General features: G+C 55.9%; 54 protein-coding genes, 1 other RNA gene and 1 pseudogene (2 of these 56 only partly in view). 43 read left to right on the plus strand and 13 right to left on the minus strand.

All coding sequences use genetic code 11. From position 1 onward, the window contains the following. The 7 genes from gatA to GGR95_RS05435 form a co-directional block, all read left to right on the plus strand. Positions 1–709: the final stretch of an Asp-tRNA(Asn)/Glu-tRNA(Gln) amidotransferase subunit GatA gene (gatA, locus tag GGR95_RS05405; protein WP_184563569.1), read on the plus strand. 782 nt of this gene lie to the left of the window's left edge; 709 of the gene's 1,491 nt are visible here — the last part of the coding sequence; its start codon lies beyond the left edge, outside the window; the stop codon is at positions 707–709. Positions 710–750: 41 nt separating this feature from the next. Further along, the gene (locus GGR95_RS05410; protein WP_184563571.1) at positions 751–1,497 is read left to right on the plus strand and encodes an excalibur calcium-binding domain-containing protein; all 747 of its coding nucleotides are present in this window, start codon (positions 751–753) and stop codon (positions 1,495–1,497) included. 64 nt (positions 1,498–1,561) lie between these two features. After that, the gene (locus GGR95_RS05415) at positions 1,562–2,137 is read left to right on the plus strand and encodes an N-acetylmuramoyl-L-alanine amidase (protein ID WP_184563574.1); all 576 of its coding nucleotides are present in this window, start codon (positions 1,562–1,564) and stop codon (positions 2,135–2,137) included. Positions 2,138–2,199: 62 nt separating this feature from the next. Continuing rightward, positions 2,200–2,626, plus strand: an RNA gene (gene rnpB / locus GGR95_RS05420) — RNase P RNA component class A. A 195-nt stretch (positions 2,627–2,821) separates the two neighbouring features. Then, a complete protein-coding gene (locus tag GGR95_RS05425; RefSeq protein ID WP_184563576.1) occupies positions 2,822–3,253 on the plus strand; it encodes a DUF4345 domain-containing protein in 432 nt (143 codons plus the stop codon). A gap of 389 nt (positions 3,254–3,642) precedes the next feature. Beyond that, a complete protein-coding gene (gene rpmG, locus GGR95_RS05430) occupies positions 3,643–3,810 on the plus strand; it encodes a 50S ribosomal protein L33 (protein ID WP_184563578.1) in 168 nt (55 codons plus the stop codon). Between the two features lie 81 nt (positions 3,811–3,891). Next, positions 3,892–4,581 carry a VIT1/CCC1 transporter family protein gene (locus GGR95_RS05435; RefSeq protein WP_184563580.1) on the plus strand — a complete coding sequence of 230 codons (690 nt, stop codon included), beginning with the start codon at positions 3,892–3,894 and terminating at the stop codon, positions 4,579–4,581. Positions 4,582–4,656: 75 nt separating this feature from the next. Here GGR95_RS05435 and GGR95_RS05440 read toward each other — a convergent pair whose 3' ends face one another. Beyond that, positions 4,657–5,433, minus strand: coding sequence for a Bax inhibitor-1/YccA family protein (locus GGR95_RS05440; protein WP_184563582.1), 777 nt, complete (start codon positions 5,431–5,433; stop codon positions 4,657–4,659). Between the two features lie 109 nt (positions 5,434–5,542). Beyond that, positions 5,543–5,761 carry a DUF1127 domain-containing protein gene (locus GGR95_RS05445; RefSeq protein ID WP_184563585.1) on the minus strand — a complete coding sequence of 73 codons (219 nt, stop codon included), beginning with the start codon at positions 5,759–5,761 and terminating at the stop codon, positions 5,543–5,545. 139 nt (positions 5,762–5,900) lie between these two features. Between GGR95_RS05445 and GGR95_RS05450 the strand changes: the two genes are divergently transcribed. From GGR95_RS05450 to GGR95_RS05465, 4 genes are all read left to right on the plus strand, one after another. Continuing rightward, positions 5,901–6,752: a LysR family transcriptional regulator gene (locus tag GGR95_RS05450; protein ID WP_184563587.1), complete on the plus strand. Its 852-nt coding sequence runs from the start codon at positions 5,901–5,903 to the stop codon at positions 6,750–6,752. A 117-nt stretch (positions 6,753–6,869) separates the two neighbouring features. Then, entirely contained in the window at positions 6,870–7,679 is an 810-nt protein-coding gene (locus GGR95_RS05455; protein WP_184563589.1) for an inositol monophosphatase family protein, read from the plus strand. After that, entirely contained in the window at positions 7,676–9,013 is a 1,338-nt protein-coding gene (locus GGR95_RS05460) for an 8-oxoguanine deaminase (protein WP_184563591.1), read from the plus strand. The genes GGR95_RS05455 and GGR95_RS05460 overlap by 4 nt, the downstream gene beginning before the upstream one ends. Before the next feature lie 5 nt (positions 9,014–9,018). After that, on the plus strand, positions 9,019–9,513 hold the full coding sequence (locus tag GGR95_RS05465; protein WP_184563593.1) for a CAP domain-containing protein: 495 nt from the start codon (positions 9,019–9,021) through the stop codon (positions 9,511–9,513). Positions 9,514–9,540: 27 nt separating this feature from the next. Here the strand turns inward: GGR95_RS05465 and guaD are convergent, their stop codons facing one another. Next, a complete protein-coding gene (guaD, locus tag GGR95_RS05470) occupies positions 9,541–10,836 on the minus strand; it encodes a guanine deaminase (protein WP_184563595.1) in 1,296 nt (431 codons plus the stop codon). 124 nt (positions 10,837–10,960) lie between these two features. On the opposite strand from guaD, the gene mgtE reads away from it, so the two are divergent. The 4 genes from mgtE to GGR95_RS05490 all read left to right on the plus strand — a co-directional run bounded on the left by mgtE (position 10,961) and on the right by GGR95_RS05490 (position 15,794). After that, positions 10,961–12,361, plus strand: a complete 1,401-nt coding sequence (gene mgtE, locus GGR95_RS05475) for a magnesium transporter (protein ID WP_184563597.1) — start codon at positions 10,961–10,963, stop codon at positions 12,359–12,361. A gap of 2 nt (positions 12,362–12,363) precedes the next feature. Beyond that, entirely contained in the window at positions 12,364–12,915 is a 552-nt protein-coding gene (locus tag GGR95_RS05480; RefSeq protein ID WP_184563731.1) for a 5-formyltetrahydrofolate cyclo-ligase, read from the plus strand. A gap of 123 nt (positions 12,916–13,038) precedes the next feature. Beyond that, a complete protein-coding gene (locus GGR95_RS05485; RefSeq protein ID WP_184563599.1) occupies positions 13,039–13,851 on the plus strand; it encodes a TIGR00282 family metallophosphoesterase in 813 nt (270 codons plus the stop codon). A 170-nt stretch (positions 13,852–14,021) separates the two neighbouring features. Beyond that, positions 14,022–15,794: an SLC13 family permease gene (locus tag GGR95_RS05490; RefSeq protein ID WP_246423290.1), complete on the plus strand. Its 1,773-nt coding sequence runs from the start codon at positions 14,022–14,024 to the stop codon at positions 15,792–15,794. 110 nt (positions 15,795–15,904) lie between these two features. Here GGR95_RS05490 and GGR95_RS05495 read toward each other — a convergent pair whose 3' ends face one another. Continuing rightward, entirely contained in the window at positions 15,905–17,677 is a 1,773-nt protein-coding gene (locus GGR95_RS05495) for an SLC13 family permease (RefSeq protein WP_184563603.1), read from the minus strand. A gap of 177 nt (positions 17,678–17,854) precedes the next feature. On the opposite strand from GGR95_RS05495, the gene GGR95_RS05500 reads away from it, so the two are divergent. The 9 genes from GGR95_RS05500 to GGR95_RS05540 all read left to right on the plus strand — a co-directional run bounded on the left by GGR95_RS05500 (position 17,855) and on the right by GGR95_RS05540 (position 27,965). Then, the gene (locus tag GGR95_RS05500) at positions 17,855–18,598 is read left to right on the plus strand and encodes a YebC/PmpR family DNA-binding transcriptional regulator (RefSeq protein WP_184563605.1); all 744 of its coding nucleotides are present in this window, start codon (positions 17,855–17,857) and stop codon (positions 18,596–18,598) included. A 157-nt stretch (positions 18,599–18,755) separates the two neighbouring features. Further along, complete coding sequence (locus tag GGR95_RS05505; RefSeq protein WP_184563607.1) at positions 18,756–19,355, plus strand: LysE/ArgO family amino acid transporter; 600 nt, start codon at positions 18,756–18,758, stop codon at positions 19,353–19,355. Positions 19,356–19,394: 39 nt separating this feature from the next. Then, positions 19,395–20,297 (plus strand): DMT family transporter, encoded by a 903-nt coding sequence (locus tag GGR95_RS05510; RefSeq protein WP_184563609.1) that lies wholly within the window; start codon positions 19,395–19,397, stop codon positions 20,295–20,297. A gap of 69 nt (positions 20,298–20,366) precedes the next feature. Next, the gene (gene betI, locus GGR95_RS05515; protein WP_184563611.1) at positions 20,367–20,942 is read left to right on the plus strand and encodes a choline-binding transcriptional repressor BetI; all 576 of its coding nucleotides are present in this window, start codon (positions 20,367–20,369) and stop codon (positions 20,940–20,942) included. Beyond that, the gene (gene betC / locus GGR95_RS05520; RefSeq protein ID WP_184563614.1) at positions 20,939–22,447 is read left to right on the plus strand and encodes a choline-sulfatase; all 1,509 of its coding nucleotides are present in this window, start codon (positions 20,939–20,941) and stop codon (positions 22,445–22,447) included. Before betI ends, betC begins: the two co-directional genes overlap by 4 nt. Positions 22,448–22,522: 75 nt before the next feature. Further along, positions 22,523–23,704 (plus strand): BCCT family transporter, encoded by a 1,182-nt coding sequence (locus GGR95_RS05525; protein WP_184563616.1) that lies wholly within the window; start codon positions 22,523–22,525, stop codon positions 23,702–23,704. 64 nt (positions 23,705–23,768) lie between these two features. Then, a complete protein-coding gene (gene betB, locus GGR95_RS05530; RefSeq protein ID WP_184563618.1) occupies positions 23,769–25,220 on the plus strand; it encodes a betaine-aldehyde dehydrogenase in 1,452 nt (483 codons plus the stop codon). A gap of 256 nt (positions 25,221–25,476) precedes the next feature. Next, positions 25,477–27,135 (plus strand): choline dehydrogenase, encoded by a 1,659-nt coding sequence (betA, locus tag GGR95_RS05535; RefSeq protein WP_184563620.1) that lies wholly within the window; start codon positions 25,477–25,479, stop codon positions 27,133–27,135. Between the two features lie 113 nt (positions 27,136–27,248). Then, positions 27,249–27,965, plus strand: a complete 717-nt coding sequence (locus tag GGR95_RS05540; protein ID WP_246423291.1) for a thermonuclease family protein — start codon at positions 27,249–27,251, stop codon at positions 27,963–27,965. Here the strand turns inward: GGR95_RS05540 and GGR95_RS05545 are convergent. Both GGR95_RS05545 and GGR95_RS05550 read right to left on the minus strand, forming a co-directional pair. Then, positions 27,962–29,362 carry a helix-turn-helix domain-containing protein gene (locus tag GGR95_RS05545; protein WP_184563622.1) on the minus strand — a complete coding sequence of 467 codons (1,401 nt, stop codon included), beginning with the start codon at positions 29,360–29,362 and terminating at the stop codon, positions 27,962–27,964. The two genes, GGR95_RS05540 and GGR95_RS05545, sit on opposite strands and share 4 nt — an antisense overlap. 56 nt (positions 29,363–29,418) lie before the next feature. Next, the gene (locus GGR95_RS05550) at positions 29,419–30,663 is read right to left on the minus strand and encodes a multidrug effflux MFS transporter (protein ID WP_184563624.1); all 1,245 of its coding nucleotides are present in this window, start codon (positions 30,661–30,663) and stop codon (positions 29,419–29,421) included. A gap of 190 nt (positions 30,664–30,853) precedes the next feature. On the opposite strand from GGR95_RS05550, the gene GGR95_RS05555 reads away from it, so the two are divergent. From GGR95_RS05555 to GGR95_RS05575, 5 genes are all read left to right on the plus strand, one after another. Then, positions 30,854–32,386, plus strand: a complete 1,533-nt coding sequence (locus tag GGR95_RS05555) for an acyl-CoA carboxylase subunit beta (RefSeq protein ID WP_184563625.1) — start codon at positions 30,854–30,856, stop codon at positions 32,384–32,386. Positions 32,387–32,413: 27 nt separating this feature from the next. Beyond that, on the plus strand, positions 32,414–32,860 hold the full coding sequence (locus tag GGR95_RS05560; protein ID WP_246423292.1) for a DUF6497 family protein: 447 nt from the start codon (positions 32,414–32,416) through the stop codon (positions 32,858–32,860). A 214-nt stretch (positions 32,861–33,074) separates the two neighbouring features. Next, a complete protein-coding gene (locus GGR95_RS05565) occupies positions 33,075–33,215 on the plus strand; it encodes a hypothetical protein (RefSeq protein ID WP_184563626.1) in 141 nt (46 codons plus the stop codon). A 78-nt stretch (positions 33,216–33,293) separates the two neighbouring features. Further along, positions 33,294–33,641, plus strand: a complete 348-nt coding sequence (locus GGR95_RS05570; protein WP_184563737.1) for a hypothetical protein — start codon at positions 33,294–33,296, stop codon at positions 33,639–33,641. Positions 33,642–33,772: 131 nt separating this feature from the next. Beyond that, positions 33,773–35,818, plus strand: a complete 2,046-nt coding sequence (locus tag GGR95_RS05575) for an acetyl-CoA carboxylase biotin carboxylase subunit (protein ID WP_184563627.1) — start codon at positions 33,773–33,775, stop codon at positions 35,816–35,818. Positions 35,819–35,867: 49 nt separating this feature from the next. Here GGR95_RS05575 and GGR95_RS05580 read toward each other — a convergent pair whose 3' ends face one another. Beyond that, positions 35,868–36,320: a DUF4174 domain-containing protein gene (locus GGR95_RS05580; RefSeq protein ID WP_184563628.1), complete on the minus strand. Its 453-nt coding sequence runs from the start codon at positions 36,318–36,320 to the stop codon at positions 35,868–35,870. 99 nt (positions 36,321–36,419) lie between these two features. Here GGR95_RS05580 and GGR95_RS05585 point away from each other — a divergent pair, with 99 nt between their 5' ends. The 7 genes from GGR95_RS05585 to GGR95_RS05615 are packed head-to-tail and all read left to right on the plus strand — an operon-like array spanning position 36,420 to position 42,777. After that, on the plus strand, positions 36,420–37,457 hold the full coding sequence (locus GGR95_RS05585; protein WP_246423293.1) for a hypothetical protein: 1,038 nt from the start codon (positions 36,420–36,422) through the stop codon (positions 37,455–37,457). Continuing rightward, entirely contained in the window at positions 37,405–39,549 is a 2,145-nt protein-coding gene (gene scpA / locus GGR95_RS05590; RefSeq protein WP_184563629.1) for a methylmalonyl-CoA mutase, read from the plus strand. The genes GGR95_RS05585 and scpA overlap by 53 nt, the downstream gene beginning before the upstream one ends. Beyond that, positions 39,546–40,160 (plus strand): VOC family protein, encoded by a 615-nt coding sequence (locus GGR95_RS05595; protein WP_184563630.1) that lies wholly within the window; start codon positions 39,546–39,548, stop codon positions 40,158–40,160. The genes scpA and GGR95_RS05595 overlap by 4 nt, the downstream gene beginning before the upstream one ends. Continuing rightward, entirely contained in the window at positions 40,154–40,633 is a 480-nt protein-coding gene (locus tag GGR95_RS05600; RefSeq protein WP_184563632.1) for a GNAT family N-acetyltransferase, read from the plus strand. The genes GGR95_RS05595 and GGR95_RS05600 overlap by 7 nt, the downstream gene beginning before the upstream one ends. 30 nt (positions 40,634–40,663) lie before the next feature. Beyond that, a complete protein-coding gene (locus GGR95_RS05605; RefSeq protein ID WP_184563634.1) occupies positions 40,664–41,347 on the plus strand; it encodes a molecular chaperone DjiA in 684 nt (227 codons plus the stop codon). Further along, positions 41,347–42,372 (plus strand): endonuclease/exonuclease/phosphatase family protein, encoded by a 1,026-nt coding sequence (locus tag GGR95_RS05610; protein WP_184563741.1) that lies wholly within the window; start codon positions 41,347–41,349, stop codon positions 42,370–42,372. The genes GGR95_RS05605 and GGR95_RS05610 overlap by 1 nt, the downstream gene beginning before the upstream one ends. A gap of 9 nt (positions 42,373–42,381) precedes the next feature. Continuing rightward, complete coding sequence (locus GGR95_RS05615) at positions 42,382–42,777, plus strand: hypothetical protein (protein ID WP_246423295.1); 396 nt, start codon at positions 42,382–42,384, stop codon at positions 42,775–42,777. Here the strand turns inward: GGR95_RS05615 and GGR95_RS05620 are convergent. The 4 genes from GGR95_RS05620 to GGR95_RS05635 all read right to left on the minus strand — a co-directional run bounded on the left by GGR95_RS05620 (position 42,774) and on the right by GGR95_RS05635 (position 48,460). Continuing rightward, on the minus strand, positions 42,774–44,336 hold the full coding sequence (locus tag GGR95_RS05620; protein WP_184563636.1) for a Ppx/GppA family phosphatase: 1,563 nt from the start codon (positions 44,334–44,336) through the stop codon (positions 42,774–42,776). The genes GGR95_RS05615 and GGR95_RS05620 overlap by 4 nt on opposite strands. A 123-nt stretch (positions 44,337–44,459) precedes the next feature. After that, positions 44,460–46,634: an RNA degradosome polyphosphate kinase gene (locus GGR95_RS05625; protein ID WP_184563638.1), complete on the minus strand. Its 2,175-nt coding sequence runs from the start codon at positions 46,632–46,634 to the stop codon at positions 44,460–44,462. A gap of 55 nt (positions 46,635–46,689) precedes the next feature. Further along, on the minus strand, positions 46,690–47,373 hold the full coding sequence (locus GGR95_RS05630) for a P-loop NTPase family protein (RefSeq protein WP_184563640.1): 684 nt from the start codon (positions 47,371–47,373) through the stop codon (positions 46,690–46,692). A 1-nt stretch (position 47,374) separates the two neighbouring features. Beyond that, positions 47,375–48,460: an AI-2E family transporter gene (locus tag GGR95_RS05635; RefSeq protein WP_184563642.1), complete on the minus strand. Its 1,086-nt coding sequence runs from the start codon at positions 48,458–48,460 to the stop codon at positions 47,375–47,377. Between the two features lie 185 nt (positions 48,461–48,645). Here GGR95_RS05635 and pepT point away from each other — a divergent pair, with 185 nt between their 5' ends. The 7 genes and pseudogenes from pepT (at position 48,646) to GGR95_RS05665 (ending at position 55,236) form a co-directional block, all read left to right on the plus strand. Then, a complete protein-coding gene (pepT, locus tag GGR95_RS05640) occupies positions 48,646–49,887 on the plus strand; it encodes a peptidase T (protein ID WP_184563644.1) in 1,242 nt (413 codons plus the stop codon). A 125-nt stretch (positions 49,888–50,012) separates the two neighbouring features. Then, complete coding sequence (gene proS / locus GGR95_RS05645) at positions 50,013–51,365, plus strand: proline--tRNA ligase (protein ID WP_184563646.1); 1,353 nt, start codon at positions 50,013–50,015, stop codon at positions 51,363–51,365. A gap of 267 nt (positions 51,366–51,632) precedes the next feature. Then, a pseudogene (locus GGR95_RS19105) lies at positions 51,633–51,761 on the plus strand (PQQ-dependent sugar dehydrogenase); the annotation flags it as partial. A 68-nt stretch (positions 51,762–51,829) separates the two neighbouring features. After that, positions 51,830–52,588 (plus strand): PQQ-dependent sugar dehydrogenase, encoded by a 759-nt coding sequence (locus GGR95_RS05650; RefSeq protein ID WP_343042100.1) that lies wholly within the window; start codon positions 51,830–51,832, stop codon positions 52,586–52,588. Positions 52,589–52,679: 91 nt separating this feature from the next. Continuing rightward, positions 52,680–53,174: a DUF2937 family protein gene (locus GGR95_RS05655; RefSeq protein ID WP_184563648.1), complete on the plus strand. Its 495-nt coding sequence runs from the start codon at positions 52,680–52,682 to the stop codon at positions 53,172–53,174. 102 nt (positions 53,175–53,276) lie between these two features. After that, complete coding sequence (locus tag GGR95_RS05660) at positions 53,277–54,563, plus strand: lipoprotein-releasing ABC transporter permease subunit (protein WP_184563651.1); 1,287 nt, start codon at positions 53,277–53,279, stop codon at positions 54,561–54,563. Then, positions 54,556–55,236 carry an ABC transporter ATP-binding protein gene (locus tag GGR95_RS05665; protein ID WP_184563653.1) on the plus strand — a complete coding sequence of 227 codons (681 nt, stop codon included), beginning with the start codon at positions 54,556–54,558 and terminating at the stop codon, positions 55,234–55,236. Before GGR95_RS05660 ends, GGR95_RS05665 begins: the two co-directional genes overlap by 8 nt. Before the next feature lie 47 nt (positions 55,237–55,283). Here GGR95_RS05665 and GGR95_RS05670 read toward each other — a convergent pair whose 3' ends face one another. Both GGR95_RS05670 and GGR95_RS05675 read right to left on the minus strand, forming a co-directional pair. Continuing rightward, positions 55,284–55,967, minus strand: coding sequence for a hypothetical protein (locus tag GGR95_RS05670; protein ID WP_184563655.1), 684 nt, complete (start codon positions 55,965–55,967; stop codon positions 55,284–55,286). Positions 55,968–56,161: 194 nt separating this feature from the next. After that, on the minus strand, positions 56,162–56,347 hold the end of the coding sequence (locus tag GGR95_RS05675; RefSeq protein WP_184563657.1) for a hypothetical protein. The gene runs 369 nt beyond the window's last position; 186 of the gene's 555 nt are visible here — the last part of the coding sequence; the start codon falls outside the window, past its right edge; it ends in the stop codon at positions 56,162–56,164.

Below are 56,347 nucleotides of genomic sequence, written 5' to 3' on the forward strand. Positions count from 1 at the left end.
GCGCGGTAAGAAAATCGGTATTCCACGCGAATACCGCATGGATGGGATGCCAGCCGAGATCGCGAAGCTGTGGGAAGATGGCACAGCCATGCTCAAAGATGCAGGCGCGGAAATCGTCGATATCTCGCTGCCGCATACCAAATACGCGCTGCCTGCCTATTATGTGATCGCGCCCGCCGAAGCCTCAAGCAACCTCGCACGCTATGACGGTGTGCGTTATGGTCAACGTGCGACGCTGGACGCAGGCGATGGCATCACCGAGATGTACGAGAAAACCCGCGCTGAGGGCTTTGGCCCAGAAGTGCAGCGCCGTGTGATGGTGGGTACTTATGTGCTCTCCGCTGGTTTCTATGACGCTTATTACAACCGTGCGCGCCGTGTGCGGACCCTGATCAAGAAAGACTTTGACGACGTGTTCGCAGCGGGTGTGGATTGCATCCTGACGCCAGCCACACCTTCAGCGGCTTTTGGTTTGGGCGAAATGACAGATGCAGATCCGATTAAAATGTACCTGAACGACGTATTCACAGTCACGGTTAACCTTGCAGGGCTGCCTGGTATCACGGTGCCTACAGGTGTCGATGCGCAGGGTTTGCCGCTTGGGTTACAGTTGATCGGACGGCCTTGGGAAGAGGGCGAGTTGCTATCTTCCGCCTATGCGCTCGAGCGGAGTGCAGGTTTTGTGGCCAAACCCGACAAATGGTGGTAAACGCCCCGCAACGCGAAACAAAAATGCAGGCTTTTGATATGATGAGTGTTCGTAACGTTTTGGGTGTCACCGCCCTTGTAGCTTTGGCAGCCTGTCAACCGGCGATGCCGGAGGATAGCCGTTTTGGCACAGGATTCGACCAAACGTTTGATGCACAACGTGCCAATCGCGATCAGGCTTTGGCAGGTGGGGTACCTGCTGCACCTAATGTGCGTGCGCAATCGCTTCCTGCAACGGGAAGTGCTGCGGATACCGCTGCACAAACTGCGGCTATTCTGGCGCGGACAGGTCAACCCCAAGATGCGGGCCGTATCGCCGCTGCTGCGAATAATTCGGGCGTTCCGCCGCTTGAAGCAAGCCCGTCTAACGCTGCGCCGACTGCGGTCAATCGCGCGACTGGCATCAGTCAGGAAAATAACTTCGAAGCGGTCTCTGGCCAGCGAAGCATCGAAAGCGATGCAGCGCGTATTGCTGCCAATCGGGCGCAATATCAGGTGATCCAACCACAGGCGTTGCCAGACAGGGTAGACACAGGGCCAAATATCGTTGCTTACGCCTTGGCGACCACTCATGCCAAGGGCACAAAAGTGTACAAACGCAGCAGCTTTAACGCGAGCAGAAAATTTGCGCGTAGCTGTTCTGAATTCACACATCAAGATCAGGCGCAGACGGCATTCCTAGCTGCTGGCGGCCCAACCAAAGACCGCAAAGGTATGGACCCCGATGGCGATGGCTTTGCTTGCTCTTGGGATCCTGCGGCTTTCCGTACCCCGACCCTGACTGACTAACGCGGTTGTGCGACAACAGCCGTCACCAAACTGCGGGCCGCGCCGAAACGGTCTGAAGCCGACGATGGTGGTTATTCATTATACAGCGATGCGCGATGCGGACTCTGCTTTGCAACGCTTGTGTGATCCAGATGCAGAGGTATCGGCCCATTATTTGATTGGCGCGCAAGGTGACGTGATTCAGATGGTAGACGAAGTCGCGCGCGCTTGGCACGCAGGGGCAGGTGAATGGGGCGGGGTGGATGATATCAACTCGCGCTCTATCGGGATCGAGTTGGACAATCGCGGTAATCATCCGTTTTCGGCCCCTCAGGTTGAGGCGTTGGAAGTTCTGTTACGTGGCATCATGACGCGATGGGATATCCGCCCTGACAGTGTCATTGGGCACTCTGATATGGCCCCCGGCCGCAAGACCGACCCTGGCCCGTATTTTGATTGGGCACGGTTGGAGCGTCAGGGGTTGGCGGCGCGGCGGCGTGCATTTGATGCAAGCGCCGTGACTGAGGACGCATTTGTCGCTGCTGCGCAGGCCGCTGGGTATACCGCTCCAAGTGATTTCACCACTTTGCTACACACTACCCGTCTACGGCATGCGCCGTGGCGTACAGGGGCGCTGTCGGCCGCAGATTTCACGTTGTGATACTGCATCCAGCGCCAAAACCCATTGACCGCACATAGCCCTGCGCGTAAGCCGCTTCTTGCGCGGAAGGCTGGGTGACCGCTTTGATGTTGTAAGGCATCGGGGAGGAAAGTCCGGACTCCGGAAAGAAATGGTGCCGGGTAACGCCCGGGCGGGGTAACCCGACGGAAAGCGCCACAGAAAATAGACCGCCTGTCACTCCAAGGCTTGCTTTGGGTCAGTGTCAGGTAAGGGTGAAACGGTGGGGTAAGAGCCCACCGCGCGGCTGGCAACAGCGGCGGCATGGCAAGCCCCACTGGGAGCAACGCCAAATAGGGACCGCGTGCTTCCACGCCTTCGGGTATGGCGGCGGAGCTTCTTTCGCTCCAGCAGGTCCGGGTTGGCGGCTGTAGCTGTGTCGGTAACGGCATGGTCAGAGGAATGGTCATCCAAGATGGCCGCGCAAGCGGTTCATCTGGACAAAATCCGGCTTATAGGCCCTCCGCGCAAATTATACCTACTGATCATCCGCAGGGGCGTATCGGGCGTGCTGCTTTAGGACGCCATGTGCCGCAAAACATGTCGATTAGGCAAAACGTTCTGCAACTACTTTAATTTTGAAAAGGGGCCATCGCACAGCAAGTCAAAGTGACAAGTTTCAGATGTTATGCAATAATTGTGAGATGTATTTGAAATGAGGTAATTATGCTCACTGTAACGCGTGTATGTCTATCCCTGCTTGGCGTGTCTATCATCGCAATTAGGGGTATGATGGCTGTCATCGGCCCTAGCACAACGGCAAATTTTCTGGGCGATATTCTCAGCGCAGTATTTGGGTCGAAGGCCTATTCTGGTGGGTTTGAGCATACAAATGCCGACAGTGAAATGCGTGTGCTCGCTGTGTTCTTCGCGGCCTATGGTGCGGTGCTTTTGTGGCTTTCGACGAGACTAGAGAGCCACAAAGAGTGGGTCTATGGCGCAATCGCCCTTTACTTTGCAGGCGGGGTCACCAGATTGTTTTCATATGCATCTGTTGGCTGGCCTGACGCATTGTTCTTACTTCTCATGGCATTTGAACTTGGCGCCCCAATCATTATCGCTGTCATATTTACATTCGGATTGCGTGTACAAAGATGAAGGGTAATAAACCCTTATAGGGTGACCGAGCATCCCTGCATTCAGCCGTCGTTTAATGACGCTCTGGTTTGAGAAAGGGACGATCCGATTCATAGGTGAGGGGGCCTTGTTAAGGCCAGCTCATGAGCTAGGGAAAGATTCGCGGGCCTGATCAACAAGAATGCGAAGATGGCGAGAACTGGTCCGTCTACCTTGTGTTTTGCTGTAATATTCTTTGCTGGAGCGTCTGGCACGCCAAGATCACGCCAAGAACTATCTATTTTTGGCACCTATATGGAGCAAGGGCGTAATACAGGGTTGACTCGGCGCACCGCACAGCTAAAAGCCGAAGCTCAGAGATTATACGCGCGTAGCACGAGTGGTGCGGCGCTGCTTGAGGAGAAGATAAAATGGCTAAGCCAACCACGATCAAGATCCGTCTGAACTCGTCCGCGGGCACAGGCCATTTCTACGTGACAAAGAAAAACGCACGCACAATGACCGAGAAAATGGTCATGAAAAAATACGACCCCGTTGCGCGTAAGCACGTTGATTACAAAGAAGGCAAGATCAAGTAAGATCGCCTACTTTTAGATTGTTCTAAGCTGGGAGCTGCGATATTTCGCGGCTCTTTTTGCATTTGAAATACAGGAAACGCCATGCCACGTGAGGGTCATTTCATTAACCGCTCTAACGCCCTACGCGCTGCGATGTTGGGGGCCAACGACGGCGTTGTGTCGATCTCTAGCTTGATGATCGGGGTGACTGCTGCGGGGTTAACGCGCGGTGATATTCTGCTGACCGGATTGGCGGGGCTTGCCGCTGGTGGGCTGTCTATGGCGGCGGGTGAGTACATATCGGTATCGACACAATGGGATGTTGAGCAGGCGGACCTGGAGCGTGAACGCGTCGCTTTGATCGATGATCCCGAATATGAGTTAGACGAATTGACAGAAGGGCTGGAGGCGCGGGGCGTTGAAGCAGATCTGGCGCGTGAAGTGGCACAGCAGATGACAGATCACGATGCGCTGGGTGCCCATGCGCGCGAAGAGTTGGGAATCTTTGGCGTCGAGGGGCAGGCGGATCCGCAGCAAGCTGCTATATTTTCTGGTGTGGCCTTTGCGCTAGGGGCAGGGCTGCCGCTGATGGCGGCTGTTGTATCCCCTGTTGATGTCGCAGGGCCGGTGATTGCTGCGATTGCTATTGCCACACTGGCTCTGTCGGGGGCTGTAGGGGCAAGTCTGGGTGGTACGCCTATCGCACCTGCCGTGCGCCGCGTTGTGCTGTTGGGTGGGGCTGCAATGCTGCTGACGTGGGGCATCGGCAGTGCCTTTAACTTTACCCACTGAACGTCGGCTGCACTTTAAGGATTAAAAAAGCCGCCCTCGAAAGGGCGGCTCATTTTCGTTTTAATGTACCAGCGATTATTCGCGGTTACCGAACAAAGACAGCAACATCATGAACATGTTGATGAAGTTCAGGTATAGGCTCAAGGCGCCCATGATGGCAGCTTTGCCCAACCATTCGGAATCACCCTGCTGTGCGTGGGCAACATACTCGGTTTTGATGCGCTGTGTGTCATAGGCTGTAAGGCCCGCGAAGATCAGCACGCCAATGGCGGAGATTGCAAAGGTCAGCGCAGGGTTCGGGAAGAACATGCTGACGATAGAGGCAACGATCAGGCCGATCAGACCCATCACAAGGAAGCTACCCCAACCGGAGATGTCTTTCTTGGTGGTGTAACCCCAGATGGATAGACCCGCGAAGGCGATGGAAGTCACCAGGAAAACCTGAATGATGGATGCGCCTGTATACACAAGAAAGATGGAGCTGATGGAGAGGCCCATGATAAAGGCGAAAGCATAGAACATCAGTTGGGCAGCCGCGGCAGAGATACGGTTGATCGCGGCACCAAAGCCGAAAACAAACGCAAGCGGCGCAAACATCACAACATATTTAAGAGGGGAAGCATAAAGTGCCTCACCCAAGCCGGTTAGGAATTGACCTTCGCGCAGCGCCATTGTTGCGCCGGCTGGATCTGATGTAACCGCAAGGTTCGAAATTGCCCAAGCGGCGGCGAATGTAATCAGCATGCCAACGGACATCGTGCCGTAGACTTTGCCCATGTGCGCGCGCAGGCCCTCATCAATCGCGGCTGTGCGGCTTCCGGCACTTGTCCGGATTGTATTCACGTCTGCCATTTAAAACTCCCTAAAGATTTCCCGCGCAAGTAGTTTGGACGGGTACGCGTTCAATATCGGGTGCAATTCGCTTTTTTTCAAGGGTTTTCGGTCAAGTTTAGGCAAGAGGTCAGGACTTCCAAGATGCAGGCGCGTCCCAGACCGGACGGGCGGCTTCCTTTTCCGCTTCGGCGTGGCTGATCCCTACGTCGCGCAGTTGTTCATCGGTCAATGCAGCAAGGGCGCGGCGGCTGCGGCGTAATGCAAACAGGTTGGGCAAGGTGCAGCGCAGGATTCGGCGAGGTGCGGCAAAAAGTTGCAGGGCGGAGGAGGGGGTGGATGTACGCATTTCTGTCTTCTCTTTCTGTGATGTGTTGGCCTGTATTCATTTCGTTGCTTGATGTATGGGCGAAGATGATAGATCATGAAAATGAATGATTGTGATGGGTGTTATTGGATTTGGTGATGTGTGAGATGCTGGAGCGTGTATGAGAAATCTTGATCTGGGCACTTTGCGGTCACTGGTGGCCGTCGCAGACGCAGGCGGCGTCACCCGTGCGGCTGGTTTTTTGCATCTGACACAGTCTGCTGTTTCAATGCAGCTTAAGCGGTTGGAGGAATTGTTGGATGTCCAACTGCTGGACCGAAGCGGCCGCGGGATTGCGTTTACGGCCAGCGGTGATCAACTGCTCAGCTATGCACGGCGCATGGTTGCGCTAAATGACGAAGCCGTGGTGCGGCTGACGGCGCAGGAATATGTCGGGGTGCTGCGTTTGGGGGTGCCCCACGACATTGTTTATCCAGATATTCCAATGGTGCTCAAGCAGTTCACCGCGCAGTTTCCTGCAATCCGTATTGTGCTGGAATCCTCGCATACGAATACATTGAAAGAGATGTTCGCCAAAGGGGAATGTGACGTTATTCTCACGACCGAAACCACACCAGACAGCGGCGGCATTACGCTGGCCAAACGGCCTTTACACTGGGTCGGTGCACCCGGCGGGGCGGCGTGGCGGCAGCGCCCGCTGAACATCGCCTACGGCCGCTTATGCAGCTTTCGCCCGATTGTCGTGTCGGCGTTGGATGCTGATAACATCGCGTGGGAAATGGTTGTTGAATCAGACAACGACAGCGCAATCCACGCCACTGTAAGCGCCGATTTGGCCGTGCACACGGCGATTGAGGGCTCAGAACCTCTGCAGATGGAGCGGATCGACCACGCAGGCGCGCTACCCGATTTGCCAGTCCAGCAAATAAACCTCTACAAATCAGAGGGAAAAGGCTCGGTTCCTTTGGAGGCGTTGGTGAACCTGCTGATCACCAAATTTGCGTTGAAGTGAAGGGCCTGATTGTGACCTTGCCCACTGCAATCGGAGAAAAGCGAAAAATGTGCTAATTTTCGCCGCTATTGTACTTCATGTATTGCACGATTGCTGCGTGAGTGAGACGACTTGACTATGAAAAATGATCCACACCTGAGCGAAGAGCTGACCCGTGTTGCGCATCTGCTGGCGGATGCCGCCCGTGATGTGATTTTGCCCTATTTCCGCAGTGATAATCTGGGCGCTGATAACAAACTGGAAGGCGGCTATGATCCTGTCACAGTGGCGGACAGGGCGGCAGAGGCCGCCATGCGTGACGTGCTGGCCCAGTACCGCCCCCAAGACGCCATTCTGGGCGAGGAAATGGGAGTCAAGGCCGGCACCAGCGGGTTGACTTGGGTGCTTGATCCGATCGACGGAACACGCGGTTTTGTCGCAGGGACGCCGACATGGGGCGTACTGATTGCTGTGGGTGATGAGACAGGTCCAAGCATTGGCATCGTCGATCAACCCTATATCGGGGAGCGATTTATCGGCACGCCAAAGGGGGCCGAGTTGATTCGAGGCGACAGCCGTCGCACCATCCGCACCCGCGCCGCACGGCCCCTGTCAGAGGCGATTGTGTTTACAACTTTTCCCGAGGTCGGCACACCCGCCGACGCCGTTGCATTTCAGGCCGTTGCCAGCCATGCGCAGCTGACCCGATACGGTATGGACTGTTACGCCTATGCGCTTGTGGCCTCTGGGCAGGTCGATTTGGTGATTGAGGCGGGATTGAACGCTTATGATATCCAAGGCCCGCTGGCGTTGATACGGGCGGCGGGGGGCATTGTTACCGATTGGGAAGGTGGACCCGCCCATAACGGGGGTCGTGCCCTTGCTGCGGCAAACGCCGAAATTCACGCCGAAGCATTGGCGATTTTACAGAAGACTAACGCGTCATGACTGTGACGCTCCTGCGCGGCGCAGGCACGATCCTGACAATGGACGACACGCGGCGCGAACTGGCGGGTGAGGATATTCTGATCCGTGATGGTGTGATCGCCGCAATCGGCCCTGCCTTGCAAGCGCCTGAAGGGGCGGATGTGGTCGATGTTTCGGGCTGTCTGATGACCCCCGGTTTGGTGAATACACACCACCATCTGTATCAAAGCCTGACACGCGCTGTGCCGGGCGGGCAGGATGCGCTGCTGTTTGGTTGGCTGCGCACGCTTTATCCGATCTGGCAGCGGTTCACGCCTGAGCATATGTTCATTTCAGCCCAAGTTGGTTTGGCGGAACTGGCCTTGTCTGGCTGCACTCTCAGCTCGGACCACCTGTACCTCTATCCCAACGGATCAAGGCTGGAGGATACAATTCACGCGGCGTCTGAAATTGGCCTGCGGTTCCACCCCACACGCGGCGCGATGAGTATTGGCGAAAGCGCTGGCGGCTTGCCCCCTGATGCGCTGGTCGAAAATGAAGACGCGATTCTGGCAGATTGCATCCGTGTGATCGACGCATTTCATGACCCTGCCGAGGGCTCTATGTGCCGCGTCGGGATTGCGCCGTGTTCGCCGTTTTCAGTCAGCACGGATTTGATGCGCAATGCTGCGGTTTTGGCGCGCGATAAAGGCGTGATGCTGCACACGCATCTGGCCGAAAACGACGAAGACATCGCCTATTCCCTCGAAACTTTCGGATGCAGACCGGGGCAATACGCAGAGAGCCTTGGCTGGGTCGGCGAGGATGTGTGGCACGCCCATTGCGTTAAGCTTGATCCATCGGAAATTGCGCTATTTGCAAGCACGGGAACGGGGGTGGCCCATTGCCCTTGTTCGAATTGCCGCCTTGGCAGTGGTATCGCGCCTTTGCGCGCTATGCGTGATGCAGGGGTGCCAGTGGGGTTGGGTGTTGATGGATCGGCCAGCAATGATGCGGGCAATCTGGTGCTAGAGGCGCGGCAGGCGATGTTGTTGCAGCGTGTGGCGCTGGGCGCTGACGCGATGAGTGCGCGTGAAGCGCTGGAAATTGCAACACGTGGCGGCGCAGATGTACTTGGCCGTCCTGATTGCGGGCGTTTGGCTGTTGGAAAGCGTGCGGATATTGCGATCTGGGATATGTCGGGTGTGCATGCGGCAGGGTCATGGGACCACGCGGCGTTGCTGTTGGCGGGGCCAACAACCGTGCGTGATCTTTTTGTTAACGGTCGTGGTGTAGTCCGAGAGGGGCAAATCACCACTGTTGATTTGGAAGGCGTCATCAGACGTCAGAACGAATTGGCTGTTAAGTTAGGTTAAAGACTATGAATAAATTTGTATTTTCGATTGCTGTGGCGATTCCATTGCTCATGTTTGCAGCTTGCAATGGCACGGGGTCTAGCACGGGGGGGGCTTCACCAGTGGCGGCGGCCCCCCAGTTTGCTGAAGGGCAATCAGCACAATCACAGGTTAATGCAATCCGTGCAAAAGCAAGCCGCAAGCCTATTCAGAGGTCGCGGCGTTTGGATGCGGCGGCGCGTGCGCATGTATCGGATCTTGTGGCCAACGGAACCTATGGCCACATCGGAAGTGATGGATCAACACCGGGAAGACGCGCAACCAAAGCGGGCTTTAAGTGGTGCACCGTTACGGAAAATTTGGGCGAAGGGTCTAAATACAACAGTCAAAGCAAGATCATGGCAGGGTGGGCCGGATCACCGGCGCACCACAAAAACATAGTTAACAAAAATGTCAGCGCCTTTGGGATGGCGCAGAAGAATGGCATTTGGGTTCAGATACTTGCAGGCGATAACTGCTGATTTGCTAGTGGTGTGAAGCGTATCTGCCTAGCCATGCACCGCAACACCAGCGATCCATGTCGCACGGATTGCACGGTCATCTCCCATCATCAGCGTTGCAAAGACATCCTCCCAGACCGAGCCCGAGCGGTTGGCACGTTGGTTGATTGCTTGGGTTGATTTGAGGTCAAGCACTGCAATATCTGCGTAGTTGCCAGCCGTCAGACTGCCGATTTCGTGGCCTAAGTGGAGTGCATTTGCTGATCCTGCCGTAGCCAGCCAGATCAGCTGCGCAGCATGTAGGGCCTGCCCGTGATGTTGCGCTGCTTCATAGGCAGCGGCCATCGTGCGCAACATGGAAAAGGAGGACCCGCCACCTGTGTCTGTCGCCAACCCCAGCGGAATATGACGCGCCGCCAGCGCAGGCAGGTTCAGCGCACCGGACCCGATGAATGTATTTGACGTTGGGCAATGGATCACACGGCCTTTGACTTCGGCAAGCCGGTCAATTTCACGTGGGGTCAAATGGATCGAGTGGCCATAAAGCCCGCGTGCGCCCAGCAGCCCATGTGCTTCATATGTGTCCAGATAATCACGCGCCTGTGGATAGAGGCTTCGCACCCATTCAATTTCGTCGGTCTGCTCGCTTAGATGGGTTTGCATCAAGCAGTCAGGGTTCTCGGCCCAGAGCGCCCCCAGTGCTGACATCTGCTCGGGCGTGGACGTGGGGGAAAACCTTGGTGTGATCGCGTATTGTGCGCGGCCCTTGCCATGCCAGCACTCAATCAGGGCTTTGCTGTCGTCATATGCGGATTGTGCGGTGTCGCGCAGATCATCAGGGGCGTTGCGATCCATGCAGGTTTTTCCTGTGACCACACATTGCCCCCGCTTTTGCGCCGCGCCAAACAGCGCATCCACACTATGGGGGTGGATCGTGGCAAATGATGCCATCGTGGTTGTGCCGTTCGCCGCTGTTAGATCCAGATAACGGGTGGCAATCGCTTCTGCATATTCGGGATCACTGAAGCGCGCTTCCTCAGGGAAAGTATAGGTGTTGAGCCAGTCAATCAGCCGTTTTCCCCAGCTCGCGATCATGGCGGTCTGGGGGTAATGTGTATGTGCGTCCACAAATCCGGGGCAGATCAGATCATCGCCATAAGAGATCGTTTTTGCTTGTGGGTGCTGGGTTTTGAGCGTCTCGGCATCTCCGACAATCACAATGCGCCCCGCGTCTAGCAAGACAGCGCCAGTGCGATTGATGTGAATGCAATCTTCCCACGGAATCTCAAAAGGATTGCCGCTAAAGGTAAGAGTTTGGCCCGTGAGGAGTGTTTGTGTGTTCATTGCAACAAGATGACCTGTTTTTGCGGCCCAATCAATGGGCAGATGCCCCTAGATTGCTTTGCGCCCATTGTGGAATTTGTGCTATCCGCTTAAGCAGATAGGCGTTTTATAAGGGGTATTAATTATGTCAGATCAAGTAGCCGAAACAGATGCGAACCCCGAAACCGACGAAGCCGAGGCCTATGTGCTGGGCAAGCGTGATGTCGCCGCGATTCTCTATACGGTAGAGATCGAAGACCGCGAAAAATTGATCGAGCTGATGGAACCGCTGCACGCGGCCGACATCGCCGACCTTTTGGAGCAAATTAACACCTTTGATCGAGCGCGGTTGATCCGCCTATACGGTCATGAGTTCGACGGTGAAATCCTGTCTGAACTGGATGAAGGCATCCGTGACGAAGTTGTCTCGCTATTGGCGCCGAAGGTTTTGCAAGAAGCCATGCGCGAATTGGACAGCGATGACGTTGTCGATATTTTCGAAGACCTTGAGGACGCCCAGCAGGCGACGATGTTGGGAGCGTTGGACGATGTTGACCGTGCGGTCGTAGAACAAGCGTTGAGCTATCCCGAGTATTCAGCGGGACGTTTGATGCAGCGCGAGGTTGTGATGGCTCCGCAGCATTGGACCGTCGGCGCAGCCATTGATCATCTGCGTGCAACACCCGAAGCAGAGCTGCCTGACCAGTTTTACCACATCATCGTCGTTGATCCGCGTTTGCATCCGGTAGGTAACGTGACACTGGGCAAGCTCATGCGCTCAAAACGCGACACTTTGCTCACCGCGCTGATGGAGGACTCATTTCAGATCATCCCCGCCACCCGTGATGAAGGCGATGTGGCGTATGCGTTTAACCAATATCACCTGATTTCGGCGCCTGTTGTGGACGAAGACGGCCGTCTGATTGGTGTGATTACCATCGACGACGCGATGGCGGTTTTGGATGAAGAGCATGAGGAAGATATTTTGCGCCTTGCGGGGGTTGGTGAAAGCTCGCTCTCTGACCGCGTGATTGAGACAACGAAACAGCGTCTGCCATGGTTGGCGGTGAACCTGCTGACGGCGATTGCTGCTTCAATGGTGATTTCGCAATTCGAAGTGGCGCTGGCGCAGATTGTGGCGCTGGCTGTGCTAATGCCGATTGTGGCCTCGATGGGGGGGAACGCGGGCACGCAGAGCCTGACCGTAGCTGTACGCGCCTTGGCCACGAAAGACCTCACCGGCTCAAACGTGTGGCGGGTGATCCGGCGGGAATGTTTGGTGGGGCTGATCAACGGCACGATTTTTGCCGTCATCATGGGGATTGTAGGGATTATCTGGTTCGGTTCTCCTGCGCTGGGCGGCGTGATCGCGGTGGCGATGGTAATCAACATGGTCATTGCGGGTTTGGCGGGCACAGGCATTCCGATCCTGCTGGAACGTGTGGGGGTTGATCCTGCTTTGGCCTCGGGGGCCTTTGTGACAACGGTGACCGATGTTGTCGGGTTCTTTGCCTTTCTCGGGCTTGCTGCAGCGGTTCTTCTTTGACACTGGCGCAGATCAAGGCGGACGCCCGCAAAGCCGCTTTTGCGAGGCGCAAACCCTTGTTCGCGTCTGCATCAAAAGCGCAAGCGGGGTATTTGAGCGAAGTCTTGGCAGGGTACCGCGGCGTGCCCTTGTCTGGTTTCATGCCGATCCGTACCGAGATCGACCCCCGCGCAGCCATGGCAGAAGCCAGCGCCCATGGCCGCGTTGGGGTGCCTGTGATCCAAGCGACTGCGCAGCCACTGAAATTTGCGGTTTGGACACCCGATAGCCCGATGGTTTCAGGCCCTTTTGGTGCTGAGGTGCCAGCCGCGTTAGATTATTTTGAACCAGAAATTCTGATTGTCCCTTTGCTGAGCTTTGACCGGCGCGGCGGGCGGTTGGGCTATGGCGGCGGGTTTTATGACCGCACATTAGAAATGCTGCGCGCAAAGAGAGCCACATTGGCCATCGGCTTTGCTTTTGCAGGGCAGGAAGTGGCGGCGGCCCCGCTGGAGGAAACGGACCAACCCCTTGATCTGATTGTGACAGAAACGGGTGTGATCGAGATCGGTTGAGGAAATGGGATTCTAGAAAATCCCTATCTACTTTTTGAAAAATATAAGCTCTAGGCATGGAGGGTGATTTTACATCTGCCTTGGCTCTTGCACCGTGCGGCGTAGCCGCGTAGCGATAGTACCATGAAAATACTCTTTCTTGGTGATGTAATGGGCCGCGCTGGGCGCCGCGCCATTAGCGAAAATCTGGCCCGTTTGCGGACTGAATGGAAACTCGATTTTATCGTTGTGAACGGTGAAAATGCGACCTCTGGAATGGGGCTTTCGGGCAGCCATGCCAAAGACCTGCTGGATGCGGGGGCAGATTGTCTGACGCTGGGCGATCATGCGTTTGATCAAAAGGACATGCTGTCCTATATCGAACAAGAGCCGCGCATCATCAGGCCGCTTAATTTCTCCAAAAATGCACCGGGCAAAGGCGCACGCTTGTTTAAAACGCGTACCGGCAAACAAGTTTTGGTCACGCAGGCCTTGGGGCAAGTGTTTATGAAACGCCCGTTCGATGATCCGTTTTCCGCGCTGCATGCTGTGCTGAAATCCCACCCGCTGGGCGGTATGGCCAATGCCATCATTGTGGACATGCATTGTGAAGCGACATCCGAGAAAATGGCGATGGGCCATTGGTGTGATGGCCGTGCGTCGCTGGTGGTGGGGACACATACCCATGTGCCGACATCAGACGCGATGATCTTGCCTGCGGGGACAGCTTATCTGTCTGATGCGGGAATGTCTGGCGATTATAATTCTGTGATTGGCATGGAAAAGACCGAACCTTTGCGCCGTTTTATCACGGGTATGCCAAAGGATCGTTTCACACCCGCCAATGGCGAGGCGACGCTGTCTGGGGTCTATATTGAAACCGACGACCGCACGGGCCGCGCCACACGGGTTGTACCTGTGCGACAAGGCGGAAAGCTGCAGCAAAGCGCGCCTTGATCACATCCACCTGAGAGAGCGGAGATCGCCGCAGTTAGCGAGCTTGAACTGAAAAATGCGGTGCTGATGCCGATGTGCTGCGGGGGGTGACTTCTGCGGGCATTGGCAAAGCAATGCTTGCTGTGTTGCTTGGGATCGGCGAAAAGAGAGAGTTAATCAGGATTGGACCTATGTTTTTGTTAGAATTTTCTCAATTCACACAGGCAGTTTTATCTCTCACCGTTGTTGGGGTGATGTTCATCCTTTTCCTGCGAGAGACCTTGCCTACCGAAGTTGTCGCCATCGCAGGGGCTGCCGCATTGCTGGCGCTGGGGCTACTGCCCTATGCTGACGCGCAAATGGTGCTTTCGAACTCGGCACCGTGGACGATTGCTGCGATGTTTATTGTGATGGGGGCATTGGTGCGCACTGGCGCGCTGGAAGTTCTCACCCGCATGGCTGAACGATATGCCCGCACAAATCCTAAACTGGCGGTGATTGGCGTGATCCTGTCGGTGATGGGCGCTTCTGCAATTATGAACAACACGCCTGTTGTTGTTGTGATGATCCCGGTTGTGGTGCAGCTGTCCAAGACGCTGGGCACCAAACCTTCCAAGCTTTTGATCCCGCTGAGTTATGCCGCGATTATGGGTGGGTCTTTGACTTTGATCGGTACGTCGACCAACCTTCTGGTGGACGGTGTTGCCCGATCGCAAGGCATGGAGCCTTTCGGGATTTTCGAAATCATGCCTATCGGGTTGGTAGTTTGTGCGTGGGGCCTGATCTATATGGCCACCATTGGCCGTCGGCTTTTGCCTGAACGGGATAGTCTGGCTGGCATGTTGAATGACCGTTCCAAGATGAAATTCTTTTCAGAAGCGGTTATCCCGCCTGAGTCAAACTTGATTGGGCGCGAAGTTTTGGACGTACAGCTGTTCAAACGCGAAGGCGTGCGGTTGATTGACGTTGTGCGCGGGGATGCCTCGTTGCGGCGTAACCTGAAAGACGTGAAGTTACAGACGGGTGACCGTATCGTATTGCGTACCCAAATGGCGGAACTGCTCAGCCTGCAGGCCACACCAGAGTTGAAGCGTGTGGATCAGGTGTCTGCGGTGGAGACAACAACCGTTGAAGTTCTGATTACACCGGGATGCAAGATGATCGGCCGCAGCCTTGGCGCGCTGCGCTTGCGCCGCCGCTATGGTGTGTATCCTCTGGCGGTACACCGTCGCAACCAGAACATCGGACGGCAGTTGGATGAATTGGTGGTGCGTGTCGGTGATACGCTGCTGCTGGAAGGGGCCGCCGAGGATATCAACCGCCTGTCCGTGGACATGGACATGGTTGACGTCAGCGCACCTTCGCAGCGTGCCTTTAGACGTGGCCATGCCCCCATTGCCGTGGGCGCACTGGCCGCCATCGTTATCCTAGCGGCGCTGAACGTCGCACCGATCCTGATGCTGGCCGTGATTGCGGTGGCGGTTGTACTGGTCACCGGATGTATTGATGCGGATGAAGCCTTTAGCTTTATCGACGGGCGGTTGCTGGCTCTGATTTTCTCGATGCTGTGTGTCGGGGCGTCTTTGCAGCATACAGGGGCCGTAAAGATGATTGTGGACGCTGTGTCGCCTACTCTGGGTACGATGCCGCCCGGGGTTGTGATCTTCTGTGTGTTCCTCATGACAACCATCTTCACCGAAATTGTGTCTAACAATGCTGTGGCGGTTATCATGACGCCGATTGCCATTTCATTGGCAGATGCGTTGGGCATGGATGCACGTGCCTTGGTGGTCGCTGTGATGATTGCGGCGTCTTGTGCCTTTGCAACGCCAATCGGCTATCAAACAAACACGCTGATCTACGGGCCGGGTGGGTATAAGTTCACCGACTTTATGCGCGTGGGTATACCGCTCAACCTCACAATGTCGTTGATTGCCAGTGCGATGATACCGTTGTTCTGGTGAGGGGAAGGGGGCCTCTAGGCCCTATGGCGGCAATGCCGCCATAGCTTGCTCATTGAAAAGCACGAAGTAAGAAGGGGCCGCGTTGGTAAGACGCAGCCCCTTCTTCTATTTTAGAGGGGCCAGAATACCAGAATGGCGGGGATAGAGACCGCAACCACAATGATTTCCAAGGGCAAACCGATACGCCAATAATCGCCAAATCCATAGCCGCCGGGACCGAGGATCAGGGTATTGTTTTTGTGACCAATCGGCGTGAGGAAGGCGGAAGAGGCGGCAATGGCCACAGCCATGAGGAAGGGATCAGGGTTCACGTCCATCGTTTGGGCCATCTGGATACCGACAGGGGCCGCTACAATGGTGGTGGCGGTGTTGTTCAGCACATCGGATAGCGTCATCGTGACGATCATCAATACGGTCAGGACGGCCCAAGCGGGCATGCCTTGGGTAAGACTGACAAGCGAGCCTGCGATGAGTTCGGTGCCGCCGGATTTCTCCAACGCAGCGCCCAGCGGGATCATCGAGCCGAGCAGAACCACAACGGGCCATTCAATATGGGTATAGAGTTCCGAGAGAGGGACGATTTTGGCCAAAACATAGGCAACAACGACGATCCCCAGTGCAACCGGCAGGTAAATCAAACCAAGCGAAGCCGCCACAACGGCCCCTGCGAACATCCCGATGGCCAGCCAGACTTTGCTGTTTTCGGTCACGGCCAATCCACGGTCGGCCAGCGGCAGAACGCCCAGCCATTCGGTGACATCGGCACCTGTATCGCGCGGAACCAGCAGCAGCAGGATATCCCCTGCTTCCAGCTTGGTGGTGCGCAGTTGCGAATTGATTTTACGGCCTCGGCGCGAAATGCCCAGCAGAATACTGCGCTGTCGCCACGCAAGGCCAACAGCTTGCGCGGTACGGCCTGCAAGGCGGCTTTCGGCGGTGACAACGACCTCGACGATCTCAACACCTTCGCCATCGGCGCGCAGGCGCTCTTCGCGGGCGGTATCAGCAACGGCCAGATCAAGGGTTGAGCGGAATTCATCTAATGCATCGGGAGTTGCCTCCAGCACCAGCGCGTCACCCGCGCGCAGTTCGGTGTTTTGGGCGCGGCCATAGCGGCGTTTGCCATCGCGCATCAGGCCGATGATGATTACGTCTGATTTGTCGGCAGTTTCTTGCAGTTCGGACAGGCGTTTACCGATGTGTTTGCTGTCTTCGGGCACAACCAATTCGGCGATATAGGCGTCCAAGTCTTCGCTAGAGATGCCTCCATCTTCACGTGCAGGGATCAAACGCCATCCGATCAACGCCACAAAAGCCAAGCCTGCAATAGCCGCGATACCGCCAACAGGAGCGAAATCAAACATCTTGAAGGGCGCGCCAAGGCTTTCTTCGCGGATCGCAGCGATGATGATGTTGGGCGGTGTGCCGATCAGGGTGACCATGCCGCCAAGGATCGTGGCAAAGGACAAAGGCATCAGCGATAAACCGGGCGAACGGCCTGCCTTGCGGGCGGTCTGAATATCCACGGGCATCAGTAGCGCAAGCGCCGCAACGTTATTCATAAACGCAGAGAGGATACCGCCAACGGCCCCCATCAGGGTGATATGCGCCCCAAGGGAACGTGAGGAATCAACCAGCGTGCGGGTGATTAGCAGCACGGCCCCAGAACGGACCAAGCCCGCCGAGACAACCAGCACCAGCGCCACCACCAATGTGGCAGGGTGCCCGAAACCGGCAAAGGCGTCTTTGCTATCGACCACCCCCAGCACGACTCCGGCCATTAATGCGGAAAATGCTACGATATCATAGCGGAAGCGACCCCAGAGGAGGAGGCCGAAGACGGCGCCGAAAAGGGCGAAAAGTGTGATTTGATCTTGTGTCATTCGCGCACAGTGTTTCAGCAGCAAGAGAAGAACAAGGGGGAATGGGACGGAGTCAGCGGCTTTTATCTTATGATTGGCATGGTTTCGCAGGTCCTACAGCAGGTGTGAGCCTTGCGGCCCCCATGGCCCCTGCTTTATAAGCGCGTCAAACAAATATACCTCAGACGGAGATAATCCATGGCAGGCCATTCCAAATGGGCAAACATCCAGCACCGTAAAGGGCGTCAGGATAAGTTGCGCTCAAAGATGTTTTCAAAGTTCTCCAAGGAGATCACAGTGGCCGCCAAGATGGGCGAGCCTGATCCAGACAAAAACCCGCGCCTGCGTTTGGCAGTGAAAGAAGCCAAGCAAGCGTCGATGCCTAAAGACAACATTGATCGCGCGATCAAGAAGGCCACAGGCGGCGATGCGGAGGATTACGAAGAAATCCGCTATGAAGGTTACGGCACGAATGGGGTGGCTGTGATCGTTGAGACAATGACAGATAACCGCAACCGCACCGCCTCGAATGTGCGGTCAACCTTTGCCAAATACGGCGGCAATCTGGGTGAGACAGGCAGCGTGGGCTTCATGTTCGACCGCATGGGCGAAGTGACCTATCCTGCGGAAATCGGCGATGCAGACACAGTGATGATGGCCGCTATTGAGGCGGGCGCGGAAGATGTTGAATCGTCAGAAGACGGCCATGTGATCTATTGTGCCGATACCGACCTGAACGATGTGTCAAATGCATTGGAAGCAGAACTGGGCGAGTCGGTTTCGACAAAGCTGATCTGGCGGCCGAGCATCTACACCGAGATGGATCTGGAAGGCATGGAAAAGTTGATGAAGCTGCTGGATGCGCTGGAAGATGACGACGACGTGCAGCGTGTGACAGCGAACTTCGAAGCCTCTGACGAAGTCATGGAAGCGCTTGAGTAAACCGGTTTTGGTTTGAATGCTGAAAAAGCCGCCGCAGAAATGCGGCGGCTTTTTCGTTTGTATGTGGTGAGCAGCGTCAGGTTTGACCCGTCTGGACAGGGTGGGGCGCTGGGGTTAGAAATTCTGACGCGTTTGAGGCGTATGGAGTGAGGGTTAAATGGTTTCATCTTTCGTACCGGGATTTTTTCTCGGGTTGTCTTTGATTCTTGCGATTGGTGCGCAGAACGCCTTTGTCTTGCGGCAGGGATTGCGGCGCGAACATGTGTTCTGGGTGTGCCTGACCTGTGCTGTGTCAGATGCGTTGCTGATTACCGCTGGGGTGGCGGGCATTGGCACTTTGGCGGAAATGGTGCCGTGGTTTGAACCCGTGATGCGCTATGGCGGCGCGGCATTCCTGATTGTGTATGGCGCGCGCAATGCAATCAGTGCTTGGCGCGGGGGCAGCGGCCTGAGGGCAGAGGGGCAGGCGGCTACAAGCCTGCGCCGCACGCTGCTGACGTTGCTGGCTCTGACGTGGCTTAATCCGCATGTTTATCTGGATACGCTTGTCTTGCTGGGCACCATCTCGGCACAATATGACGACAGGGTTGCCTTTGGTACTGGCGCGGTTCTTGCCAGCTTTAGCTTTTTCTTTGCGCTGGGCTATGGCGCGCGTCTGTTGGAGCCGTTGTTTGCCAAGCCGAACAGTTGGCGAATCCTTGATGCGTTGATTGCCTTGACCATGTGGGCCATAGCGGCATCGCTTCTTTTTAACTAAGCTCTTGCGCCGCCTGATGTATTACGGTCATCTCGCGGTATGATTACACGCCCACCCCCACGCCCGCTTGTTGCCATCTTCTGGATGTTGGTCACTGGCGCCAGCTTTATCATGGTCAATGCTTTGGTGAAAACCATGGGGCCGCGACTGCCCTCAAGCGAGGCTGCGTTTTTGCGCTATGCGATAGGGTTGGTGTTTTTACTGCCGGCCATTAAGTCGATCCGTGCGGCAAAGCTGACCCGCCGCCAGTGGACTTTGTTTTCCCTGCGTGGATTTTTCCATGCGGGGGGCGTTATGTTGTGGTTTTTCGCCATGGTGCGCATCCCGATCGCCGAAGTGACCGCCATGAACTACCTTGCGCCGATTTATGTCACCATCGGCGCTGCCGTTTTCTTGGGAGAGCGGTTGGCCATGCGGCGTATCGTGGCGGTTGTCATGGGGTTGATTGGCGCTGCTATTATTTTGCGTCCAGGCTTTCGTGAAGTAAGCGATGGCCATATCGCGATGCTGATCGCGGCAGTCGTTTTTGCAGGCAGCTATCTATTGGCCAAAGTGCTGGTAGACGAAGTTAAGCCAGCGATTGTGGTGACCTTGCTCTCTGTCTTTGTGACCATTGGATTGGCACCTTTTGCATATGCAGAGTGGATCACGCCCAATACCCGCGAGTTAGCGATATTGGCGGGTGTTGCTGTGTTTGCAACGGCTGGTCACTATACCATGACACTGGCTTTTGCTGCCGCGCCAATGACTGTGACGCAGCCGGTGACCTTCTTGCAATTGCTCTGGGCGACGCTGCTGGGGGTGATCTGGTTCGATGAACCCGTGGATATATGGGTGGCTGTGGGTGGTGTTGTTATCCTTGGGTCGGTTCTGTTTATCACTCTACGTGAAGCGGTTCTAAATCGCCGAGTGACACCGGATATGCCTGAAATAAAAGGGTAATTTTTATTGATTGACGGATCAATCTAAAACCCGCACCCTAAGTGGCATGTTTAACATGACCCGATTCTGATGCCCAAACTAGGGATGGAGCCACTGCGCCGCGCCTCATTGGTGCAGGCAACAATCGCCGAGATCGGGCGTGCCCAATCGCTTGACGTGACTGTAAAACAGATTGCCCAAACGGCGGGCATGTCCACGGCTTTGGCGCATCACTATTTCGGCGGCAAGAACCAGATACTCTTTGCTGCCATGCGCCATATCTTGGCTGAATTCGGCGCGCAGGTTCGATTGCACCTTGCAGACGCCCAAACCCCGCGTGCGCGGGTCGAAGCGATCATCGCCGCCAGTTTCGATGAAACCTGTTTTGCGCCCGCAACCGTATGCGCGTGGATGACGTTGTATGCGGCGGCCCCCACCCAGCCAGAAACGAAACGCTTGCTGATGCTTTATCAGGCGCGGCTGCGGTCAAACCTGACACATGCATTGCGCCCGCTGAGCAAGACGCCCCTTGCGGATGCGGATGTCTTGGCGGCGCTGATTGACGGGCTTTATCTGCGAGCAGCGCTGTCGGATGACAGTTCGCGTGAGGCGGCAGAACGTGCTGCCCTGAAAATGCTTGCACGGCTATTGGGAGACCCCGCATGAGCCAGCCGAACATCCTTATTCTGATGGTGGACCAGTTGAACGGTACGCTGTTTCCTGATGGTCCCGCTGACTGGCTGCACGCGCCTAATCTCAAAAAACTGGCGGCGCGCTCAACCCGTTTCGAAAATGCTTACACTGCGTCGCCGCTTTGTGCGCCCGGGCGGGCAGGGTTTATGTCAGGGCAACTTCCTTCTGCCACGGGTGTCTATGACAACGCGGCTGAATTTGTTTCTTCGATCCCCACATATGCGCATCACTTGCGCCGTGCGGGGTATTACACATGCTTGTCTGGAAAAATGCATTTTGTCGGCCCTGACCAATTGCACGGGTTCGAGGACCGCCTGACCACTGATATCTACCCTGCCGATTTCGGCTGGACCCCTGATTACCGCAAACCGGGTGAGCGGATTGATTGGTGGTATCACAATATGGGCAGTGTCACAGGCGCAGGCGTGGCCGAAATCAGCAACCAGATGGAATATGATGATGCCGTTGCCTATGAGGCCACGCGTAAGATTTATGAGCTGTCGCGTGGATTGGATGCCCGTCCGTGGTGCCTGACTGCCAGTTTCACCCATCCGCATGACCCCTATGTCGCGCGCAAGAAATATTGGGATCTATACGAGGATTGCGAGCACCTGCTGCCGGAAATCCCTGCAATGGCCTATGCGGATCACGACCCTCATTCCCAGCGTATCTTTGATGCCAATAACTGGCGCGAATTTGACATCACCGAAGATGATATCAAACGCTCGCGTCGCGCATATTTCGCCAACATCAGCTATCTGGACGACAAGATTGGTGAAATCCTGCAAACGCTAGAAAACACGCGCCAAGAGGCGATTATCGTCTTTGTCTCGGATCATGGCGACATGTTGGGCGAACGGGGATTGTGGTTCAAAATGAGCTTCCTTGAAGGCTCGGCGCGGGTGCCGCTTATGATCGCTGCGCCGCAGATGGAGACGGGGCTGCAAACCACGCCTGTTAGCAACATCGACATTTGTCCGACGCTTTGTGATTTGGCAGGCGTGGATATGTCTGAGGTTGCGGAATGGACAACAGGGCAGAGCCTTGTACCGATGGGGCAGGGCGTGGAGCGGACCGCGCCTGTCGCGATGGAATATGCCGCTGAGGGATCATATGCGCCAATGGTTTCACTGCGCTATGGCAAATGGAAATACAACCGCTGTGCGCTGGACCCTGATCAACTATTCAATCTGGAAACGGACCCGCATGAATTGACCAATCTGGCACAGGTGCCCGCCCATGCAGGCACCGTGACCCAATTGCGCGCCAAATCCGAAGCACGCTGGAATCTGGAAGCCTATGACGCCGATGTGCGCAAATCACAGGCCCGCCGATGGGTGGTATATGAGGCGCTGCGATCAGGGGGCTATTATCCGTGGGATTACCAGCCGCTGCGCGATGCCTCTGAGGCCTATATGCGCAACCATATGGACCTGAATGTGCTGGAAGAGAACAAACGCTTCCCACGCGGCGAATAACGAATACTGGCGGTGCCGATGGGTGCAGGGCCGTCAGAGAGTATAAAACACCCGAACAAAACGATAGGGACTAAAATGTTAACCTCAATCATTTCCTTTGGAGTGATCATGGCCTTTGCGCTGGTGATCTTCTGTACCATCAAATGGTGGAACCTGACGCTGACGGGCACACAACCTGTCTCGCTTTTTGTGTTCATCGCAATCCTCTTCACATCCGGCCTTGATGTGGGACTGATCATGTTCCCGCTGGCGTTCGACTATCCGCTATACGCAGATGTCGCGACCGAGCCTGCCTATGGGTTTACCAATCCGCTGGCGCTGGAATTCGGGTTTTGGGGCTTTCTGATCTGGGCGTTCTACTTCCTTACCACCTTCTATTTTTGCGCGATTGAACCGCGGGTGAAGTTCTTTGAAATTCCCGCTGTAAAAATCCTCAACAACATCGTGATCATCACCACCTGTGCCTTCACGGGGGCGTTGTTCCTGATCTATATGCCGTATTACATTGCCGAAGTGGGCGACGGCGAAACGATCTTGCCTGTGTTCTATTTGATCTGCTTCCTTGTGATCCTTGTCGCGGCGTTCAGCTCGACTGACATCAAGTTCGTCAAGGTCCTGTCGGTCAGCTCCACCGTGCTGTTCTTTGGTTTAATCCTCTTTATGTTCCTCAATGCAGGAATGAGTGTCGGTGATTTGGCCAGCACCTCCAGCAACATCGGCGGGTATTTCACCAATATTCACAAGTTCATCATCCCGCTGACGGATTATCATGAATTCTACCTGTTCTGGTGGTTCGCTTGGTCCATTATGATCGGCCAATTCGTAAGCCGCTTTGTCGGTGGTTTGAAAACCTATCAACTGTTGGCGGCTTTGCTGATCTTCCCGTCCATCCCCTTGGGACTGTGGTTTTCGGTGCTGTATTACTACCACCTGAACGGCATTGGTACGGCAGGTTTGCCTAATTGGGCGATGACAATTGTGGGCATTGTGTTTGTGATCAACTCGTTTGACTCACTGATCCGCCTTTACACCGATAACCTGAACCTCACGACCGAACGTTTCGGCGTGGTGTCTTATGTGTTCGCCAATGCCATTGGCCTGTTTGTGCTGACGCTGTTGTTCCAAAGCCAATGGTTGCAAATCCAATGGGTCGGCACAGTTGTGATCGGCATGTATCTGGCCGCGCTTGCTTACATGTTCTTCGTCAAACGCCACCGCCTGAGCGATCTGGACGGGCAGGCGGCTCCGCTGAACTGAACTTCTAAATAACTGGTCCCGCAGGGAACGCCTTGCGGGACCCCCTCTGACAAAAGAGATAATTATGCAAACCCAACCCATCGCCAGCCATTTTATCAACGGCCAATATATAGACGATATCGCAGGAACACCGATTGAGGTGTTCTATCCGGCAACGGGGGCTGTCATCGCAAGAGTACATGCCGCAACGCCCGCAATTGTTGAGCATGCGATTGCCTCGGCCAAAGCGGCCCAAGCCGCATGGGCCGCAATGAGCGGGACCGAGCGCGGCCGCATCTTGCGCCGTGCCGCCGATATCATGCGCGAGCGCAACCATGACCTGAGCGTTTTGGAAACCTATGATACGGGTAAACCCTATCAAGAGACATCGGTGGCGGATGCGACATCTGGCGCGGATGCATTGGAGTATTTCGGTGGCATGGCGGCGACCCTGACAGGCGAGCATATCCAGCTGGGCGAAGATTGGGTCTATACCCGCCGCGAGGCGCTGGGCGTTTGTGTGGGCATCGGCGCGTGGAACTATCCCACGCAAATCGCTTGCTGGAAGGGCGCGCCTGCGCTGGCTTGCGGGAACTCTGTGATTTTCAAACCGTCTGAGACAACGCCCCTCTGCGCCTTGAAAGTGGCCGAGATTTTGCACGAAGCGGGTCTACCGGCGGGCTTGTATAATGTCATCCAAGGTTTGGGCGATGTGGGAGCTGCATTGGTCACTGACAGCCGTGTGGACAAAGTATCGCTGACGGGGTCTGTACCTACGGGCCGCAAGGTTTATGCGGCGGCGGCAGCGGAGATGAAGCACGTGACAATGGAATTGGGCGGTAAATCCCCGATGATCGTATTTGAAGATGCGGATATCGAAAACGCCGTCTCGGGTGCGATCCTTGGTAATTTTTATAGCTCGGGTCAGGTCTGCTCAAACGGGACCCGCGTGTTTGTGCATTCGGACATCAAAGAAGCATTCCTTGCACGCTTGGCCGAGCGGTTGGACAATGCTGTGATAGGCGATCCGATGGACCCAGCCACCAGTTTTGGCCCGATGGTTTCCAAACAACAACGCGACATCGCGCTGTCCTATATCGCCAAAGGCGAAGCCGAAGGTGCGCGTTTGGTTTATGGCGGTAAGGCAATTGAGGGTGACGGGTTTTATATGCAGCCTTGCGTTTTTGCCGATGTGACCGACGATATGACCATCGCCCGCGAAGAGATTTTTGGCCCTGTGATGGCTGTGCTGGATTTCACCGATGAAGCGGATGTGTTGGCGCGTGCCAATGATACGGAGTTTGGCCTGGCTGCGGGTGTCTTTACCCGCGACCTAAGCCGTGCGCACCGCGTCGCCGCAGGGTTTCAGGCAGGCACTTGCTATATCAACACCTATAATGACGCCCCTGTTGAGGCGCCATTTGGCGGGGTGAAAGCATCGGGTGTGGGCCGCGAAAACTCTAAGGCTGCGATTGAGCATTATAGTCAGGTAAAATCGGTCTATGTCCGCATGGGTGATATGGAAGCACCGTTCTAGCAGGCGTGATCTGACGGGGCGCTGCGCGCATCCCATTCTTGGGGTGTGGCGCGGGTGTTCTCGCAGAAATTCAATGCGGGGATGGTTGAGAGGTCAATCCCGTTTGGCTGAGAGGTGCTTGAGGGATCAATGTGATCCTCAAGTCACCTCGACAAGGATGGGTTGATTCCCCGATGCCTCAAGGACAAGCCCGGCATGCGCCGGGGGCCTTTGGCCTCCTTGACCCACCGTGGAATCATTGGAAGTGAGAGTGGATATGGAAGCTGATTTTGTAATTGTAGGGGCGGGCAGCGCGGGCTGCGCGATGGCGTACCGTTTGGGCGAAGCAGGTGCTTCTGTTCTGGTGATCGAGCATGGCGGTACAGATGCGGGGCCGTTCATTCAGATGCCGGCTGCTCTCAGCTATCCGATGAACATGAAGCGCTATGACTGGGGTTTCATGTCCGAGGCGGAACCGCATCTGGACGGGCGCAAGCTGGTTGTGCCGCGCGGCAAGGTGATTGGCGGGTCGTCCTCGATCAACGGGATGGTTTACGTGCGCGGACACGCGATGGATTATGACCATTGGCGCGATAGCGGTGCTGACGGATGGAGCTATGCCGATGTGTTACCCTATTTCCGCCGGATGGAGACGTGGCATGACGGTGGGCATGGCGGCGACAGTTATTGGCGTGGCAAGGATGGCCCCCTGCACGTGAGCCGTGGTCCGCGTGAGAACCCGTTGTTTGACGCTTTTGTGCAGGCTGGTAAACAAGCGGGCTATGAAACCACTGACGATTACAACGGGCAAAAGCAGGAAGGCTTTGGCCCGATGGAGCAAACGGTGCATGGCGGGCGGCGGTGGTCGGCGGCCAATGCCTATCTGCGCCCCGCATTAAAACGTGAGAACGTCGAAATCACCCGCGCCTTTGCGCAGCGGGTTGTGATTGAAGAGGGCCGTGCCGTTGGGGTTGAAGTGAAACGGGGTGGCAAGACCGAAGTGATCCGTGCGCGGCGTGAGGTGATCCTTGCGGCTTCCTCGATCAATTCACCTAAATTGTTGATGTTGTCAGGGATTGGGCCTGCGGCGCATCTGGCGGAACATGGGATCGAGGTGATTGCCGATAGGCCAGGGGTGGGCGGAAACCTGCAAGACCACCTTGAAGTCTATATGCAAATGGCGGCAAGCCAGCCGATCACGCTTTATAAGCACTGGAACTTGTTGTCGAAGGCCGTCATCGGGGCGCAGTGGCTGTTCTTCAAAAAAGGCATGGGCGCCTCCAACCAATTCGAGAGCGCGGCCTTTATCCGCTCTAAGGCGGGAGTTGCGTATCCTGACATTCAGTATCACTTTTTGCCCATCGCTGTGCGGTATGACGGGCAAGCCGCGGCAGAGGGGCATGGGTTTCAGGCGCATGTGGGGCCAATGCGGTCAAAGTCTCGAGGGCGGGTTTCGTTGCGATCAGGTAATTCGGAAGACGATCCTAAGATTTTGTTTAACTATATGTCCCATGAAGATGATTGGGAGGAATGGCGTCGCTGTATCCGTCTGACGCGAGAGATTTTTGGGCAAGAGGCGTTTAAGCCTTACGTCAAACATGAAATCCAGCCGGGGGCGGAAGTGCAATCGGACGCGGATATTGATGCTTTTGTGCGTGAACATGCAGAGAGCGCGTATCACCCGTGCGGCACCTGCAAAATGGGCAGCGTGAATGACACTGACGCCGTGGTTGATGCGCAAGGCCGTGTGATTGGGGTTGAGGGGCTGCGGGTTGCCGACAGCTCGATCTTTCCGCGTATCACCAACGGGAATTTGAATGCGCCTTCTATCATGGTCGGGGAAAAGATTGCGGATCATGTGCTGGGTAAAGATCCCTTGGCAGCGTCGAATGACGTGCCTTGGATACATCCGCAGTGGGAAACCGAGCAGCGGTAAAGGTTAACGGCGAAGCCACAGTAGGTAGAATTGTTTAATAAAGGTTAACGCGTCGTTAACCTTTATTAATTTCCGATGTATTCTTGCAGGATGAATATCCTGCATAGACAGCCTTGAAGGCTGAACCTTTTTCCTCTCTCGTGCGCCACTGGCGTTTCGCTGTATTGCTTGGCTGTACGGCGCTTGCATTCGCTCTGTTTGGTGGTGGCCTGCAAGCAAATCTGAGCCCGCAGGAGTTCAGTGGTAAGCTGCGTGTCATTGACGGAGATACATTTGAAGTGGGGGGCGTAAAGGTGCGCCTGCATGCCGTTGATGCGCCCGAAAGTGATCAAACCTGCGAGACGAATCAGGACAAAGATTGGGCCTGTGGCGGCTGGGTGACCAAGGTTGTCAGCGACCGCTATGAAGGCGCAAGCGCACAGTGCCAGCAGATGGACATTGACCGCTACGGTCGTGTTGTTGCGCGTTGTACGGCGTTGGGTGAGGACATCGGTGGCTGGCTCGTCAGTGAAGGGTTTGCCTTTGCCTATGTGCAATACGGGGCGGATTACGTGGAGATTGAGCGTGAGGCCGCTGCTAATGATCGCGGGCTACATGCGGTGAAAATGCAAACACCCGCCGCGCACCGCAAAGCGCGCCGTACACAACCTGTCCAGACCAACGGCACGTGCAACATTAAGGGAAATATCAGCGCCAAGGGTGTGAAGATTTATCACGTGCCAGGGCAATATTATTATAGCCGTACCAGAATAAACGAGCGTAAGGGTGAACGTTGGTTCTGTACGGAGGCGTCGGCACGTGCGGCTGGTTGGCGCAAGGCGCGGCGCTAATCGACGCTATAAGGCAGGATGTCGCGCCTGTCAGGATTTACGACAAGGTTCCGCTCAAGGGGCGGCACGGCCCGTTGGTGGCAGGTTTTGCGGGGGCAAATTCGGCAGGAAATGCCGATGGGCTCAAATGCGGTGTCACGGCTGAGGTCCAATCCATCTGCATAGACCAGTTGCGGCGCGTGGCGCACTTCACAGCCCAAGGCGATGGCAAAGCGGCGCATGGGGGCGCCAAAACGGCCCGCTGATTTGGATATGTCGCGGGCAATTGAAATATATCGTACCCCATCAGGCGTCTCTGCAAGTTGACGGAGGAATTGGTTTGGTGTCTCGAACGCGCGGTGCACATTCCACAGGGGGCAGGCACCGCCAAAGCGCGCAAATTGTAACCGCGTGGCTGAGTGGCGTTTAGTGATTGTACCAGCTTGATCCACGCGGACAAAGAAAAACGGTACGCCTTTGGCGCCTGTACGTTGCAGGGTGGACAGGCGGTGTGCAATCTGTTCGATGGACGCGCCAAAGTGATGCGCCAGTATTTCCAGATCATGACGGCAGCTTTGGGCGCGGTCTTGGAAGGCGCGGTAGGGCAGCAGGGCGGCCCCCGCAAAATAATTGGCCAGCCCGATTTTGGCGATGTCGCGGGCGGCCTTGGAATTGAATCGCGCCAGATCAAGCGTGGCTTCCAGCAGGGCATCATGATGGGCAAGCGCGACTTGCAAAAGCAGCTGGAAAGTTTGCGTTTCATGTGGGGCATTGGCCGAAATATGGAGGGTCGCTGTGTCGTGATCCAGCAGGCGTAGGGCATCCATATCGCTGAACTCAACCGTCAGGCCCGCTGCGGCAAGGGCATCTTGGGCAACGGTGCGGATGTGTGCAGGGGTTTCAGCACGCACCGCGAAATGTTCGGCAGCGCGATCCACAGCATCAATGTAGTTATCGCAATAGTGAAAGAAATCACGAACCTCTTCCCACGGGCTGGGCGAGGCACGTGCATCTTCGCGCCCCAATGCTTCATCCAGCGATGCCAGCCGTTCATGGGTTTGGCGGTAGTTTTGATGTAGCGCGATAAAGGCACGCGCAAGCCCCGGTGCGTTGGATGCAGCCAACCGGATGTCGGCCAAAGGGGGCATGTCGCCGGTGAAAAGCGGGTCTGACAACACTTCCTGCATGTCGCTGGCCAAACGTTCGCTATCGCCCGAACTCAGCTCTGTCACGTCCATTCCAAATTCGGACGCGAGTGCCAGCACCACCGTTGTCGAAACAGGGCGGTTGTTGTTTTCCATTTGATTGAGATAGGGCAGGGAAACACCCAGACGGGCGGCAAAGTCTTTTTGTGTGTGGCCGATGCGCAGACGCTGTTCGCGCAATTTGGCCCCAGCATAGAGTTTTTGTGTGGCCATGCTCCGCCCTTTGCAAATCGCTGCGTTGGAGCGAGACTAACTTTGCAAACTTTGCTTCACAAGGGGGCAGATGACCTGCGCTTGAGCACTTTTTCACGGTGCATCACCAGCGCAATAGACAAGAGACCCAAGATGGCACTGATCAGCATCATCCACAGCAGCGGGAAAGCCCCTGTTTCAGGGGTGAGCAAAACGCCAACCCAAGCGCTGAGACCTGCGCCGCCCCCGATCATGATTGCACCGCCCAAGCCCGAAGCCGTACCCGCAAGATGGGGGCGTACAGACAACATGCCCGCTGTAGCGTTGGGGATGGAGAGCCCGTTACCCAACCCCACCAATGTCATCAGGCCAAAGAAGGTATTGGCGTTACCAAAACCCGCCTGAAAGATCAGCAGTGAAATCATGCCTCCAGCGGCGTTTGCAAGGCATCCCCAGAGAACCAATTGGTTTACGCCATAACGCACCGCACAGCGTGCGGTGATGAAGTTGCCGACGAAATATCCGATGGCAGGAGAGCCGAAGTAAATCCCAAGTTGGGCAGGTGACAAGTTGAACACAACCTGCCCGACAAATGGCGCGCCGCCCAGATAGGCGAAAAACGCGCCCGAGCTAAAGCCAGAGGCCAAAGCATAACCCCAAAAGCGAGGGCTGCGCAGGAGTTCGGGATATTCGCCAAACTGTGCGGTCAGGGACTTGGTGGAAGGCACAGCTGTTTCACCCATATCTGCATAGGCCAGCAGCATCGTTAAGCCGCCCAAGACGAACAGCGCCCAGAACACGGCCTGCCAGCCGAACCATTCGTCCAGCAGGCCACCCAAGGCGGGGCTGATCATGGGGACAACGGCCATGCCCATCGTGACATAGCCCATCATGGAGGCGGCTTGGTCTTGGGTATACATATCGCGTACTGCTGCACGGCCCAACACCATTGCTGTCGCAATTGCGGCTTGCATCATACGGAATACCAGAAATATTTCGATGTTGGGCGCAAAAATACAGCCCAGCGTCGCCACCATAAACAGGCCCAACCCCCATAAGACAAGCGGACGGCGGCCATATCTGTCGGATAATGGGCCTACAAAAATTTGCAAGAATGCTGAAAACGCCAAATAGACCGCAACCGAAAGCTGCATCACCGCGTAATCGGTTTCAAAATGCCGTGCCATGGCGGGCAAGCTGGGTAGGAACATGTTCATCACACAGGCGGACATTCCCGTGAGAACAATAAGCGTAATAATGTGAGGCGGGGACCGTCTATCGCCCAGTTTGACGGGGCGCAGGTCTTCTCGGGTTTCTTGCATATAACTGGGTTAGTCCGAAGGGCTGACCTTGTCTAGCGTTGTCAGTTGTGACCGTGCGTCGTGAGATTAGCTGATTTGCAATTTGCAGCACTGATGCTGAAAAGGCTTTGCAAATTTGCTAGTTCGGGCTTTGCCTCTTTCGCGCTCTCGGTTAAGGATGGCAGTAACAATCCAATGGGAGGAGCCGTCCATGAAAGATATCCTGCAACAGCTCGACGACCGCCGCGCCGATGCGCGCCTTGGTGGTGGACAAAAGCGCATTGATGCCCAACACGCACGCGGCAAGTTGACCGCTCGTGAACGGGTGGATCTGCTTCTGGACGAAGGCTCGTTCGAAGAGTTCGACATGTTCGTGACGCACCGCTGTACCGATTTTGGTATGGAGCAGCAAAAGCCTGCGGGCGACGGTGTGATCACCGGTTGGGGGACCATCAATGGCCGCCTTGTTTATGTCTTCTCGCAGGACTTCACCGTTCTGGGCGGATCGGTTTCTGAATCCCATGCGCGTAAGATTTGCAAAATTCAGGATATGGCCCTGCAAAACGGCGCCCCTGTCATTGGCCTGAACGATTCAGGTGGTGCGCGTATTCAAGAAGGCGTTGATAGCCTTGCTGGCTATGCCGAGATTTTCCGTCGCAATACCGAGGCATCCGGCGTGATCCCGCAGATCAGTGTGATCATGGGGCCTTGTGCGGGCGGCGCAGTTTATTCGCCTGCGATGACCGACTTTATTTTCATGGTCAAAGACAGCTCTTATATGTTCGTCACGGGCCCTGATGTGGTGAAAACCGTGACCAACGAACAGGTCACTGCCGAAGAACTGGGCGGCGCAAGCACACACACCAAGAAATCATCCGTTGCCGATGGCGCGTTTGAAAATGACGTAGAGGCGCTGGCTGAAGTGCGCCGTTTGGTTGACTTCTTGCCTGCCAACAACCGCGAAAAACCTCCAGTGCGCCCTTTCTTTGATGCGCCCGACCGGATCGAGCCGTCGTTGGATACGCTGGTGCCTGAAAACGCCAACACGCCTTACGATATGAAAGAATTGATTCAGAAGCTTGCTGATGAGGGTGACTTTTATGAAATTCAGGAAGATTTTGCCAAAAACATCCTGATCGGATTTATCCGCATTGAAGGCCGCACCGTGGGTGTGGTTGCCAACCAACCAATGGTGCTGGCAGGTGTTCTGGATATCGACAGCTCACGCAAAGCGGCACGGTTTGTGCGCTTTTGTGATGCATTTGAAATTCCGATCCTGACACTAGTTGATGTTCCCGGATTCTTGCCCGGTACGTCACAGGAATACGGCGGCGTGATCAAGCATGGCGCGAAACTGTTGTTCGCTTATGGCGAAGCCACCGTGCCGCTGGTCACTCTGATCACGCGCAAAGCTTATGGCGGTGCTTATGACGTTATGGCCTCCAAGCACCTTGGTTCGGATTTCAACTATGCGTGGCCCACCGCCGAGATCGCTGTGATGGGGGCCAAAGGTGCAACCGAGATCATCCACCGTGCTGACCTGAAGGACCCGGAAAAGATCGCCAAACACGCAGCAGATTACGAAACCCGTTTTGCAAACCCCTTTGTCGCTGCCGAACGTGGCTTTATCGACGAGGTGATTCAACCGCGTACAACGCGCAAGCGTATTGCCCGTGCGTTCGCCAGCCTGCGGAACAAGAAATCCACGATGCCGTGGAAAAAACACGACAATATTCCGCTGTAGGATCAGGCAATGATGCGGCGCCCTGACATGAAATCTCCTGCCTTCGGTGGCAACTGCCATTGTGCAGGGCGTCTGGGCGTCATCGCTGAGGGCATGGTTAAGTTGAGCCTAACCCTCGCCGCGCTGGCGGGACCACTTGCTGCGGCGGATCTGCCTTCGGGGCAACAGGCGACGTTGCACGAAGTGTTAGTCGATAAGCAGGATACGGTGACGTGGCTGCGATTTCGATTTTTGACGCCACAGATTGCCGTCGGGGCAGGGCAGATCACCTACGATTCAGCGGGGGCGGACATGATGCAGTTGTGTCAGGACTTCGCTCTGCCCTATATGGCCGAATATACGCTCGCGGCGGATAAAATTGTGATCTCGTTTATGGACAGGATCACCGAATTCGGAGAGCCGGATCCCGACGCGATCCAGTATTTTGAAGCATTTCGCCCCGAGGGCGGCATCTGTATATGGGATGAATTTTGATGCATACACAATATCTTGCGGCTCGGTCCTCAAGCACAAAGAAAGTTGCGGCTTTGGAGTCACATAATTTGGCCACTGATTTATCCACGTATCCACGGCGTATTTGCTCAGATATGATGCAGCTGGACCTGACGCATGTTCGGTCCAATCATATTGCGGGAAACATGGCAGGTTTTAGAAACCTAACCCGTACAACAAGTGACAGGAGAAACAGATGTCAAAGAACATCAAACTTGTGGCAATGCTTGGCCTTTTGGCCGCAGCAGCTGCCTGTGCGCGTGAGCAGCAGGTCGAAGAATTTGTCGTGGTTGAGCCCATCAGCCAAGAACCCGTGTACACGGGTAAGTACAAGTAAGCGACATACAGGATGGGCGTCCGCGCCCGTCCTGACCCAGCCCTCAACCGTGGAGGGCGCAGCATGGCACTAGATTACATGCTCAAGCACCGTGGCTTTCCAGGTCGTTTGGCCAGCACGGATTATCAATTTACCCTACGCCGCGCCAATCCCAAGGGCGCAACTGAAATAACCCGCCGCGAACGGCGCTCGGATCGTCGTCCGCCGGATAAACGTGCCGATGAGGCGTTTTTCAAAGCGCTTTGGGAGCATTTTGGCGAAGAACCCTTTGAACGGGGCAATCTGGACGCAGGCCGCTTGTCATGGCTGTTTGGCCGTGAAGTCATTCCTGCCACTGATCCGTTTGACCCAGCGCATTACGAATCCATGCTTGTCATTGATGTTCGTATTGCCCGCCAAACCTATCCGCATATCGTAGGCGAGTGAGGGCATGATGTATCACAGCACGGCTTCATGCGCCGCATCTCCGACATTCAAGGCATTGTCCCTGCAGGATTTCGACCTGCGCGGCACTGCTTGCTTCACCAACCTCTTTCACCACCATAAGGGACCAGTTCATGTTTAATAAGATCCTGATCGCCAACCGGGGCGAGATTGCCTGCCGCGTCATCAAGACTGCGCGCAAAATGGGTATCAAAACCGTTGCAATCTATTCGGATGCGGACAAACAGGCGCTGCACGTGCAGATGGCAGATGAAGCTGTACACATCGGCCCGCCCCCTGCGAACCAGTCCTATATCGTGATCGATAAGGTGATGGAGGCCATCAAGTCTTCTGGTGCCGAAGCTGTGCATCCGGGGTACGGGTTTCTCTCCGAGAACTCGAAATTCGCCGAAGCACTGAGCGCCCAAGGCGTTGCCTTTGTCGGGCCTCCTGTGGGCGCGATTGAAAAGATGGGGGATAAAATCACCTCCAAAAAGATTGCCCAAGAAGCAGGTGTGAACACGGTTCCGGGGTATATGGGCTTGATCGCCGATGCGGATGAGGCGGTGAAAATCTCCAATGAAGTTGGCTATCCTGTGATGCTCAAAGCCTCTGCTGGCGGTGGCGGTAAAGGCATGCGGATAGCGTGGAACGACGAAGAAGCGCGCGAGGGCTTTCAATCGTCCAAAAACGAAGCCGCGAATTCCTTTGGCGATGACCGTATCTTCATCGAGAAATTCGTCACACAGCCCCGTCACATCGAAATCCAAGTGCTCTGCGATGCGCATGGTAACGGCATTTACCTGAACGAGCGTGAATGTTCGATCCAGCGCCGTAACCAAAAAGTGGTAGAAGAAGCACCCAGCCCGTTCTTGGACGAAGCCACACGCAAAGCCATGGGCGAGCAATCTGTCGCGCTGGCGCAGGCTGTTGGCTATACGTCGGCGGGTACTGTTGAATTCATCGTCGATGGCGACAAGAACTTCTACTTCCTTGAGATGAACACGCGCTTGCAGGTTGAACACCCCATCACCGAGATGATCACAGGTGTCGATCTGGTTGAGCAGATGATCCGCGTTGCCAATGGCGAAGCGCTGACCATCAAGCAAGAAGACGTGCAAATCAACGGCTGGGCGATTGAAAACCGTCTTTATGCAGAAGACCCGTATCGCGGTTTCCTGCCTTCCATTGGCCGCTTGACCCGCTATCGTCCCCCAGCCGAGATCGCCGCAGGTCCGCTGCTGGATAACGGCAAATGGCACGGTGACGCACCCACAGGTACTACGGCTGTGCGCAATGATACTGGCGTGTATGAGGGCGGCGAAATCTCGATGTACTATGATCCGATGATCGCCAAACTCTGCACATGGGCCCCCACCCGCGCCGAGGCGATTGAGCGGATGCGCGTTGCTTTGGACAGCTTTGAGGTTGAAGGCATCGGCCACAACCTGCCGTTCCTAAGTGCGGTTATGGATCACCCGAAATTCGTGTCGGGCGTGATGACAACGGCCTTTATCGAAGAAGAATACCCCGACGGGTTTGAAGGCGTGGAACTGGCCGAAACCGACCTGAAACGCATCGCGGCAGCAACGGCTGCCATGCACCGTGTTGGCGAAATCCGCCGTGCACGTGTGTCGGGCCGCATGGACAACCACGAACGCAAAGTTGGCATGGTTTGGAATGTCGCGGCACAGGGTCACAGCTTTGACGTGACCATTAACGCAGACCCGCAAGGCGCCACAGTGACTTTTGATGGCGGTGAAACGCTGCGCGTGGCAGGCGACTGGACGCCGGGTGATCAGCTGGCAACCATGTCTGTGGATGGCACGCCTTTGGTTTTGAAGGTTGGCAAAATTTCAGGTGGCTTCCGCATTCGCACCCGTGGCGCGGACCTGAAAGTCCATGTGCGCACGCCGCTTCAGGCCGAAATGGCCCGCAAAATGCCTGTAAAAGTACCGCCAGACACGTCGAAATTGCTGCTGTGCCCAATGCCGGGTTTGATCGTTAAACTGGACGTCCAAGTGGGCGACGAAGTTCAGGACGGTCAGGCATTGTGCACGATCGAAGCGATGAAGATGGAAAACATCCTGCGCGCCGAGCGTAAAGGCATTGTCACCAAAATCAACGCAGGCGCAGGCGATAGCCTTGCGGTGGACGATGTGATCATGGAGTTCGAGTGAGCATTACGCCACTCATAAACTGGGTTGAGGGCGTTAGCGCCCTTAACCACTATTCCGCGACGGTTGCGTTTTCCTCGCGGATTTCGCGTTGTCGGATGGACATTTTGTCGATGCTGCGGGTGATCTCGCGTACGCTCCAAGGAAAAGGCTTGCGCAATTCTACATCCCCTGCCTTGTCCATCAGTGTCAGCATGAAGCCACGCGGGCGCATGCGCAAACGGATGGCGCTGCGTGCCGCCGGGGCGGTATCGACGATGACAACCACATCGCGCTCTGCCAAATCTTCGACTTCTTTGGTCAGCAAAGTCATCTGTTCTATAAAGGCGGGGTCATTCTCGCTATCTGCAAAAACGATGACGGGCCGCTTTTTCCACTTGAATTCGCTCAAATTAGAGACTGCTGACGCGTCTAAGATCCATATGGCGTCTGTTTCGGGTAAGGTTTGCGCCTGTAAGGTTCCGGCAAAAGTAGCAATAATTACAGCAGCTAACAACGTTTTCATAAGCACTCCCTTTGTACACTATATAGGGAGGTTTCGCGCAATTGCGAAGCAAGATCGGGCCAATTTTATCATTAAGATCGCCGCAAGGGATTATGCCGCATGACTGCCGTAATTATCTCAATGCGGCTGCCTGTTGCAGCCCTTTTGCACAAAGGCATTGCTAGGCTTATGGATATCATTCTGCACATCGGCGCGCACCGTACCGGTACGACCAGCTTTCAACATTATCTGCGGGGCAACCGTGCACGGTTAGTTGATGACGGCACTGGCGTTTGGGAACCTCAAATGATGCGGCAGGGGTTGTTGGACGGTTTGTTTGCAAAGCCACGTATATTGAACGGGCGCGATTTGCAGCGCAAAGCCATGGGGCGTGTGCGGGTCCGCGCCACGCAGGCCGAACGCACAGGCATCGAACGACTGCTGGTGTCTGAAGAGAATATGATCGGCGCACCGCGCGCCTGCTTGCGTGCCGCCATGTTGTACCCTGCTATCGGTGAGCGCATGGCGCGTCTGGATGCGGCGTTTGAAGGGCGGATCACCCGTGTGGTGATGAACATCCGTGCGCTTGACCTGTGGTGGTCTTCGGTGGCGGCTTATGGTGTGGGCCGCGGTCACGAGATGCCAGATGAGGCACGCATTGCCACTGTTGCGGCATCAAAGCGTAGCTGGCGTGATGTGATCACCGACGTTGCCGGTGCCTTGCCCCAAGCCGAGATCAAAATCCTGCCCTTTGAGACATTTGTGGGTCAGGCTGATAAGGTACTGATGCAGGCCACGGGGCGGGCTGCCCCTGCAAACCACGCTGCAAGCTGGCTGAACCGTTCACCAGATACCGCAACGATGCGCCAGAAGATGATTGATAACGGCGTTCCAGCCGACAATTTGCCTGACCATCTTACGCAGAACGAAAAACGTTGGACCCCCTTCACGCTCGAACAAGGGGCAAACCTGCGTGAAGCATATGCCGACGATATAATGTGGCTCACCGCTGGTGCGGATGGGCTTGCGACACTGACAGAGGATTCCTCCCACAAAAGAGCAGGCTTCAGCCTGCCTGTGGGGGCACTGACAAAAGGACAGTTCCATGACCAACAAAACCCCCACCGCTTCCAAGGACGATTGGCGCAAACTGGCTGAAGGTGAGCTGCGCGGCCGCTCGCTGGATGAACTGACGTGGAAAACACTGGAAGGGATCGACGTCTCGCCGCTCTATACGGCTGACGACCTGAAAGACGTGAAGCATTTGGGCGGTATCCCGGGGGAGGGACCCTATACACGGGGCGTAAAGGCCACGATGTACGCAGGCCGTCCTTGGACAATCCGCCAATATGCGGGTTTCTCTACAGCAGAAGAATCCAACGCCTTTTACCGCCGCGCGTTGGCGGCAGGACAACAAGGGGTTTCCGTGGCTTTCGATCTGGCCACCCACCGCGGCTATGACAGTGACCACCCCCGCGTTGAGGGCGATGTAGGCAAGGCAGGCGTGGCGATTGACAGCGTTGAGGATATGAAAATCCTCTTTGACGGTATCCCGCTGGACAAAGTTTCGGTGTCCATGACGATGAACGGCGCGGTGATCCCGATCCTTGCCAGCTTTATCGTTGCTGGAGAAGAGCAGGGCCATTCACGCGCTGTGCTGTCAGGGACAATCCAGAACGACATCCTCAAAGAATTTATGGTGCGGAATACATATATTTACCCGCCTGAACCCTCGATGAAAATCATTGCGGATATTATTGAATATACCGCCGACGAGATGCCGAAATTTAACTCGATCTCGATTTCGGGCTACCACATGCAAGAAGCGGGTGCGAACCTTGTGCAAGAGCTGGCGTTTACGCTGGCCGATGGGCGTGAATATGTGCGTACAGCAATCGCAGCGGGAATGGACGTGGATAAATTCGCGCCTCGCCTCAGCTTCTTCTTCTGCATTGGCATGAACTTTTTCATGGAAGCTGCCAAACTGCGCGCTGCGCGTCTGCTTTGGTCTCGTATCATGGATGAGTTTGAACCAAAGAACCCGAAGTCATCCATGCTGCGCACCCATTGCCAGACCTCTGGCGTAAGCCTGCAGGAACAAGACCCCTATAACAACGTGATCCGCACCGCCTATGAGGCGATGTCGGCGGTTCTGGGGGGCACACAATCCCTGCATACCAACGCGCTGGACGAGGCGATTGCCTTGCCGACAGAGAATTCCAGCCGCATTGCACGCAACACCCAGTTGATCCTCCAAGAAGAGACTGGCGTGACCAATGTTGTTGATCCATTGGCTGGGTCTTATTACGTTGAAAAGCTGACGCATGATATGGCTGAAGCGGCGTGGAAGCTGATTGAAGAAGTCGAAGAAATGGGCGGTATGACCAAGGCGGTTGCTACGGGTATGCCCAAGCTCCGCATTGAAGAAGCCGCTGCACAGCGTCAGGCGGGCATTGACCGGGGCACGGATGTGATCGTTGGCGTGAATAAATATCGCCGCGACAAAGAAGATGCGATCGATATTCTGGATGTGGATAATGTCGCCGTGCGTGAAAGCCAGATCAAACGGCTGGAGAGCATTCGTGCCAGCCGCGATGAGGCCGCATGCACTGCCGCATTGGCCGAAATGACCCGCCGTGCAAAAGAAGGCGGCAACCTGCTGGAAGCCGCTGTTGAGGCGGCGCGTGCGCGTGCAACCGTAGGAGAAATCAGCATGGCCATGGAAGACGAATTTGGCCGTCACCGCGCTGAAGTGAAAACATTGGCAGGTGTTTATGGCGCTGCCTATGAAGGCGACGAAGGTTTTGCTGCGATCCAGAAGTCGGTCGAAGATTTCGCCGAGGATGAAGGCCGCCGCCCACGTATGTTGGTGGTGAAAATGGGCCAAGACGGTCACGATCGCGGTGCCAAAGTAATCGCAACTGCCTTTGCGGATATCGGTTTTGATGTTGATGTTGGTCCGTTGTTCCAAACCCCTGCAGAAGCGGCGCAGGATGCGGTGGACAATGACGTGCATGTCATCGGCATCAGTTCACAGGCGGCAGGGCACAAAACACTTGCTCCGCAGTTGATCAAGGCGCTGAAGGATGCGGGTGCTGAGGATATTCTGGTGATCTGTGGCGGTGTTATTCCACAGCAGGATTACAAGTTCCTCTATGATGCAGGCGTCAAAGCGATCTTTGGACCGGGGACCAACATCCCCAACGCCGCCCAAGACATCCTGAAACTGATCCGCGCCGCCCGCACGTGATCACGTTTGACCACATCGCCGTCGCGGCGCAAACTCTGTCCGCCGCGACGGCACATGTGGAAACAACTTTGGGCGTCCCTCTCCAGCAGGGGGGCGAACATGCGGTTTTTCATACGCATAATACGTTGTTGGGGTTGCAGGATGGCCTGTATCTAGAGGCAATTGCCATCAACCCAGAGGCCCCCACACCAGACCGCCCACGTTGGTTTGATTTAGACCGTTTCAAGGGATCACCGCGTCTGACAAATTGGATTTGTCGTTGTGACGATCTGGATGCCGCATTGGCGCAGCTTCCAGATGGTTTTGGTACTCCTGTTGAATTGCAGCGGGGCGATTTGCGGTGGCGCATGGCAGTACCGCAAAACGGTGTATTGCCCTTTGATAATTGCGCACCTGCTTTGATCCAATGGATCGGCAATGCCCATCCCGCACCGCGTTTGACACAACAGGACTGTCGGCTGACGTCACTGACAGTGACGCACCCACAGGCCGCCGATCTGGCTGATGTGCTGGCGCCCTTTCTGGAAGATAGGCGCATTTCTTTCGCGACAGGGCCTGTGCATTTGTCTGCCCAGTTTGAGACGCCCACTGGTGGTGTGACCCTGTGCTAATCCGTGCGGCAACGCAGACTGATCTGCCAGCGATAAAAATGCTATGGAACGCGATGATCCGCGATACAACTGCGACATTCACAACAGTTGAGAAATCAGACGAAGACCTGCAAACGCTGATGCAAACACGTAGCGACGCCTTTCTGGTGGCGGATGTAGACGGCGGGTGCGTAGGTTTCATCACCTGGGGAGCGTTTCGTGCCGGCCCAGGCTATGTTCATACTGCGGAACATTCCATTATCACCGTACCAGAACGCGGAGCAGGCCGTGCATTGATGAATGCGGCGATGGTGCAGGCACAATCGCAAGGTATTCACGTGATGGTCGCGGGCATCAGTGCTGAAAATACGGTCGCATTGGCGTTTCACCGCCGATTGGGGTTTGCAAAGACGGGCCATTTGCCACAGGTAGGGCGCAAGGACGGGCGCTGGATTGACCTCATTTTGATGAGCCGTGAACTGCTTAAGCCCTGACAAGGAACCAAGGTTGCATTAGGAAAAGCCATGTCAATTTGGACCCGTATCACTGAGGCTCTCTCGGCTTTGGCTTCTGGCGAAGCGCTATCGAGCGTGTTTGACAGGCTCAAGTCTCCGCCGGAACGCTCGGTCGGTTTTACCATTGCTGTGATTGCACTGGGGGCCAAGATGGCCAAAGCAGACGGGCAGGTTACGCGCGACGAAGTCACTGCCTTTCGCGAAGTTTTTAACATTGGTGATGCTGATGCGCAGGGCGCGGCGCGGGTGTTTAATCTGGCCCGTACGGACGTGGCGGGGTTTGATGATTACGCCCGCCGGATCAAAGGCATGTTTGATGAAGACAGCTCGATCCTTTGCGATTTGATGGAAGGGTTGTTCCATATCGCGATGGCCGATGGCATCTATCACCCGAATGAAAACGCTTTTCTAGAAGAAGTGGCAGATATTTTTGACCTGCCAGAAGGCAGCTTTGAATCCCTAAAGGCGCGGTTTGTGCCCAACTCATCGCCCTTGCCACACACTGTTCTGGGGATTACTGCGAACGCCACCACGGAAGAGGCTCGCGCTGCGTGGCGGGCTTTGGTGCGTGCAAATCACCCCGACGCCCTGACCGCCCGTGGACTGCCGCAAGAGGCGATAAAAATGGCCGAAAAACGCATGATCGATATCAACCGCGCGTGGGAAACCCTTTCGGGCAAGCGGACCGCGTGATGCGGATCGCGACCTATAATGTTGAGTGGTTTGCCAAGCTTTTTGACGACAATGATGAATTGCATAATGATGACGGTTGGTCGTCGCGCTATCAGATAAGCCGCGCCGCGCAAACTGCCGCATTAGGTGCTGTATTCACGGCGATGGATGCGGATGCGGTGATGGTGATTGAGGCGCCAGATGCGGGGCGTAAACACGATGCTGTAAAGGCGCTAGAGAATTTTTCTGCTCACTTCAATCTGCGCGCACGCCGCGCCGTGATGGGCTTTGCCAATGATACGCAGCAAGAGATCGCGCTTCTTTATGATCCTGATGTGATCACTGCCACCCATGACCCGCAAGGGCCACAGGCGGACGCGGATGGGGCGCAAGGGGCGCCGCGGTTTGACGGCGTGTTACAGATTGATCTGGATATTGATGCAACCGAAGACAGCGTTGTCTTCTCAAAGCCGCCGTTGGAATTGGCCATTGAAACGCAAAGCGGTTTTGCTTTTCGGATGATCGGGGCGCATTTGAAATCCAAAGCGCCGCATGGGGCGCGGGATGAAGCGCATGCGATGCAGCTTGCCATTGCCAATCGCCGCAAGCAGCTGGCGCAAGCGATCTGGTTGCGGCGGCGGATTGACGAACATCTGGGCAGTGATACGCCTGTGATGCTCTTGGGCGATCTTAACGATGGTCCCGGTCTGGATACGTTTGAGAACCTCTTCGGGCGTTCCTCGGTTGAGGTTGTCTTGGGTAAAGACACGGCGCATCCCCTGTATGATCCGCATGCAGCGCGCGCGTTGGGCCAGCGTTTGGGCGCGATGCCGACCACCTCACGGTTCTGGATCAAGCCAGAAAAACGTTACCTGCAAGCCTTGCTTGATTACATTATGGTAAGCCCCCAACTGCGTCAGAAAAACCCGCGCTGGCGTATCTGGCATCCTTTGGATGATCCTGATTGTTGGGCGACACCTGCGCTCCGCGATGCGCTGGTTTCCGCCTCTGATCACTTCCCCGTCACAGTGGAAATTGATCTGTGATGTAGCGGAATGAAAAATACTCTCTATATTGAGGGTATGAAACACTTCATCGCTGCCTCCATTGCCACCGCCCTGCTTGCCGTTCCTGCCTACGCGCAAGAGGAACCTCCGTCGCTGATGGAGCGGGGCGCGCAGTTGTTTTTTGAGGGTTTGATGCAGGAAATGGCACCCGCTTTGGATGAGGTGGCAACGCTGATGGAGGAGGCGGGGCCAGCGCTGGAGGATTTTGTCACCAAAATGGGGCCGAAACTGCGCGAAGTATTGGAAGAGGTCGATGATTGGAGCGTTTATGCAGCGCCTGAGGTTTTGGAAAACGGTGACATCCTTATCCGTCGCAAGCCATCAGCACCAGAGGTTCAGCCGGATAAACCAATCTTGCCAGATGAGCCGCAAATCGATCTTTAACGCGGCGCGATCTTCACAACAGCCTGTGCACCCAATGAGTCCGCAAGTGAATTAAACCGCGCTACGGCGACTTCACCAAACAACGGCTCCATCTCGGCGCTGAGGCGCAAGTGAAGCTCTTTTTTCTTGGGGTGCCAGCGCATTTCGCCCAGTTCTTCCACTTTATCCATCCCCAACATCGCGCCAAACCGCATGGCTTTGCCAAGGATTTCGGCCTCGGCGCGGGTTTTTTCATCCACCATATCAAACAGATCGGCGAAGCGGATGTTTTCGCGTTTGTTGGAATAGCGATGCATCAGGGCCAGCCCGACAAAGATGCGCTCCGAATGTTTGAGCCCGCCCAGATTGGCGCGAGTCGCATTATCAAAACAAACCTCTGCGCGGTAATCTGGGTGCGCACGCCAGCTCACATCATGCAGCAGGCAGGCGGCTTTGATCAGTCGTTTGCGTGGGGCAGAGGTCGAATTATACAGTGGCAATACAAAGTTATAGAGGATGCGGCCAAAACCGGGGCTGCGGGCATCTTTGTTTTCGGCAAAACGGCAGGCTTCGATCAGCGGATCGCGGTCACGCAAACGTTGGGGCATCTGCTCATAGAGCATGCCTTCGCGGATGCCATAGCTGGAAATGGCGATGTCTTTTGGGGTAAAGGTTTTAACCAACCGCGACAGCACTTCACAGGCATAGGGCACTAAGCTGGCCCGCGTCGATGACACACCTGCCTCAACGCGCAGGGTGTCCATGTCGGACGTGCGGATGAATTCGATTGTCTCACGCACGGATTGGCGCGTCATGCGGTATTCGTGCAGCACATGCAGGGGATAGCCGCGGCGGATCATATCAATCCGCGCAATCGCCCGCCATGAACCGCCGACAAGGAACAGGCGGTCACGCTGGCTGCCCATTTTTTCGGCCAGCCCTGTCATCGCGTCTTTTATGTGGGTGTTGCGGGCTTTTGCCCCGCCTTTGATGTCGCGTAATTTGAGCGGGCCGAGTGAGGACGTCACCCGTTTGCCAACGCGGCCGCCTGAAATCTCGGCCAGTTCCATGGATGAGCCGCCTATGTCACAGACCAGCCCATAGGCACCGGGCCAACCCAGCAAGACACCCTGGGCAGACAGGCGGGCTTCTTCTTCGCCGTCGATAACCCAGATTTTTATTCCAGTTAGCGCACGGACTTCCTCGCAGAATTCGCGGCCATCTGTTGCGTCGCGCACAGCGGCTGTGGCGACGGCTGTCAATTCGGACAGGCCCAAACCTTCGGCAAGTTTTGAAAAGCGGCGCATTGCAGATAGGGCACGCACGCGGCCTTCTGGGGATAAATGCCCTGTATCGGCCATTCCGGCACCCAAGGCACACATGATTTTTTCGTTGTAGAAATAGGCAGGGCTACGCGCCGCGCCGTCAAATACCACCATGCGGACCGAGTTGGACCCAACATCTACTACGCCTACACGTTTGAGAGCACGCGCCCCTGGGTCTTGGAAAAGCGGTTTTCCGAAAAGCCCCAGATCGGCGACGCCGGTTTCAGGGACAGCGAGGGTGTTCGTTTCAGGCATGCGCGCTCCGGTGGGTGAGGCGGAAAGTTGGGGCAAACTGGCCTATAGCCCCCCCCGCGTCAATGGTTAACCTGTTGGCTAAGTGTAACCAAACAGCAAGGCGCTGGGGGAGGTAAGAGGGGTTTAATCCTCGGTATGGGTCAGTTTTGGCACATCCGATGCGCCAGCAGATCCGCGCCCCGACAGGGACGGGTTTTCCATAAAGAAACGGTGGCAATTGAAGGGGAACACGCCTTCAGGAATCGGCGGGCGGGTAAAGCTACCGCCGGGCGCCATAACCCAGCTTTGCGCGACATCGGCCATATTGGCAGCCATCACCTGACTGGTGATTTGGGCCTGTACCGTCGGGTTTTCGATTTCGACCAATGTCTCGACGCGGCGGTTCAGGTTACGGCCCATCCAATCAGCGGAGGACATGAAAACACGTGCCTTTTTATGCGGCAGCCCATGACCATTTCCGAAGCAAACGATGCGGCTGTGCTCCAGAAAACGACCTACGATTGATTTCACTCGGATATTTTCCGACAGCCCTTTGATGCCCGGACGCAGCGCACAAATGCCCCGCACAACAAGGCTGATCTTAACCCCTGCATTGGAGGCCGCGTAAAGCGCGTCGATCACTTCATCGTCCACAATGCTGTTCATCTTTGCCCAGATTTCGGCGGGCCTGCCAGCAACTGCGTGCTCGGCCTCTGCTGCGATCAATTCCAACAGTCGGGGTTTGAGCGTGGTGGGCGAGATGGCCAGATTTTCCAGTTGGGCAGGCTGCGCATAACCCGAGAGGAAATTGAACACTTTGGTCGCGTCGCGGCCCAGTTTCTCGTCACAGGTGAACAGCGACAAATCCGTATAGATACGCGCTGTGATCGGGTGGTAGTTGCCTGTGCCGTAATGGGTATAGGTTTTCAGCTGGTTGCCCTCGCGGCGCACAACAGTTGAGATTTTTGCATGGGTTTTCAGGTCAATAAACCCGTAGACCACATGGGCCCCTGCGCGCTCCAACCTGCGGGATTGGCGAATGTTTGCGGCTTCGTCGAAACGGGCTTTCAGCTCAACCAACGCCGTGACGGATTTACCGTTTTCCGCCGCTTCGCACAGCGCTTCGACGATAGGGCTGTCACGCGAGGTGCGGTAGAGCGTCTGTTTGATCGCAACAACCTGCGGATCACGCGCTGCTTGTTGCAAGAAACGAACAACCATATCGAAGGTTTCATAGGGGTGGTGCAGTAGCATATCCTTGGAACGGATCGCCTTGAGCATATCGCCTTCAAAATCGCTCACCCGTTCAGGGATGCGCGGCGAGAAGGGGGGCCAGAGCAGATCAGGGCGGTCATCGCCGATCAGGCCGCTCAGGTCATCCATGCCGATCATGCCGTCCAGCTCGATCACATCTTGGGGTTTTGCGTCCAATTCATCCATGATGGTCGCCAGCAATTTCGGCGGCGCACCAGCAGAGTGTGTCATGCGCACAACTTCGCCGCGACGGCGACGTTTCAGGGCAACCTCGAATTCGCGCACCAAATCTTCGGCTTCTTCTTCAACTTCTAAATCGCTGTCACGCAGAACACGGAATTTGAAATGTGCTTTCAGTTTATATCCCGGAAACAGATCAGGTATTTTCAGAACCAACAAATCCTCAAGCAGCAAAAAGCGGCTACAGCCTTCGGGCGCAGGTAAAGAGACAAAGCGGTCTATCTGCGCAGGGATGGGCAGCAATGCCTGAAGCGGTTTTTTGTCGCGGGTACGCTCTAACTGTAGCGCCAATGCAAAACCGGTGCTGGGCAGGAATGGAAAAGGGTGTGCAGGGTCAATCGCCAGCGGTGACAGTACAGCAAACACTTGGGTAAGGAAGGTTTCATGCAACGCGACCAAGTCATCGGGCGTCAGATCATCCAGCCCTTCAAGCATGATGTTTTGGTCATCAAGTTGCTGTAGCAGGTCAACCAGCACCGCTTGTTGGCGTAGCATCAAGCCACGCGCATTATCGTTGATCAGGACCAATTGTTCTGCAGGGGTCAGCCCGTCGGCGGCGGGGGTCACGTTGCCCGCCTGTGCCAATTCACGCAGACCTGCCACGCGAACGGTATAAAACTCATCCAGATTTCCCGCTGAGATGGACAGAAACCTCAGCCGCTCCAGCAATGGGACGCGGGGGTTTTCAGCTTCTTCCAGCACACGCCAGTTGAAACCAAGCCAGCTTAGTTCACGGTTTTGAAAACGGCCGGGTCCGGTAAGATCCAGATCGGGCAATTCGACGGGCGCATCAAAGGGCGCTTTGAGAAAATCTGCATATGACATAAGGTGCTTATCCGGTAAATTTGTAACGGAAATATGACGAAAGGCGGTGCAGTTACTATCGCGTTTCTACCGCGTCTTTGTCCAGCACAACTGCGGCCAATGCACGTGTCACAGGGCGCTTGCGTGCAAGGCTTTCGCGGTCCAGCAGGGTCACAATGCGGTTCGCCTCGGCAAAGGAACGGTCCATGCGATTAAGTAGGTAGGGGATCATGTCGGGCGGTGGCATTAACTGCCGATCCGCCAGAAGTTTGACAAATACGGCCGACAAAAGCGCATCATCTGGCGAATCGATTGTAGCCTCTAAGGTGCCGCGCAGGCGGCTCTCCAGATCAGGCAGAGTGATACCCCAATGCGCCACAGGCCCCGTGCCTGTCAGCAACAGGGAATGGCCTTCGGCCAGCACCATATTGTGCAAGTGAAACAGGGCGGTCTGCGCGTCTGCATTGCCCGCAATTTCCGGCACGTCTTCGACAGCAATCGCCCTGCGCGCCAACTCTGGCACATCGTCAACAGATAGATCGACGGCGGCGATGATCTGCGCTTCGGCGGCTTGTGCCCAGACATGGGTCAGATGGGTTTTACCCGCCCCTTCAGGGCCGCTGAGGACCATCTTGGCACTGGTCCAGTTACGCCAGTTTTCAATCATCGCCACGGCCATCGCATTGGAGGGCGCAACCAGAAAATCATCCCGCCCCCGCGCGGTGCGTACCGGCAGGTCTAGTCCTAACTGCATGGCCATATCAGCCCTCGATATCGTCAGTAATTGGCGTGCGTTGTTCTGTCCCTCGGTAAAGCAGGCTCATTTGATATTGCTCTACCGCAAAGCGGGCGACAACGCCGAAAGCCGCAGCGACAGGCACAGCGACCAGCATTCCGACAAATCCGAACAGCGTGCCGAAGACGGACAATGCAAGAATGAGCCAGACAGGGTGCAGCCCGACCGAGTTGCCGACCAGTTTTGGGGTCAACACATTACCTTCGATCACCTGACCCAAGACAAAGATTCCCGCAACCAGACCGATGGAAAACCAATCGCCCCAGAACTGGAATAGGGCCAGACCCAGCGCCAGCATGCCGCCAATCAAGGCACCCAGATAGGGGATGAACGTAACCAATCCAGCGACAAAGCCAACCACAAGGCCAAATTGCAGGCCGACCAGCATCAGGGCAATCGCGTAATATGTCCCCAAGATGAGGCAAACGGTGCCCATACCACGAATGAACGACGCCAGCGTTTTGTCGATGTCGCGGGCAAGGCGGCGGATGACATGGGCGTGATCACGCGGCAGCAACCCGTCGATATGGGCAATCATGCGATCCCAATCCAGCAGCATATAAACGGCGACCACGGGTACGATCACAAATAACATGATGATGTTAATGATTCCCGCAGCCGAACTGACGGCAGTGTTCAGCAACTCGCCACCGCGCTGTTGGATCAAACTGCCCAAAGAGGTGATTGAGCTGCGCAGGGTTGAGCCTTCTTCCAGCAAGGAGGGGAAACGATCCGTGAGGAAGGCGCTGAGGTTTTTGGCAAGATCGGGCGCGATTGCAAACAGGTTGATTGCTTGGGACACCAAAGTAGGGATGACCAGTAGTGCCATTATGACAAAGATAAGGACTGCGACAATTGTGATTGTTGCGGTCGATAAGGCCCTGCTGAGGCCCATGGCTTCTAGGCGGTCCGCCACAGGGTCAAGGAAATAAGCGATTGCACTGCCCAACACAAAAGGAAGCAGCACGCCGCCCATGAACCACAAGATAACCAGGAACAAGGCCATGGCCACACCCCAATATTTCAACTGATCTCTGATCGGCAAGGCCATTGGTCTCTCCTATTTACTTTGCCACACATCGCCCATGGAGACCGTATTTTCAAGGGGTATCGGCGATCTCTCTATGCGTGTGCGGGGGATACTTAAGGCGGTGATATAGACGTTTGTGAACCTGCCCGCTTGACATGGGCGGCACAGGGCGCACCTTGGGCGGGTATTCAACCGGAGACCACCCCATGCGCACCCCCTATGATTCCGAACTGCAAGACCGCCTGATCCGTTACGCGGCCGTCGATACCCAATCGGATGAAAACAGCCCCACACAGCCTTCCACCCCCTGCCAGTTGGATCTGAGCCGCATGTTAGTTGCGGAATTGGAAGCGATGGGGGCCAGTGACGTTAAACTGACGGATTACGGCGTGGTATTGGCCACTGTGCCGGGCAATACGGCTGGGCCCGTGATGGGGCTGTGCGCGCATGTGGATACGGCCCCGCAATTCAACGCGACAGGGGTGAAACCCCGTGTGATCCAAGGGTATAACGGCGGTGATATCACCTTCCCGGATGCACCCGCCCGCAGGCTGGGCCCTGATATTTCGCCGCATCTGGAAAACTGCGTGGGCCATGACCTGATCACCGCGTCAGGTAACACGTTGCTGGGCGGTGACGACAAGGCGGGCGTGGCGATCATCATGACGGCGGCGAAACATCTGTTGGACAACCCCGACGTGCCGCATGGTGAAATCCGGCTGGCCTTTACGCCAGACGAGGAAATCGGGCGCGGCGTGGATGCGCGTTTGCCCGCCGATATGGCCTGTGATTTTGCCTATACATTTGACGGCTCCAAGCCCGGTGAGGTCGAGCACGAGACGTTCTCTGCTGATCGGGGCATTGTTACGGTCACAGGTGTGTCGATCCATCCCGGTTGGGCCAAGGATAAACTGGTCAACGCAACCCATCTGGCGGCCCGTATCCTTGAGACGCTGCCGCAATCAACCATGACACCAGAGACAACCAGCGGTGCGGAGGGCTTCATTCACGCGACAGACATCACCGGCGATGCGGCACAGGTTCGCATTGGTTTTATCATCCGTGATTTTGAGCGTGAGGGGCTGGCGCAAAAGGGTGCGATCCTACGGGCTGTTTGTGACGCGATTGCCCTGACCGAACCAAGGGCTGAAATCACCTGTGAGATCACCCCGCAGTACCGCAACATGCGTTATTGGCTGGAGAACGATATGACGCCCGTGTATCTGGCCCATGCCGCTGTGCGCGATGCAGGTCTGGAACCTATATCGGTCCCAATCAGGGGCGGCACTGACGGGTCACGGTTGACAGAAATGGGGCTACCTTGCCCGAACATCTTTACAGGGATGCAGGAAATTCATGGGCCGTTGGAGTGGATCTCGGTGCAGGATATGGGCAAAGCGACCGAAGTCGCGTTGCGGCTGGTGCAGCGCGCTGTGCTAGCGGAGTAGGTGAGGGGGCATCCCCTCACATTGCCTAAAATTTAGGGGCAAACTGCACAAGCGTCGCCGTTGGTGATTGTGTTGGCTTGGGGTTTAACCTAAGCAAACACCGAAAGTTCTAGAGGAGCGTTGCCATGCGTTTGAGCCGTTATTTCCTGCCTGTATTGAAAGAAACACCTGCGGAAGCGCAGATTGTCAGCCACCGCTATATGTTGCGTGCGGGCATGATCAAACAAAACGCGGCGGGCATCTATTCGTGGTTGCCGCTGGGTTTCAAAGTGCTGCGCAAGTTGGAAAACATTGTGCATGAAGAGCAGATGCGTGCAGGTCACGTGCCGATGCTGATGCCAACGTTGCAATCTGCCGATCTGTGGAAAGAATCAGGGCGCTTTGATGCCTATGGTCCTGAAATGCTGCGGTTCAAAGACCGTCAGGATCGCGACATGCTATATGGCCCCACCAACGAAGAAATGATCACCGATATTTTCCGCAGCCATGTGGGCAGCTACAAAGACCTGCCGATGACGCTGTATCATATCCAGTGGAAATTCCGTGACGAGATGCGTCCACGTTTCGGTGTGATGCGGGGGCGTGAGTTCTTGATGAAGGACGGGTATAACTTTGACCTGACCAAAGAAGACGCGATGCACGCCTACAACCGTCACTTGGTCAGCTATCTGCGCACCTACGAGCGTATGGGATTGCACGCGATCCCGATGCGCGCGGATTCTGGCCCCATTGGCGGCGATGATACGCATGAGTTCTTGGTGCTGGCAGAAACAGGCGAGTCCGAGGTGTTCTATGACAGCGCCGTGACTGACCTGCGCTTTGGCGACCGTGAGATTGACTATGACAGCCACGCCGACTGTGCCGCCGTGATGGAAGAATTCACCAGCAAATACGCCCGCACAGATGAGACACACGAAGAGGCGCTGTTTAACGAAGTTCCAGAAGATCGCCGCCGTGTCGCGCGTGGCATTGAAGTGGGTCAAATCTTCTATTTTGGCACCAAGTATTCCGAAGCCATGGGCGCCACTGTGCAAGGGCCTGACGGCAAAGTTGTACCTGTGCATATGGGCAGCCACGGCATCGGCGTGAGCCGCCTTTTGGGTGCTATCATCGAAGCCAGCCATGACGACAAAGGCATCATCTGGCCTGAGGGTGTCACACCGTTCCATTGCGGGATTGTGAACCTCAAGCAAGGTGACGAAGAGGCAGATGCAGCCTGTCAGGCGCTGTATGACAGCCTGACCGCGCTGGGCCTTGAGCCGCTTTATGACGATCGCAATGAACGCGCAGGCGGCAAGTTTGCGACAATGGATCTGATCGGCCTGCCTTGGCGGATCACTGTGGGGCCACGTGGTTTGAAAAACGGCGTTGTTGAATTGACCTCACGCCGCACAGGCGAAAGCGAAGAAATGACGCCAGAACTGGCGGTAGAGCGTATCGCGCAGATTTACAAAGGTCTGACTGTACGCGGCCTATAATCTAAATCGCGGCGCGGGCTGGACCTGCGCCGCTTTTGCGCCATTCTGTTAGGTGACCTGACAGGAGGAATGGCGATGAGACTGATTTCCCTATTTGCGGTGGCCGTGATGGCCAGTGGCGCTGCTGCGCAGGGGTTTGAGCAGGGCGATAAAAATGCGCCCCAGTTCACGCCTACTTGGGCCACCCAGACGCGTGCACCTGTGATCACCAGCGGTGTCGAACTCCAGATTGAGGTTTTGGCCGAGGGGCTGGATACCCCTTGGGGCATGGCGGTGCTGCCTGACGGCGGTATTTTGGTGACCGAGCGTTCAGGCGCGCTGAGGTTGGTGCAAGCGGGTGCTGTTTCTGCACCTATCAGCGGTGTGCCAGACGTTTTGGCGCAGCGACAAGGCGGGCTACTGGATGTGGCATTGGCCGAAGATTTTGCCCAAAGCCGTGTGATTTTAAACCGATGGGGGGCGGCATGTCGGCCACTGCGGCCACGCGTGCGGTGCTCAGCGCGGATGGCACAGCCCTCACGGAGCTGCGTGACGTGTTTGTGCAAGACCCGCCGTCACCCAACGCTATGCATTTCGGTTCACGTGTGGTGCCACACGGCGGCGTTCTCTATGTCACAACGGGAGAGCATTTCAGCACCCGCGAGCGTCAGTTTGCGCAAGATGTCGATAAAACTTACGGCAAGGTTATTCGTATCTCGCCGGAAGGTGGCGCCACAGCGGGCAACCCTTTTGGAAACGAAGTGTGGAGCCTTGGACACCGCAATGTGCAAGGCGCTGCGATCCGCCCTGATGATGGCAGTCTTTGGACATTGGAGCACGGGCCTGCGGGGGGCGATGAGTTGAACAAGATCACAGGCGGTGCGAATTACGGCTGGCCTCTGGTGAGTTACGGCGTGAACTATAGTGGCGCAGTTGTTGGCAGTGGCAAGGCGCAGGCCAAGGGGATGACCGCGCCGCGATATTACTGGGACCCTGTGATCGCGCCCGGTGGTTTTGCCTTCTATGACGGCGATAAGTTTCCCGCTTGGCGTGGCGATATACTTGCGGCTTCGCTGAACCCCGGTGGTTTGGTGCGGCTGGTGCTGGAAGGCGACAACGTTATCGGGGAGGAGCGGTTTTTGAATGGTGAAATGCGTGTGCGCGATGTGGAGATTGACCGCGAAGGCAGGGTCCTGATCCTTGATAATACGGATGGACGATTGCTGCGATTGACGCAAAAATAGAGAGGCCTATTCAGCTTGTCTTGATTTCGCGCACGGGGGCGATTACCCCATAGGGATATCAAAACCTCACGTGAAACGGAGTTCCCGCGCCATGATCTTACGCAGCATTGCCCTTGCGGGCGGTTTGGCCGGCGCGGCGACGACATCCCAGTTCCCTGAATTTTCGCAGCAATATCTGCAACGTTTGGGCGGTGCAGTGGATGCTTTGGGCGAAGTCGTCGCGGATTTTGATGCTTCTGCCGCTGCATCCGATCTCAGTCGCGATGAGGCGCTGGCACAGATGCAGGGCACATCGTTTCTGGAACGGCGCGGCGCGGATATGACGCGTTCGATCAACCGCTACACGCAGTTAAGCCGCGATCTTGAGACGCTTGAGGGGCAGGGGCCGTTTATGCGCGCCTACCATGCCACCAGCTTTACCGATGGCGAAATCGCGCAGGCGGCTTGGGCGGCCTATAAACCTGCTGTGCCTATGACTTTTGCAGGGCTCAGCTTTGCTGCTGTTGGATTCCTGTTAGGCGGCATGGCGGTGAAATTGCTGCTGGGTTTGCTGCGTATGCCATTTAGGCGGCGACAAAAGGCCTGAGGCAGGCCCGCGTGCTTGACCCCCATTGATCAAAGCACCAGTGTGCGCGAAAAGATGCTGCGCAAAAGATTACGCGCAGTGATAGCCCGAGCAAGGACCAACATGGCCTCCAAGACACCGCCTTTCGCCCCGTTTGAATGGATGATTGCATGGCGCTATCTGCGCGCCCGCCGTGCTGAGGGCGGCGTAAGCACGATGACGTGGATCAGCTTGATCGGCATTACATTAGCGGTCTTTGCGCTGATCGCCACACTTGCTGTGCGCTCTGGCTTTCGTGCCGAATTTGTGGACACTATTTTGGGCGCTAACGCCCATGTCACAGTCTATGAAATGGGGCGTATGGAGGCCAATGGCACCTTTGATCGCAGCATTCGTGACTATGACACACTTGCAGCAAAGATTGCCGCTGTTGAGGGTGTGACCCGTGTGGCCCCGATTGTGCGGGGGCAAGTGATGGCGACCTTTAGCGGCAATAATGCAGGCATGGAGGTCTATGGCATCAGCGCGGAAAACCTTGGCACCATCCCGCGTATCGCCAACCCGGAAACCGCCGAAGGCGACATCAGCCGCTTTGGTGATGGCATCGCCATCGGGTCGGGTATTGCCCGCACGCTGGGGGTTCAGGTGGGCGATACCATCCGTATCATTTCACCCGACGGGGTGCGGACGGCCTTTGGCACTTCGCCCCGCATCAATGCCTATGAAGTGACCTATATCTTCACCGCCGGACGGTATGACATCGACAAAACCCGCGCCTATCTGCCGCTGGCCGAGGCGCAGAGCTATTTCAACTCTGAAGAGGCGGTCAACGAATTAGAAGTCATGGTGGCCCAGCCTGATCGCATAGATGATCTGAGCCCCGCTATCTTGGCTGCGGCAGGCGATACCGCGTTGATCTGGACATGGAGGCAGGCGTCATCGGGCTTCCTGAGTGCCTTGGACATTGAGGATAACGTGATGTTTGTGATCCTGTCGATCCTCGTGTTGATCGCCGCGATGAACATTGTGTCGGGGTTGATCATGCTGGTCAAAAACAAGGGTCGCGATATTGGCATTTTGCGCACGATGGGCCTGTCCGAGGGATCAATCCTGCGGGTGTTTTTCATCTGCGGCGCTTTCACAGGCATCATCGGTACGGTGATGGGAGTAATCTTGGGCTGCCTCTTTGCGCTATACGTGGATCAGATATTTGGTCTGGTAAACTGGATGGCAGGGGGCAATGCATGGGACCCGTCGATCAGGGGTATCTACTTCCTTCCTGCCAAACTGGAGTTCGGCGATGTGATGTCTGCCGTTGGCCTGTCGCTGGGCCTGTCCTTTATTGTCACCATCTTTCCTGCGCGGCGTGCCGCACGGATGAACCCTGTAGAGGCGCTGCGTTATGAGTGATCCTGTCCTGCGCCTGTCTGGCATTACCAAAGCCTATAATCACGGCAAACCCAATGAGGTTACCGTCTTGCGGGGCATCGACCTTGAGGTGGGGCGCGGCGAAGTGGTTGCCCTTGTCGCCCCTTCTGGCGCGGGTAAGTCAACGCTGCTGCATATCGCAGGGCTGCTCGATACCCCCGATACAGGTACAGTGGCGATCGGCGGCACCGATATGACGGGCAAACGCGACACGGCGCGCACGGCTGTGCGGCGAAGAGATGTGGGATTTATTTATCAGTTTCACCACCTGCTGCCCGAATTCACTGCCGTAGAAAACATCATGCTGCCGCAACTGGCAAATGGCGTGACACGCACTGCCGCCAAGGCGCGTGCGCAAACGCTGCTGGGGCAAGTGGGCGTGGCGCATCGCGGTGCGCATCGCCCTGCGGAACTCTCTGGTGGGGAACAACAGCGCGTGGCCTTTTGCCGTGCGCTGGCCAATGCGCCCAAACTGCTGCTGGCGGATGAGCCTACTGGCAACCTTGATCCCGGAACCTCGGAAACCGTGTTTGCCGCGTTGATGGAATTGGTGCGCAGCACGGGCCTGTCTGCGCTGATCGCCACTCACAATCTGGAACTGGCCGCACGGATGGACCGCCAAATCCGTCTGGACCAAGGGGCATTGACGGGATGATCTCCAAGGGTTTCGCCCTTTAGGCGTTAGGCCACTACTGAAGCGGCCTAGTTACAGATCGTTTTCAAATCCACCCCGTCCCACGGCAGGCTGACATCATAGGCAGGACTGTTGGGCAGGGGCGCTACGGGCATGACCTGTTCGATCAGACTATGCAGCCGTTTGGTGCGCGCACCTTGGGGTTGCAGCGCACGACAGCAGACAAATTCCTCGACAATTGATCCCTGCTGCTCATAGCCGAAATCCAGAAACTTGCGATCCTCAATATCAAACAAATAGGGGTCGCCACCGGGGCTATGCTCGGACGCGGCTTTGAGCGGGGTGTACCCCGTCAGCTTGCGGTTTTGCCATTGCCAGACGTGGGTCAATTCATGGCTAAGCAACATCCCCGCCACCAGACCAACGCGGTCGGGGTAATCGGGCAGGTAATCCTCAAGATACCAATCTTTGTCAAACAACACCGTATTAAACAACGCCACTGCGGCGGGTTTGGTGGTGACGATCTTTTCCTCTGGCGGAAGGGGTGGAAAGATCAACTCCCGACACGTCGTGCGCGGCCGCGGCTTGCGTTTGAACGCCACCGCACGGGTCGGCGCACCGTCATGCAGCCGCACGGAGGTATAGTTGAGCGTATCGCCGTGGATGCCACGGGCAAAGGCGCGTTCCGTCTCGGTGAGAGGACGGCCACAGGCGGCGAGGAAGATGAGGGGGATCAGAAGGGTGAGGCGCATGGGGGTATTTGTGCGTGTGCGATGGGAGAGTGCAAGAGGGAATTCGTAGGGTGGGTGAAACCCACGCATGTGTGCCACCTAGGGATGGTGGGTTTTACCCACCCTACGGTTGTTGGTTTACTTGGATGTCTGATCTGGCACAGTTAGGTCATTGGCTTGAGCTGCAGAATCAGGGATGTTCGGTTGCGACAGTCCTAGATCCGTCTGAAAAACTGGTTGCGAACAGCTTCATCAACGAAGTAAGGATTATAAGTGGCAACAACACCAAGAGATATCGGCAATACGATATCGACGATTGCGATATTCAGTGCAGTTGCTGTGAATATCAAGCTGTTGAATTGCGTTTGTTTTCTACTTCGTTGAAAATTTAGGTCTGATTT

This window comes from Sulfitobacter undariae (assembly GCF_014196805.1).
Lineage (GTDB): Bacteria > Pseudomonadota > Alphaproteobacteria > Rhodobacterales > Rhodobacteraceae > Sulfitobacter > Sulfitobacter undariae.

What these genes read in the sequence shown, in the direction of transcription:
- GGR95_RS05410 (WP_184563571.1), top strand. Translation starts at nt 751, where the DNA reads ATGAGTGTTCGTAACGTTTTGGGTGTCACCGCCCTTGTAGCTTTGGCA.
- GGR95_RS05415 (WP_184563574.1), top strand. Translation starts at nt 1,562, where the DNA reads ATGGTGGTTATTCATTATACAGCGATGCGCGATGCGGACTCTGCTTTG.
- GGR95_RS05425 (WP_184563576.1), top strand. Translation starts at nt 2,822, where the DNA reads ATGCTCACTGTAACGCGTGTATGTCTATCCCTGCTTGGCGTGTCTATC.
- rpmG (WP_184563578.1), top strand. Translation starts at nt 3,643, where the DNA reads ATGGCTAAGCCAACCACGATCAAGATCCGTCTGAACTCGTCCGCGGGC.
- GGR95_RS05435 (WP_184563580.1), top strand. Translation starts at nt 3,892, where the DNA reads ATGCCACGTGAGGGTCATTTCATTAACCGCTCTAACGCCCTACGCGCT.
- GGR95_RS05440 (WP_184563582.1), bottom strand. Translation starts at nt 5,433, where the DNA reads ATGGCAGACGTGAATACAATCCGGACAAGTGCCGGAAGCCGCACAGCC.
- GGR95_RS05445 (WP_184563585.1), bottom strand. Translation starts at nt 5,761, where the DNA reads ATGCGTACATCCACCCCCTCCTCCGCCCTGCAACTTTTTGCCGCACCT.
- GGR95_RS05450 (WP_184563587.1), top strand. Translation starts at nt 5,901, where the DNA reads ATGAGAAATCTTGATCTGGGCACTTTGCGGTCACTGGTGGCCGTCGCA.
- GGR95_RS05455 (WP_184563589.1), top strand. Translation starts at nt 6,870, where the DNA reads ATGAAAAATGATCCACACCTGAGCGAAGAGCTGACCCGTGTTGCGCAT.
- GGR95_RS05460 (WP_184563591.1), top strand. Translation starts at nt 7,676, where the DNA reads ATGACTGTGACGCTCCTGCGCGGCGCAGGCACGATCCTGACAATGGAC.
- GGR95_RS05465 (WP_184563593.1), top strand. Translation starts at nt 9,019, where the DNA reads ATGAATAAATTTGTATTTTCGATTGCTGTGGCGATTCCATTGCTCATG.
- guaD (WP_184563595.1), bottom strand. Translation starts at nt 10,836, where the DNA reads ATGAACACACAAACACTCCTCACGGGCCAAACTCTTACCTTTAGCGGC.
- mgtE (WP_184563597.1), top strand. Translation starts at nt 10,961, where the DNA reads ATGTCAGATCAAGTAGCCGAAACAGATGCGAACCCCGAAACCGACGAA.
- GGR95_RS05485 (WP_184563599.1), top strand. Translation starts at nt 13,039, where the DNA reads ATGAAAATACTCTTTCTTGGTGATGTAATGGGCCGCGCTGGGCGCCGC.
- GGR95_RS05490 (WP_246423290.1), top strand. Translation starts at nt 14,022, where the DNA reads ATGTTTTTGTTAGAATTTTCTCAATTCACACAGGCAGTTTTATCTCTC.
- GGR95_RS05495 (WP_184563603.1), bottom strand. Translation starts at nt 17,677, where the DNA reads ATGACACAAGATCAAATCACACTTTTCGCCCTTTTCGGCGCCGTCTTC.
- GGR95_RS05500 (WP_184563605.1), top strand. Translation starts at nt 17,855, where the DNA reads ATGGCAGGCCATTCCAAATGGGCAAACATCCAGCACCGTAAAGGGCGT.
- GGR95_RS05505 (WP_184563607.1), top strand. Translation starts at nt 18,756, where the DNA reads ATGGTTTCATCTTTCGTACCGGGATTTTTTCTCGGGTTGTCTTTGATT.
- GGR95_RS05510 (WP_184563609.1), top strand. Translation starts at nt 19,395, where the DNA reads ATGATTACACGCCCACCCCCACGCCCGCTTGTTGCCATCTTCTGGATG.
- betI (WP_184563611.1), top strand. Translation starts at nt 20,367, where the DNA reads ATGCCCAAACTAGGGATGGAGCCACTGCGCCGCGCCTCATTGGTGCAG.
- betC (WP_184563614.1), top strand. Translation starts at nt 20,939, where the DNA reads ATGAGCCAGCCGAACATCCTTATTCTGATGGTGGACCAGTTGAACGGT.
- GGR95_RS05525 (WP_184563616.1), top strand. Translation starts at nt 22,523, where the DNA reads ATGTTAACCTCAATCATTTCCTTTGGAGTGATCATGGCCTTTGCGCTG.
- betB (WP_184563618.1), top strand. Translation starts at nt 23,769, where the DNA reads ATGCAAACCCAACCCATCGCCAGCCATTTTATCAACGGCCAATATATA.
- betA (WP_184563620.1), top strand. Translation starts at nt 25,477, where the DNA reads ATGGAAGCTGATTTTGTAATTGTAGGGGCGGGCAGCGCGGGCTGCGCG.
- GGR95_RS05545 (WP_184563622.1), bottom strand. Translation starts at nt 29,362, where the DNA reads ATGGCCACACAAAAACTCTATGCTGGGGCCAAATTGCGCGAACAGCGT.
- GGR95_RS05550 (WP_184563624.1), bottom strand. Translation starts at nt 30,663, where the DNA reads ATGCAAGAAACCCGAGAAGACCTGCGCCCCGTCAAACTGGGCGATAGA.
- GGR95_RS05555 (WP_184563625.1), top strand. Translation starts at nt 30,854, where the DNA reads ATGAAAGATATCCTGCAACAGCTCGACGACCGCCGCGCCGATGCGCGC.
- GGR95_RS05560 (WP_246423292.1), top strand. Translation starts at nt 32,414, where the DNA reads ATGAAATCTCCTGCCTTCGGTGGCAACTGCCATTGTGCAGGGCGTCTG.
- GGR95_RS05565 (WP_184563626.1), top strand. Translation starts at nt 33,075, where the DNA reads ATGTCAAAGAACATCAAACTTGTGGCAATGCTTGGCCTTTTGGCCGCA.
- GGR95_RS05570 (WP_184563737.1), top strand. Translation starts at nt 33,294, where the DNA reads ATGCTCAAGCACCGTGGCTTTCCAGGTCGTTTGGCCAGCACGGATTAT.
- GGR95_RS05575 (WP_184563627.1), top strand. Translation starts at nt 33,773, where the DNA reads ATGTTTAATAAGATCCTGATCGCCAACCGGGGCGAGATTGCCTGCCGC.
- GGR95_RS05580 (WP_184563628.1), bottom strand. Translation starts at nt 36,320, where the DNA reads ATGAAAACGTTGTTAGCTGCTGTAATTATTGCTACTTTTGCCGGAACC.
- GGR95_RS05585 (WP_246423293.1), top strand. Translation starts at nt 36,420, where the DNA reads ATGACTGCCGTAATTATCTCAATGCGGCTGCCTGTTGCAGCCCTTTTG.
- scpA (WP_184563629.1), top strand. Translation starts at nt 37,405, where the DNA reads ATGACCAACAAAACCCCCACCGCTTCCAAGGACGATTGGCGCAAACTG.
- GGR95_RS05605 (WP_184563634.1), top strand. Translation starts at nt 40,664, where the DNA reads ATGTCAATTTGGACCCGTATCACTGAGGCTCTCTCGGCTTTGGCTTCT.
- GGR95_RS05610 (WP_184563741.1), top strand. Translation starts at nt 41,347, where the DNA reads ATGCGGATCGCGACCTATAATGTTGAGTGGTTTGCCAAGCTTTTTGAC.
- GGR95_RS05615 (WP_246423295.1), top strand. Translation starts at nt 42,382, where the DNA reads ATGAAAAATACTCTCTATATTGAGGGTATGAAACACTTCATCGCTGCC.
- GGR95_RS05620 (WP_184563636.1), bottom strand. Translation starts at nt 44,336, where the DNA reads ATGCCTGAAACGAACACCCTCGCTGTCCCTGAAACCGGCGTCGCCGAT.
- GGR95_RS05625 (WP_184563638.1), bottom strand. Translation starts at nt 46,634, where the DNA reads ATGTCATATGCAGATTTTCTCAAAGCGCCCTTTGATGCGCCCGTCGAA.
- GGR95_RS05630 (WP_184563640.1), bottom strand. Translation starts at nt 47,373, where the DNA reads ATGGCCATGCAGTTAGGACTAGACCTGCCGGTACGCACCGCGCGGGGG.
- GGR95_RS05635 (WP_184563642.1), bottom strand. Translation starts at nt 48,460, where the DNA reads ATGGCCTTGCCGATCAGAGATCAGTTGAAATATTGGGGTGTGGCCATG.
- pepT (WP_184563644.1), top strand. Translation starts at nt 48,646, where the DNA reads ATGCGCACCCCCTATGATTCCGAACTGCAAGACCGCCTGATCCGTTAC.
- proS (WP_184563646.1), top strand. Translation starts at nt 50,013, where the DNA reads ATGCGTTTGAGCCGTTATTTCCTGCCTGTATTGAAAGAAACACCTGCG.
- GGR95_RS05650 (WP_343042100.1), top strand. Translation starts at nt 51,830, where the DNA reads ATGTCGGCCACTGCGGCCACGCGTGCGGTGCTCAGCGCGGATGGCACA.
- GGR95_RS05655 (WP_184563648.1), top strand. Translation starts at nt 52,680, where the DNA reads ATGATCTTACGCAGCATTGCCCTTGCGGGCGGTTTGGCCGGCGCGGCG.
- GGR95_RS05660 (WP_184563651.1), top strand. Translation starts at nt 53,277, where the DNA reads ATGGCCTCCAAGACACCGCCTTTCGCCCCGTTTGAATGGATGATTGCA.
- GGR95_RS05665 (WP_184563653.1), top strand. Translation starts at nt 54,556, where the DNA reads ATGAGTGATCCTGTCCTGCGCCTGTCTGGCATTACCAAAGCCTATAAT.
- GGR95_RS05670 (WP_184563655.1), bottom strand. Translation starts at nt 55,967, where the DNA reads ATGCGCCTCACCCTTCTGATCCCCCTCATCTTCCTCGCCGCCTGTGGC.